We start from the raw sequence: 57,671 nt of genomic DNA, 5'->3' as shown, positions 1-57,671 counted from the left end.
GGTCGGCACGTGGTAGTCGACCATCGTGTCGACGAGCTCGTCCCAGGCGTGGTGGGCCTGGGAACGGGCCGCGTGATGGTCCTCTGGGACGAGCACCATGACGCCCGGTGCGGCGTCGTGCGGGACGGGTCTGGGGCCGGCCGCCGCGGCCTGCAGGCGGGTGCGGCGGGTCTGGCCACGCACGAGGGCGGGTGACAGCAGCAGCGCGATGATGAGCAGGCCGCCGAGGAGCCAGCCGCCGGCCACGGCGACCGTCGCGAGCAGTGAGGTGCCCTCGCCGGCGCCGCCGGTGCCGCTCGTGTCGCCCGGGTTGTTGCCGGGGTCGCTGATGGCGCCGGGGTCCGCGCTGCTGCTCGCGCCGGGGTTGGGGCGTCCGCGCGGGTCCTCGTCGTTCGGGTCGGTGGTGTCGCTGGTCGCGCTGGGCAGGTAGGACGGGGTGACCGACCCGCCGATCGACTGCGACGGGGTCGCGTCGAACGGGAGCCAGCCGTAGCCCTGGAAGTACACCTCGGTCCAGGCGTGCAGGTTGAAGTTGGTGAGCGTCATCGTCTGGCCCTGGCGGGTGCCGCCGCGGGCGAAGCCGAACGCGACCCGCGACGGGATCTTGGCCTCGCGGAGGAGCCAGCCGAAGGCGGCCGCGTACTGGGCGCAGTAGCCGCGCTTGTTCTGCAGGAAGTCGGCGATGCCGGTGCCGCTGGTGTCGGCGCCGGTGCTGGTGTCGTAGGCGAAGCCGTTGGCCACCGAGAAGTAGTCCCAGATCGACTTGACCTTGTCGTACTGGGTGGTCTTGCCCTTGGTCAGCTCGGCGACCTTGTCCTTGACCAGCTTGTTCTCCGGGGCGGTCATGGTGCCGCGCAGCGCCGGGTCGTTCTCCTTGATGGCGGCGGCCTTACGCAGGTCGTCGGGGGTGATCTCGGGGCGCGTGTACTCGACCGTGTACTTCTTCTTCGCGGTGGTCTGCTTGCTGGAATACACGACGGCGGTGTTGGCGTCGAACGACCAGTTGTTGTCGATCTTCTCCAGCTTCGTCGGCCAGGTGTAGATCGGCAGGAAGTAGATCGCCAGCTCACTGGTGATCTCGATGCTGGCCTTCTGGGTCGTGGTCTTGACCGAGGAGTCCCAGGCGGGGGCGGCCAGGCCGGAGCCGACGGACTTGCCGCCGGTGATCGGCTTGGCGTTGAAGCCGCGGCTGGTGAGCTCCTCGAGCACGTTGAAGCGCAGGTAGAACGGGTTGGGGTCGTTGCTGACGTTGGTCACCTTGACCATGTCGAACGCCTTGTCCCGGTTGAGCTGCCCGGAGAGCAGGGCGAACATGCTGACCTGCTTGCCGTTCTTCCCGCCGGGGCCGATCCCGCCGCCGCCACCCGCGCCGGCGCCGAGCTGGTCGATCACGCCGGCCGGCATCGCGAACGGGATGAGTGGCAGGAGCACCGCGGCGATGACGCCGACCGCGCCGAGCCGCTGGCCGGCGGCGGCGAGCGGGGAGGGCTCCCACAGGTCGACGTCGCGGCCGTCGCCGGTGAAGCGGCGGCCGAAGCGGCGGACCCGGTCGACGTTGTCGGTGACCAGCAGCCACAGGAAGCCGACGGCGCCGAGCGCGAACGGGAACCAGTTGGTGCTCTCCGTGGTCACGGTGACCGGCACCGAGTAGATCGCCAGCATCGGCAGGCCGGCGAGCGCGGGCCGGCGCAGCACCACGGCGAACAGGTCCACCACGAGGGCGACGACGGCGACGCCGAGGGTGGCCAGGAACAGGAACCCGGGCCGGTCGCCGACCGGGGTCGCGAACTCGCTCATCTCGGTCGACGCGGTGCTCAGCAGCGAGCCGAAGTGCTTGATCGTGCTGGGGGAGGGGATGATCCCGATGAACTCGTGCGAGCTCGGGTAGAGCCAGGTCAGCGAGAACAGGGCGGCGGCGGCCATCGCGGCGGTCGGGGCCCAGACCGGCGCCCGGAGGCTGCGGACCAGCAGCGCCACCCCGCACATGGCGGCGACGACGAGGAACGCCCGGATCGCCCAGGTGATCTCCTCGAAGACGTTGATGAGCGGCAGCGCGGACAGGAACGCCGAGCCGGCGGCGATCAGGGTCAGGTGCTTGCGCTGGTTCACCGCACGCCTCCGGCGACGCTCTCCGCGGACGCGGCCCGCCAGGCGAAGCCCTGGGACCCCCGTCCGGCCTGTGGCCACAGTGCGGGGAGTTTCGCACCGTGTGGCACCTCGACGACCCGCCAGCCGCTGCGCAGCAGCGCGAGGGAGGCGACGCCGTGTGCCTTGTCGGCCTCCTCGCGGGCCGCGGTCGGCAGGTTGAGCCATGTCGAGGAGTCGATGAACAGGGCGATGCAGGTGGCGTTGTTGGACCGGAACCCGGCGAGGAGCTCCGCCTCCGCCGACGACAGCAGCCCGAAGACGCCGATGATCAGGCCGCCGTCGCTGCGGCGGCGGACCCGCTCGATGAGGGTGGCGATGTCGCCGCGCTGGGCCAGGCGCACGTCGGCGAGCTGGTCCAGCAGCGGGCCGTCACCGTCGATCTCGGTCGCGTCGACGTCGATGCCGGCCTCGGTGACCAGGCGCATCTTGTATCCGGCGTGGCGCAGGTGGACCGCGACGCTGGCGGCGGCGGACACCGCCCACTCGAAGCTGGCGGTCGGGCCCTCGCCGCGGTGCGCGGTCGAGCGGGTGTCCAGCACCACGGTCGCCCGGCTCTCCCACGGCTGCTCCTCGCGGCGGACCATGAGCTCGCCGGTGCGGGCGGTGGAGCGCCAGTGGACCCGGCGCAGGTCGTCGCCGTAGCGGTACTCCCGGGTGGCGGCGTCGTCCTCACCGTGCACGGCCACCGACCGGGCCCGGCTCTCGCCGGAACCGGCGAACTCGCCGGCGAGGCGCACCGACGGCAGCGGCACCACCTGCGGGATGACGGTGAGCCGGTCCACGGACGGGAACGCCCTGGTCAGCTCGCACAGCCCGAACGGGTCGGTGAGCCGCACGACGAGCGGGCCGACCTCATACCGCCCGCGGACGTCGGCGCGCACCGTGTAGGCCACGGAGCTGGCCTGGTGTGCGCCGAGCTTCTCCAGCACCAGGCGGGGCCGGCTGCCCAGCGCGTAGGGCAGCCGGTCTTCGAGGAGCATCGTGCCGGTGGGCAGCCGGGACAGGTTCTGCAGGCGCAGGATCACCCGGGCGCTGGCGCCGACCTGGACCCGGTGCGGGTCCAGGGTGCGGCTGCAGGACAACCGGTAGCGGGTGCGCCCGACATAGGCGGCCGACAGCAGCGGCAGCGCCGCGAGCAGCACCGCCACCCGGAGCAGGTCCCGCTCGCCCAGGATCAGCGACGCGATGAGGGCCGCTGCGGCGGCGGCCAGGAAGCTACGGCCCCGTGTGGTGAGCCCCCGCAGCGCCTCCCGCATGCTCAGCGACCCCCGAACTGCTGCTGGCCACCGCGTGGCGGCGCGGTGCGGGTGTCATACGGCGAGCGCGGCTGCCGGTCCGAAGGCAGCGGCAGCCGGTGGACCAGCTCGGCGATGATCGCGTCGGTGGTGCGCCGGGACAGCTGCGCCTCGGCGGTCGGGATGACCCGGTGCGCGAGGACCGGCACGGCCAGGGCCTGCAGGTCGTCGGGGAGCACGAACTCGCGGCCCTCGAGGGCGGCGACGGCGCGGGCGGTGCGCAGCAGCTGCAGCGTGGCGCGGGGCGACGAGCCGAGGCGCAGCTCGTTGGACTCGCGGGTGGCGGTGACGATGTTGACCGCATACTGCTTCACCGCGTCGGCGACGTGCACGTCGCGGACCGTGGCGATCATCCGGCGTACGGCGGTGGCGTCGGAGACGGGCAGGATGTCGTCGAGCGCGTCGTGGCGGCCGTGTACGTCGAGCATCGCCAGCTCGGCACCCATGTCCGGGTAACCCATCGCGATCCGGGCGGTGAACCGGTCGCGCTGCGCCTCGGGCAGCGGGTAGGTGCCTTCCATCTCGATCGGGTTCTGCGTGGCGACGACCATGAACGGGATCTGCAGCGGGTAGGTCGCGCCGTCGACCGTGACCTGCCGCTCCTCCATGCTCTCCAGCAGCGCCGACTGTGTCTTCGGGGAGGCGCGGTTGATCTCGTCGCCGACGACGATGTTCGCGAACACCGCACCCGGCTTGAACTCGAAGTCGCGGGTCTCCTGGTTGTACACACTGACGCCGGTGACGTCACTGGGCAGCAGGTCTGGCGTGAACTGGATGCGCCGCACCGAGCAGTCGATGGACTTGGCAAGGGCCTTGGCGAGTTTGGTCTTGCCGACGCCGGGAACGTCTTCGATGAGGAGGTGGCCCTCAGCGAGCATGACGGCGAGCGCGAGCCGCACGGTGGCGGTCTTGCCCTCGATGACCTGCTCGATGTTGGCGACGATCGCATCGGTCGCGGCGCGGAACTCCGGGCTGGGTAGCGGCGCCCCGAGCTCCTCGAACGTGCGGTGCCTGGTCAACTGGCCTCCTCGTGTCCTGCTGTGGCCACCGTTAGGTGTAAGACCCATAGGTGAACCGCCCGGTTGCACAAATAGGTTGCAAGCCGAGCCGCTTGTATCCCCTCAGGCTAGCCGGGGAATTGGCCCCGCGCCGCACCGGAAACCGTCATTGCGGACATCACGCCCGTGACTGTCCGCGACGTTTTTCCGGCAGGCCGGCGGCGAGCCGCACGTACCCCCGCAAATGTTCAACAAACGGAACTGCCGAGATGCGGGCGGCCGCGATTCCGGCAGACTGGGACCGTGGACGAGGGGCAGCTCCTCAACGGTCGCTACCGCCTGGGCGACCGGCTGGGTGAGGGCGGCATGTCGGTGGTGTGGCGCGCCCGCGACGAGGTGCTCGACCGGTCCGTCGCGGTCAAGGTCCTCGCCGGCACATTCGCCGCGGACGCCGACTGGCGACGCCGGATCCGGGTCGAAGCCCGCGCCGCGGCAAGCCTTTCGCATCCGAACGTGACCAATGTGTACGACTACGGTGAAACCGCCGAGGGCAACCCATTCGTCGTCATGGAACTGCTGCGCGGGCCGACCCTCGCCGAGCGGCTCACCGCCGGCCCGTTGCGCCCCGCCGCGGCGATCCGGGTCTGCGCCGAGGTCGCCGCCGGCCTCGCCGCCGCGCACGCCGAGCGGCTCGTGCACCGCGACGTCAAACCCGCCAACGTCGTGCTCACCGCCGGCGCGGCGAAGCTCGTCGACTTCGGCATCGTGGGCATCCCCGGCGACCCCGGCAGCGGTCTGGACGCCGACGGCCTGGTCCTCGGCACCCCCGCGTACCTCGCCCCGGAGCGGCTCGTCGGCGACGACGCAGTGCCCGCCAGCGACGTCTACGCGTTCGGGCTGCTGCTCTACCGGTCCCTCACCGGCCGGCTGCCCTGGGACAGCGAGACCACCACCCAGATGCTGCGCTCGCACGTCACCGTCGCGCCGGATCCACTGCCGGAGCTGCCGGGGGTGCCGGCCGAGGTCCGCGACCTGTGCATGCGGTGCCTGGTCAAGGCGCCCGCCGCCCGGCCCTCCGCGGAGGAGGCGGCGGCCGTCCTGGCAGCTGCGGCCGGCATGTCGCCACGTCCGGGTGCGGAAGACTTCGATGTGGTACACCCGGCGCCACCGCCGCCCGTCGGCGCCGGATCCCCCGGCCGGGCGGACGACGCCACGGCACCCGCCGATGCCACCGTCCTGGTGTACGCCGGTGCCGGCCCCGCCGCCGCGGTCATGACCGGAGGTGTCCCGGCCGCCGGCCCGCCCTCCGTGGAGAGCACCACCGGCCTGGTCCGGGTCGGGGGCATCGCGGCCGTCGACGGCGCGACCGACGTGATCGGCGACGACGTGGGCGAGCGCCGCCGGGTGCTCGCCGGTCTCGCCGTGGTGGTCGCGGTCGCGGCGCTGCTGGTGACCTTCACGCTCAACCGGCCCACCGGCGGCCCGCGGGCCTCGGCCGAGGCCGCCCGCGGCGGGCCGGGTTCCGGCGTTGTGGCCACCGCGACCACCGGTCCGTCCGCGCCGCCGTCCGGATCCGCGGACGCCCCGACGTCTGCGGGTGCCGAGGTGCCGGCCGTGCAGGGCGGCACTCCCGGTGGTCCGACGGACGGAGCGGGCAACGGCGGCCCCGGTGGCGGCGGCCCGGGCGGGGCGGGTGGCGGCGGGCCCGGCCCCGGTAACGGCAACACCGGCAACGGCAACACCGGCGGTCCCGGCACCGGTAACGGCGGGCCAGGCGCTGGAGGTACCACACCAACTGCCGGAAAGCCGGTCAGGCTCGGCACGCCCGGTGGCGTGATCGTCGCGGTGTGCGCCGGCAACAAGGTCAACGTCACCGGCGCCGAACCGGCCGCGGGTGCCACGCTGGTCTCCCTGCAGAGCGGCGCCCGCGACAAGTCCCGGGTGGAGTTCAACCTGGCCGGGGTGCGGCTGCGGTTCGAGGTCCGGTGCGCCGGCGGCGTCCCGGTGGCCACCCCGGACTGAAACGCAGTGCGACCGGGGGCGGACGCTGCGGTACACTCCGAGACATGACACGGGTGGTCCGGCTTCTTAGTGAGCCGTGCTGACGCACTGACAGCGTCCGCACGGCGACCCCTCCTGCGTGAGGGGTTTTTTCATGCCCGGACAATGACGCCGGGTGAAGCGTGCATCCCCGAGACATCCGGCGAGACCGAAGGCGGCGAGAAGCTCATGAGCGAGGCTGTGACCGACGGAGCGGTCGACATTCCGCCCTACCGATACACGGCGGCGATGGCGGCGGACATCGAGGCGTGCTGGCAGGACTACTGGTCCGAGCACAGCACCTTCTACGCGCCGAACCCGACCGGCCCGCTCAGCGACCCGAGCCACCCCCGCGCGGGCGCGCCGAAGCTGTACGTGATGGACATGTTCCCGTACCCGTCCGGCTCGGGGCTGCACGTCGGCCACCCGCTGGGCTACATCGGCACCGACTGCTACACGCGGTACTTCCGCATGGCCGGCTACAACGTGCTGCACCCGATGGGGTTCGACGCGTTCGGCCTGCCCGCCGAGCAGTACGCGGTACAGACCGGCACGCACCCGCGGATCACGACCGAGGCCAACGTCGAGCGGTACCGGGGACAGCTGCGGCGGCTGGGACTGGCCTACGACGACCGGCGCAGCGTCGCGACCACCGACACCGAGTTCTACCGCTGGACCCAGTGGATCTTCCTGAAGATCTTCAACTCGTGGTTTGACGCCGAGGCGCAGAAGGCGCGGCCGATCGACGAGCTGATCGCGCAGTTCGAGTCCGGGTCGCGGGTCGTCGAGGACGGCCGTGCGTGGGCGGAGCTGTCGCCGGTCGAGCGCCGCGAGGTGATCGACGGCCACCGGCTGGCCTACATCTCCGAGGCGCCGGTCAACTGGTGCCCCGGGCTGGGCACGGTCCTGGCCAACGAGGAGGTCACCCCCGACGGGCGCAGCGAGCGGGGCAACTTCCCCGTGTTCAAGCGCAGCCTGCGGCAGTGGATGATGCGGATCACCGCGTACACCGACCGGCTGCTGGACGACCTGGACCGGCTGGACTGGCCGGAGAAGGTCAAGACCATGCAGCGCAACTGGATCGGCCGGTCCCGGGGCGCGCACGTCGACTTCGCCACCGACGGTGACGAGCCGATCCGCGTCTTCACCACCCGCCCCGACACGCTGTTCGGCGCGACGTACATGGTGCTGGCCCCGGAGCACGAGCTGGTCTCCTCGCTGATCCCGGCTTCGTGGCCGTCCGGTGTTTCTGACAAGTGGACCGGCGGCGCGGCGACCCCCGCGGAGGCGGTCGCCGCCTATCGCGCGGCTGCGGCGGCGAAGTCCGACGTGGAGCGCCAGGCCGACGCCAAGGAGAAGACCGGCGTCTTCATCGGCGCATATGCGGTCAACCCGGTCAACGGTTCGCGGATCCCGGTCTTCATCGCCGACTACGTGCTGGCCGGCTACGGCACCGGCGCGATCATGGCGGTGCCCGGCCAGGACGAGCGCGACTGGGCGTTCGCCGAGGTCTTCGACCTGCCGATCATCCGCACCGTGCAGCCCTCCGCGGACTTCCCGTCCGACGGCAAGGCCTACACCGGCGACGGCCCCGCGATCAACTCCGCCTTCCTGGACGGCCTGGCCGTCACCGAGGCCAAGGCGAAGATCATCGACTGGCTGGAGGAACACGGCCACGGCGTCGGCGCCATCACGTACCGGCTGCGGGACTGGCTGTTCAGCCGCCAGCGGTACTGGGGCGAGCCGTTCCCGATCGTCTACGACGCCACCGGCCTGCCGATCGCGCTGCCCGAGTCGATGCTGCCGGTCGAACTGCCCGAGGTGGAGGACTTCTCGCCGCGGACGTTCGACGTCGACGACGCCGACAGCATGCCCGAGACGCCGCTGTCACGCGCCAAGGAATGGGTCGAGGTCACCCTGGACCTGGGCGACGGGCCGAAGTCCTACACCCGCGAGACCAACGTCATGCCGCAGTGGGCCGGCTCGTCCTGGTATGAGCTGCGCTACCTGGACCCGGCGAACAAGGACGACCTGGTCGACGCGGAGAACGAGCGCTACTGGATGGGCCCGCAGAAGCCCGGCGACGTCGGCGGCGCCGACCTGTACGTCGGTGGCGTCGAGCACGCGGTGCTGCACCTGCTGTATGCGCGCTTCTGGCACAAGGTCCTGTTCGACCTGGGCTACATCAGCAGCGAGGAGCCGTTCCGGAAGCTGTTCAACCAGGGCTACATCCAGGCGTACGCCTACACCGACGAGCGCGGCGTCTACGTGAACGCCGAGGAGGTCGAGGAGCGCTCGCCCGGACAGTTCTTCTACCGCGACGCTCGGGTGAAGCGCGAATACGGCAAAATGGGCAAGTCGCTGAAGAACGTCGTCACGCCCGACGAGATGTGCGAGCGGTACGGCGCCGACACCTTCCGTGTCTACGAGATGTCGATGGGTCCCCTGGACGTGTCCCGCCCCTGGGAGACCCGGGCGGTCGTCGGCGCGCAGCGCTTCCTGCAGCGCGTCTGGCGCCTGGTCGTCGACGAGCAGACGGACGCCACCCGCGTGGTGGACGTCGCCCTGGACGACGAGACCCGCCGCCTGCTGCACCGCGTCGTGGACGGCGTCCGCGTCGACATCGAGGAGATGCGGTTCAACACGGCGATCGCGAAGCTGATCGAGCTGACGAACCGGGTCACCCAGGTCTCCGCCGGCGGCGCGCCCCGCGAGGTCGTCGACCCGCTGGTGCGGATGGTGTCGCCGTTCGCGCCGCACCTGGCCGAGGAGCTGTGGCAGCGGCTGGGCAACGACACGTCGATCGCCTACGCCGACTTCCCGGTCGCGGACCAGGCGTACCTGGTCGCCGCGTCGGTGAAGTACCCGGTCCAGGTGAACGGCAAGGTCCGCGGCACGTTCGAGATCGCCGCCGACGCGGGCGAGGACGCGGTCCGTGCTGCGGCGCTGGCCGAGGTCGCGGCGCAGCTGGCGGGGAAGACCCCGAAGAAGGTCATCGTCGTGCCGGGCCGCATGGTCTCGATCGTCGTCTGATGCCCTGCGGGTGATCGACAGGAACCTCTGGGTTCCTGTCGATCACCCTGGGACTGGTGCGTGAGCGGCGGCCAATGCGGAACGTAGCCGGGCGGTGACGGCTTTGGAGATCGATTAGGTCGGCTGGGGTACGGTGCTTGGGAAGCGGCCAGCCGTCGCCGGTTCGGATCCGATGCCCGCTGCGGATGCCTCAGCAGTGGTCGGCGTGGATGGCTCGGGCTTCAGGACGGCGGCGACGCCTCGCGAAGGACCGGGCGACGCCTCGCGGAGGACGAAGGAACGCGCGAGGCCTCGCGAAGGACCGGGGCGACGCCTCGCCCCGGCCCGCAGCGAGCGCCTCGCGAAGGGCCACGGCGTGGCCCCGCGAGAGGACCACGGCGCGGCCGGGCAGCGGACCGTGACGAGGCCCTTGGAACTGGAAGGCGCTAGGACTTCAGGACGGCGGAGAGGCGTTCGTCGCGCAGGCGGGTCGGCCAGCGGTCGTCGATCGGTTCCATCGTCATCCCGGTTGCCCAGCGCAGCAGCAGGTCCGCGATCCCGGGGTTGCGGGCGAGCGCCGGCCCGTGCGAGTACGTGCCGAGGATCCGGCCGTGCCACGCGCCCTCGGAGCGGCCGTCGTTGCCGATGCCGGCGGTGACCCGGGCCAGGGGGCGCACGCCGGGGCCGAGGTGGGTGCGGCCGCCGTGGTTCTCGAAGCCGGTGAGGGTCGGCAGGCCCAGCGACGGGTCGACCTCGCCGGCCAGCTCGCCGACGGCGCGGGTCTCGCCGCGGTCGGAGTCCAGGTCGAGCAGGCCGAGGCCCGCGCACTTGGCGCCCTTCGCGAAGAACGAGTTGCCCATGAGCTGGTAGCCGGCGCACACGGAGAAGATGGTGGCGCCGCGGTCGACGGCGCGGCGCAGGCCGCCGTCGGCGATGAGCCGCTGCGCGGCCAGGGCCTGCGGGCCGTCCTCGCCGCCGCCGATGAGGTACACGTCGCCATCGGTGGGCACGGCCTGGTCGGCGCGGACCTCGGCGCATTCGACAGGCAGGCCGCGCAGGTCGGCCCGGCGGGCCAGGATCAGCAGGTTGCCGCGGTCGCCGTAGGTGGACAGCAGGTCCGGGTACAGCCAGATCAGGCGCAGGCGCGACTCAGTTGACACGGTCCAGCTCCGCTCTGATGTCCTGGAATGCGGTGTAGTTGGCGATGACCTCGAGCCGGCCGGGCGGGATCAGCGTCAGCGCCTGCGAGAAGGATTTCACGTGCTCGAACGGCACCTCGTTGACCTCGAGCCGGACCGCGAGGTCCATGGCCCGGTCGCCGGTGACGAGGACCCGCCGGCCGCGCAGGGACGAGAAGTCGACGTCGTAGAGCCATGAGGTGTCCGCGCCGTCGGGGTCGCGGGCGTTGATCGACAGCAGCGTCGGCACGTCGTCGGCCATCTCGAACGCCTCCAGCCAGCCAGCCGGGTTCTTCGACAGCAGCAGGCGCACGACCCGGCCGTCGCGCTCGACCACGGCGTAACGGCCGGCGATCGAGGCGACCTTCGCCAGCTCCGGCACGGCCTTCGCCGGCGGCACGCCGAAGTGGGCCGCGACGGCCAGGGCGGTCGCGGCGTTGGCGCGGTTGATCTGGCCGGGCAGCTGGAGCTTCACGTGGTGGAACGTGCCGGTGTTGTCCACGACCCCGTCGCCGCTGACCGCCCAGTGCGGCACGGGCCGGCTCAGGTTGCCGGCGACGCAGGCCCACTGCTCGCCGTTGCGCTCGATCGAGGCGCCGCACTCGGGGCAGACCCACGAGTCGTCATGGAAGCGCTGGCCGGCGGCGACCCAGGTGACGGGGGTGCCGCTCGCCACGGCCTTGCCCGCCGCCCACACCACCATCGGGTCGTCGGCGTTGGCGACCAGGTGCAGGTCGCGGCCGGGCAGCGCGTCGCGCCACAGGGCCGCCATCATGGCGACCTCCTTGGCCCGGTCGAGCTGGTCGCGGCTGAGGTTGAGCAGCGCGACGACCTTCGGGTGGGTCGCGTCCAGGACCTGCTTGAGGTAGTGCTCGTCGACCTCGAGCACCGCATACGGCGTGGCGCCTGCCTTGGCCAGGGCCGACGTGTGCCCGGTGGGCATGTTGGCGCCGAGGCTGTTGGTGGCGACGTCGCCGAGCACGCCCATGGCGGCGGCGGTGAGCCGGGTCGTGGTGGTCTTGCCGTTGGTGCCGGAGATCAGGGCGATCTCCCGGCCCGCCGCGAGCTCGGCGAGGAGGTTGGGGTCGACCATCAGGGCGATGCGGCCGCCGATGACGGAGCCGTCACCCCGGCCGGTGGCGCGGGACAGTGCGGCAGCGCCGCGCGACAACGATGTGGCGAGCTTCGCCCGCATCGGGAGCTTGTGGTCCGTCATCTCACTTCCACGTCTTCCGGCGATGCGCCAGACCCTACCTGCCGTCGATCACGCACCCAACGCCTCCATCACCGAACCGCTCACCCCGATGCTCGTCCCAGAACGCTCCACTTCCCTCCACCGACCCGGAGCCGGTGCCGGGACCGACCTTAACGGAGCCATAAAGGACCGGTAAAGTTCGACCTGATGGGCGGTTTGTCCACATTTACGATCGGCCGAAACGACCGGACGAGTGACTGGCCGGCCGATCGCCCTCCACCCAACGACACCCCTTCTGACATGGGATTTCTTCACGCACGCCGATGTCACTTCCGGTGTTTTCTCGTTGACGGTGGAGGGAAGTGGAGTACAGTGGAGCGCGATGGCGGAGCCGGGGGGCTCGGCCGACCCCGGGGGGACCGTTCGCGGTGGGAAGGGGTGGTTGTCGATGTTTCTCGGCACCCACACTCCTCGCCTGGACGACAAGGGTCGGTTGATCCTGCCGGCCAAGTTTCGGGATGAGCTGGCGGGAGGTGTCGTGATCACCAAGGGGCAGGAGCGCTGTCTGTATGTGTTTCCCGGCGCCGAGTTCGCCCGGATCGCCGAGCAGCTTCGCGCAACACCGATGACCCACAAGGCCGCCCGGGCCTACAGCCGGGTGTTCTTCGCCAGTGCGCACGACGAGGTCCCCGACCGTCAGGGTCGGGTCACCATCCCGCAGCATCTCCGCGAGTATGCCGGGCTGGACCGCGAACTCGTCGTGATCGGCGCGAGCACCAGGGTTGAGATCTGGGACCGGCAAGCATGGGAAACCTACCTCGCCGAAAGCGAAGACGACTTCGCCGGCATCGAGGAGGGGGTGCTGCCGGGCGGGCTGTGAGGTCCATCTGCAGACACCGAATCGACCGCCGTACCGCGAGCTCTCCAGCCGCTCCAATGTCCTGACGCCACTTCCCCGGCGGCAGGGCGGAGTGGGCGGATGGGGAGCTGGCGGTACGGCGCTCGTGCACTACCGCACCTGCACGCCGCCCGAAGATGCCCGACGACCCGCGCAGCAGGACGTGAATCACGTTTCAGCTCAGCGGCACACAGGGCAACAACCACGTTCAGCACAACGGCGGGCCGCGAACCCGCCGCAGTAGGGGGTCGACGATGGGGGAGCGGGACATTCACGTTCCCGTGCTGCTCGAGCGCTGCCTCGAGCTGCTCGCCCCCGCGTTGGACCGCGCGGGCGCGCTGCACCTGGACGCCACGCTCGGCCTCGGCGGTCACGCCGAAGCCGTGCTCCTGGCCCATCCGCAGGTGCGGCTGCTCGGCCTGGACCGCGACACCCAGGCGCTGCGCCTTGCGGGGCAGCGGCTGGCACCCTTCGCCGACCGTACCCACCTCGTGCACGCCGTCTACGACGAGCTCGAGGACGTGCTGGACGGTGAGGGGCTCGACGGGATCGACGGCGCGCTGTTCGACCTGGGGGTGTCGTCGATGCAGCTCGACGACGCCGGCCGCGGGTTCGCCTACGCCCAGGACGCACCACTGGACATGCGCATGGACCAGACGCGGGGCGTCACCGCGGCCGAGGTGGTCAACACCTACAGCCACGGCGACCTCGCCAGGGTCCTGCGGGTGTACGGGGAGGAGAAGTTCGCCTCCCGCATCGCCCAGGCGATCCTGCGCGAACGGGCGAAGGGGGAGCTGAACTCCTCGGCCCGGCTGGCCGAGCTGGTCAGGGACTCGATCCCGGCACCGGCGCGGCGCACCGGGGGGCATCCGGCCAAACGCACGTTCCAGGCGCTGCGCATCGAGGTCAACGGCGAGCTGGCCGTGCTCGAGCGGGCACTGCCGGCGGCGCTCGACGCGCTGAAGCCGGGCGGGCGGATGGTCGTGCTGTCGTACCACTCGCTCGAGGACCGCCTGGTCAAACAGGCGATCGCCGGGCGGACCCGTTCCACGGTGCCGGTCGAGCTGCCCTTCGTTCCGCCGGGCAGCGAGCCGGCGTTGCAGGTACTCACCAGGGGAGCCGAGCTCCCCGACGCGGCCGAGGTGGCGGCCAACCCGCGGGCGGCGTCCGTGCGGCTCAGAGCCGTGGAGCGCAAGCCGGTCGCGGACGACAAGAAGGACAGCAAGTAGCGGCAACAGGCACAACCTCTGGGGGAGGTGTGAGATGAACGTGACGACACTGCCGGCCGACCGGCCGCGCAGGACTCAGCAGGGTGCATCGCGGTCGGGGGGCCGGACCACGGCGCAGCAGGCTGAGCAGAACGACGCCCCGACCATCGGCGCGACGGCGCTCCAGCCGGAGCGGGGGACCACGCAGCCGGCACAGCCGGGCCGGGACGGTCGTGAGGAGCAGCGGCCACGACTGCGGGTGGCGCCACCCGCGCCGGTCAGCGCGCCACGCGCGCCGTTCGTGGCGCTGGTGCTCGTGCTGGTGCTCATCGGTGTGATCGGCATCCTCGTGCTCAACACGCGGATCGCCGAGAACGCGTTCAAGCTCGACGCGCTCAGGACGAAGCAGAGCACCCTCGACCGGGACGAGGAGCGGCTGCGCAGCGACCTGGCCAGCAAGGAGTCCCCGGTGACGCTCGCGTCGCGGGCCAAGCAGCTGGGTCTGGTGCCGTCGCGCACGCCGGCCTTCCTGCTGCTGCCGGACGGGACCAAGCTCGAAATGCCGGGACCGAGCAAGTAACCAGGCACGTACCAGGGCGCCAACTCAACAACGGGAAGTTGCAGGACGATGGCTGGCGACACTCCTGATCGGCGGGGCAGCACCGAGCGGCGCGGGGGCGCCGGACGGGAGGCCGGTCGCGGCAGTGACGCGGGTCGACAGCGAACGGGCGGTCGCGCCGGCGCGGGGGGTGCCGGTGCGGCCGCCCGTTCCCGTGCCGGCGCGGACCCCGCCGCCGAACCGCCACCGGTGCGCGGCACGATGTCCGAGGCCCGCCGGTACACGCCCCGGGGGCGCTCGGTCCGCGACGCGTCGGTCGAGCACGCCGCCTCGGGGCGGGGCGACCCGTTCCGGCCGGCCCTGGAGGTGCTGCAGGGCGGCCGCACCGACTCCGGCCGCCGGGCCGCCGGCCGCGCCGCGGACACGCCGCGGACCCCGAAGACGGAGCCGCGGACCCAGAAGACCCAGCCACAGGCCCGGCAGGCGGCCCGGCAGGAGACCCAGCCGCAGACCCAGCAGACCGCGCGGCAGGACCCGGCCGGCGCGGCCCGGCAGCCGCAGCTGCGGACGCAGGCCAGGACGCCGCAGCGGGCGCGCCGCACCGCGACGGAGGTCGACGGCGAACCCCGCGGCGGCCGGACCAGGGCACCGCTGAAGCGGGCCGCCCCGGTGCGCGGCGCCGGTCGTACCCCGGTGCGCAAGACGACCCCGGTCCGGAAACCGCGCAAGCAGAGCCGGGTGCGGGTGCCCCGGCTGCCACGCACCACCCGCGCGCCGAAGCTCGCCGAACCGCGCCGCAGGCTGCGCCTGGCCACGGTCCTGGCGCTGCTCATGTTCGCCGCGATCGGCATCCGCCTGATCCAGCTGCAGCTCACCGACGCCAGCGCCTACGCCGCCGACGGGCTCAAGGACCGCCTCGTGCACGAGGTCCTCGCCGCGTCGCGCGGCGCGATCCTCGACCGCACCGGCAAGATCCTGGTCCACTCGGTCGAGACCCGCTACGTGGCGGCCGACCCGATGGTGATCAAGAACCCGGAGAAGACCGCCGACGAGCTGTTCGCGATCCTCGACCGGTACGGCGTGCTGCGCTCCGACCTGGTGCGCAAGCTGACCCCGCACAAACGCGACGACGGCAAGACCGACGTGCGCTTCGAGTATCTCGTGCACCAGATCGACATCGAGGACGGCGACCGGATCCAGGCCCTCGGCTACGGCGGCGCGCTGAAGGTCGCCCGCGACGAGCGCCGCGAGGTGCCCGGCTACGACCTGGCCTCCAACGTCCTGGGGTACACCCAGAAGAGTGACCTGTCCGGCCAGCTCGGCATCGAGAAGGCCTACAACGAGCAGCTGCGCGGCATCGACGGCCTGCACACCTACGAGCACGGCGAGGGTGACCTCGACAAGCCGCTGCCGCAGGGCTTCCAGGAGCTCAATCCGGCCCGGCCGGGCAGCTCCGTCGAGCTGACCATCGACGCGGACCTGCAGTACTCGGTGCAGAGCACCCTCGGCGCCCGGATGACCGCGCTCGGCGCCAGCTTCGGCACCGCGATCGTGCTCGACGCCAAGACCATGGAGGTCATGGCGATGGCGAGCTACCCGTCCTTCGCCGCCGCCGACCCCGGCAAGTCGGCGCCGGAGCAGCTCAAGGACCAGTGCACGGCGACGGTCTTCGACCCGGGCTCGATCCACAAGGCGATCGTCATGGGCGCCGCGCTGCAGGAGGGCCTCATCACGCCGTCCTCGACGGTCACCGTCACGTCGAAGGTCAAGAAGGGCGACACGACGTACACCGACCACCCGCCGCAGAAGGACGGCACGGCGATGACCATCCCCGGCATCCTCGCGCTGTCGTCGAACGTCGGCACGATCGCCGTCGCGGACATGCTCGGCAAGGACAAGCTGTACGAGTACCAGCGCAAGTTCGGGCTCGGCGAGCGCACCGGCGTCGGCCTGCCCAACGAGTCGCCCGGGCAGCTGCTGCCGCCGGAGCAGTGGACCGGCTCCAGCCCCGGCTCGATCCCGATCGGCAACGGCGTGGCCACGACCGCGATCCAGATGGCCGCCGTCTACGGCGCGATCGCCAACGACGGCCTGTGGGTCCAGCCGACCCTGGTCAGGAAGATCATCGCGCCGGACGGCACGCAGACGAAGCCGGCCCCGCAGGTGACCCGCCGGGTCATGGATCCGGTGTACGCCCAGCAACTGCGCGTCATGCTCGAGGGTGTCACCACCCTCGACGACGCGACCGGCCATCAGGCGGCGATCCCCGGCTACCGGATCGCGGGGAAGACCGGCACGTCGAAACTGCCTCAGGACGGCGGCTACGCCCCCGGCGATGTGGTGTCGTTCATCGGCATGGCGCCGGCGGAGGCGCCACGGTACGTGGTCGCGGTCACCGCGCACGTGCCGGGCGGCGCAGGCGGCTCGGTCGCCGCACCGTTGTTCAAGGAGATGATGGCGGTCACCCTGAGCAACTTCGGTGTGGTGCCGACGGGCACCACGGCGCCGAAGCTGACGATCTACCCGTGACACCGGCTCTGGCACTTCGCGGCGGGACGGGTAGGGTCTGACCCCGTGCCCGGCTATCCCCGTCCGAGGAGTGTCCGCCCCGTGCTCGCCGTCGAGCTGGCGGCCCTCGTAGGCGCGCCCATGGCGGCGCAGGACGGCGAGGTCGCCGTCACCGGCGTGACGCACCGTGGCGTCCTGGTACGTCCTGGTGACCTCTACGCCGCGATGCCGGGCTCGCAGGTGCACGGGGTGCAGTTCGTCGAGCAGGCCAGGGCGGCCGGCGCGGTCGCGGTGCTGACCGACGCGACCGGCGCGGCCCAGGTCCGCGACCTGCCCACGATCGTGGTCGACGACCCGCGCGCGGCGCTGGGCGACGTCGCCTCGCACGTGTACGGCGAGCCGACCCGGCAGCTGACCACGATCGGCGTCACCGGCACCGCCGGCAAGACCTCCACCGCGTACCTCATCGAGGCCGGGCTGCGCGCCGCCGGGCTGGTCACCGGCCTCATCGGCACCGTCGAGACCCGCGTCGGCGACCTCACCGTCGACAGCGCCCGCACCACGCCGGAGGCGACCGACCTGCACGCGCTGTTCGCCGCCGGTCTCGAGCGCGGTGTCGAGGCGGTCGTCATGGAGGTCTCCAGCCACGCCCTCGAGCTCGGCCGGGTCAACGGCGTGCGGTTCGCCGCCGCCGGCTACACCAACTTCGGCATGGACCACCTCGACTTCCACCCGGACGTCGAGGCGTACTTCGCGGCGAAGGCCCGCCTGTTCGACGGCCGCGCCGCGACCGAGATCCTGAACCTCGACGACGCGCAGGTGATGCGGCTGCGCAAGCCCGCGTCGTGGACGTACTCGGCGGCCGGCTACTCCGTCGCCGACTTCCGCGCCACCGACATCACGCCCGAGGGCTACGGGCAGCGGTTCACCGTCCACCGGCACGACTATTCCGTCGGCTCGGGCGTGGGCCTGCCCGGCCGGCACAACGTGGCCAACGCGCTGCTCGCGATCGCCTCGCTCGTCGCCGTCGGGGTCGACATCTCCGTCGCCGCGAAGGCCGTCGCGCGGGCGCCCGGCTCGCCCGGCCGGATGGAGCGGGTCGAAGCCCCCGGCGACGTGCTCGGCGTCGTGGACTACGCGCACAAGCCCGACGCGATGATCGAGGTCCTCGCCGCGCTGCGGACCCTGGCCGCGTCCCGGGGCGGCCGGGTCATCTGCGTCGTCGGCGCCGGCGGCGACCGCGACCGGGGCAAGCGGCCGTTGATGGGCCGGGCCGCCGCGTTCGGCGCCGACCTCGTCGTCATCACCGACGACAACCCGCGCACCGAGGACCCCGCCTTCATCCGGTCCGAGGTCCTCGCCGGCACCAAGGGCGGCTCCGCCACCGTGGTCGAGGTCGACGGCCGCAAGAGCGCCATCGCCTACGCGGTCGAGCAGGCGAAGCCCGGCGACGTGGTGGCGCTGCTGGGCAAGGGGCACGAACGCGGCCAGGAGGTCGGCGGGGAGACGCTACCGTTCGACGACCGGGTCGAGCTCGCCGCAGCGCTGCGGGTGGCCGCCTCATGATCCCGCTCACCGTCGCCGAGATCACCGCCGCGGTCGGCGGCACCCTGCACGCGTCCGACCCCGCCACCGTCGCGGCCGCGGTCGTCGACGGCCCCGTCGAGTACGACTCCCGCAAGGTCGCGCCCGGCGGGCTGTTCGTGGCGTTCGCCGGTGCGAAGGTCGACGCGCACGACTTCGCCGCCAAGGCGGTCGCCGACGGCGCCGTCGCGGTCCTCGGCAGCCGGCCCGTCGAGGGCGTGCCCACGATCGTGGTCGAGGACCCGCTGACCGCCGTCGGCCGGCTCGCCCGGGCGGTCCTGGCCCGGCTGGACGGCCTGACCGTCGTCGCGGTCACCGGCTCGTCGGGCAAGACGAGCACCAAGGACCTCATCACGGCGCTGCTGCGCACCGCCGGGCCGACCGTGGCGACGACCGCGTCGGAGAACAACGAGCTCGGCACCCCGTACACGGTGCTCAAGGTCGCCGCCGACACCCGCTTCCTGGTCCTGGAGATGGGCTCGCGCGGCGTCGGGCACCTGCGGTACCTGTGCGACATCGCGCCGCCGGACGTGTCCGTGGTGGTCAACGTCGGGGTGGCGCACATCGCCGAGTTCGGCTCGGTCGAGGGCACCGCCCTGGCCAAGGGTGAGCTCGTCGAGGCGCTGCGGCCGGCGGGCCTGGCCGTGCTCAACGCCGACGACCCCCGGGTCGCCGCGATGGCCGCGCGCACCACCGCCACGGTCGTGCTCGCCGGCGAGTCGGCACTGTCGGATTTCCGTGCCACCGACGTGGTCGGGCTCGACCGCGGCCGGTTCGGGTTCACGCTGCACGTCCCCGGCGGCGACGCCGTGCCCGTCCGGCTCGACGCCGCCGGACGCCACCAGGTCGGCAACGCGTTACTCGCCGCTGCCGTGGCGTCGCACGCCGGTGTGGATCCGGCCGGGATCGCCGCCACACTCGGCGATCTAGAGGGCTTGTCGACCCGAAGGATGGATGTCTTCGACCGTGCCGACGATGTCACGGTCATCGACGACTCGTACAACGCCAACCCGGCGTCCATGGCGGCGGCGCTCCGTGCGCTCACCGCGGTGGCCGGCGGACGGCGGATGATCGCGGTGCTCGGCTTCATGGCGGAGCTCGGCGAGTATGAGCGAACCGGTCATGAGGAGGTCGGTCGCCTCGCCGCTGAACTCGGCGTCGACCGTCTCGTGGCCGTAGGCGAGCAGGCCGCGCCGATCCTGCACGGTGCGTCCGTCGTGGCGAGTTGGGGAGGAGACCCGGTGCTCGTGACCGATCAGGAGGCCGCCGTCGCGCTGCTGCGCGACGAGCTGCGGCCTCGCGACGTGGTCCTGGTCAAGGGATCCAGGTACCGGACGTGGGACATCGCCGACGCCCTGCGGGAGGGCCTCAAGTGAGGGCCGTCTTCGTCGCGGCGTTCGTCGCGTTCCTCATCTCGCTGTTCGGCACCCCGATCGCGATCAGGTACTTCACCCGGCTCAAGGCCGACCAGCCGATCCGCGCCGACGGGCCGCAGGGTCACCTGGGCAAGAAGGGCACGCCCACGATGGGCGGCGTGGTGTTCATCTTCGCCACCCTCATCGCCTACACCGGCGGGCACGTCGCGCTGACCACGCTGCCGGACCAGCAGCTGCGCCCGAGCGGGCCGACCGCGACCGCGGTGGTCCTGCTGGGCCTGTTCGTCTTCACCGGCTTGCTGGGCTTCCTCGACGACTACCTCAAGGTCGCCAAGCGCAACAGCGACGGGCTCAACAAGCGCGGCAAGCTCATCGGCCAGGCGCTCATCGGTGCCGTCTTCGGCGCGATCGCGCTGTACGTGCCGGCGGAAAAGACCGGCGACGCGGTCGTCACCACGGTCGCGAGCCCGAAGCTGTCGTGGGTCCACGACATCGACTGGCTCAACATCACCAAGATCGGCGCGGTCGTCTTCTTCGTGTTCGTGGTCATGTCGATGTCCAACGCGGTCAACCTGACCGACGGCCTCGACGGCCTCGCCACCGGCACCTCGATCCTGGTGATCGGCAGCTACATGGCGATCGCGTTCTGGCAGTACCGGCACTGGTGCGCCGACCCGGAGTACACCGCCAACTACTGCTACGACGTGCGTGACCCCCTGGAGATGGCGCTGATCGCCGGTGCCGCCGTCGGCGCGCTGGTCGGCTTCCTGTGGTGGAACACGTCACCGGCGCGGATCTTCATGGGCGACACCGGGTCGATGGCGCTCGGCTCGCTCATCGCCGGGCTCGCCGTGGCGACCAAGACCGTCCTGCTGCTGCCGCTGATGGGCCTGCTGTTCTTCATCATCGTCGTGACGTGGATCATGCAGATCGGCTCGTACCGCACGACCGGCAAGCGCATCTTCCGGATGGTGCCGCTGCAGCACCACTTCGAGCTGGCCGGCTGGAGCGAGGTCAACATCGTGGTCCGCTTCTGGATCATCGCCGGGCTGGGCATGGCCGCGTCGCTGGGCCTGTTCGCCGCCGACTTCCTGCGGGTGATGAGCGGCTCCGGCTGACGCAGGGACGCGGCTCGGCTGACGCCGGGACGCGGCTCCGGCTGACGCCGGGGACGCATCGAGCCGCTCCGACACGCCGGGATCCCTTGGTCGGCCGACCTCGCGGGTCCCGGCTGCATGATGGTCCCCATGCGGGGCGATGCGGAACAGGACACGGCGGCGGCACCGGTACCCGCGACGCCGGGGCCACCGGGCAGCGGCATCCTCGGCTGGTTCGACGCGCTGCGGGGGCTGCTGGACCGGCCCCTCGCCTCCTACTACCTGCTGCTGTCCAGCGTCGGGCTGCTGGTCTTCATCGGCCTGGTCATGGTGTTCTCGGTCACCGGCGTCGACAACTACGCCACGACCGGCAGCCCGTTCGGCTCCGTGCTCAAGCAGACGATCTTCGCCGTCGTCGGTCTCATCGCGTTCTGGGTCTGCCAGCGGCTGCCGGTGCGCACGTTCCGCGCCGTCGCCGGGCCGCTGCTCATCGCCGCGTTCGTGCTCATGGGCTTCGTCGACCTGATGGGCTGGCTGTCGGCCAGCCGCACCCCGCCCGGCGCGGACGTCGTGGCGATCCGGCTCGGGCCGATCTGGGCCGAGGACCTGTGGCTGCACATCGGCGGGGTCCAGGTCCAGCCGGCCGAGCTGGCGAAGGTCGCCCTCGTCGTCTGGGGCGCCGACCTGCTGGTGCGCAAGGGACGCACGATCCTGTCGTGGCGGGAGCTGTTCATGCCGCTGCTGCCCGTCACCGTCGTGCTGCTGCTGCTCGTCGGGTACAACGACCTCGGCTCGATGATCTGCCTCGTGGTGCTGTTCACCGGGCTGCTGTGGGCGGCCGGGGCCCGGCTGCCGGTCTTCGGCTGGCTCGGCGGCCTGGTGGTCGCCGGCGTGCTGGCACTGATCCTCCTGCCGGCCGAGAAGGACTACCGGCTGGCCCGCATCAAGGTGTTCTTCGACCCGTCCATCGACGCCGACGCGACCGCCGGGCGCTACCAGTACCTGCGGGGACTGTGGGCGATCGGCAACGGCGGCTGGTTCGGCGTCGGGCTCGGCGAGGGCCACCTCAAGTGGGGGCGGCTGCCCAACGCGCACAACGACTTCATCTTCGCCATCGTCGCCGAGGAGCTCGGCGTGGTCGGCTGCCTGGTCGTGCTGATGCTCTTCGGCATGCTCACCTACACCGGGCTGCGCATCGCCCGCCGGGTCGAGGACCCGTTCCGCCGGCTCGTCGCCGCCGCGATCACCATCTGGTTCGTCGGGCAGGCGATCATCAACATCGGCGGGGTCGTCGGCCTCATGCCGATCACCGGCCTGCCCCTGCCGTTCATCTCCGACGGCGGCAGCGCCCTGGTCGTGGCCCTCGGCGCGGCCGGGATGCTCAGCTCCGCGGCCCGCGCCGAGCCCGACTGCGCCAGAGCCATGCACGCCCGTCCGCCGCGAAAGTGGGTGCGACTACTCTGGGCGCCGTTGCCGCCGCTGCCGCGCGCACGCTCGGAGAGCGACGGTGACGTCCCCTCGACACGCGCGACGGGTCGTCCCCTGGTGCCTGACGGCAGCAGCCCCGGGCGGACCCGCGGAAGGAGCTCCTGATGGCAGCGCTGCGCTCCGTGGTGCTGGCCGGCGGAGGCACCGGCGGGCACATCTACCCGCTGCTCGCCTTCGCCGACTGCCTCCGCCGGCACGATCCCGGCCTGCGGATCACCTGTATCGGTTCGGAGCGCGGGATGGAGGGCGAGATCATCCCCCAGCGCGGTTATGACCTGCGCCATGTCCCCGCCTTCCAGCTGCCGCGCTCGGTGAACATGAACCTGGTCCGCACCCCGGACCGCATGTTCAAGGCCGCGAAGGCCACCCGCGAGATCCTCGACGAGGTCGAGGCGGACGCGGTGGTCGGCTTCGGCGGCTACGTCTCCGTCCCGGCCTACATCGCCGCCTGGCGGCGCAAGACGCCGACGATCATCCACGAGGTCAACGTGCCCGTCGGTGTCGCCAACAAGATGGGCATGCGCTTCACCAAGCACATCGTGCTCGGCTTCCCCCACCAGGCTCAGCAGATCCCGTCCGTGGCGCACGCCGAGGTGGTCGGGGTGCCGCTGCGGCAGAGCATCGCCACCCTCGACCGGGCCGCGCTGCGGGCGCAGGCCAGAGCCCACTTCGGCCTCGATCCGAACCTGCCGACGCTGTTCGTGTTCGGCGCGTCGGCCGGCGCCCGGTCGATCAACCTCGCGGTGTCCGGCGCGGCGAAACAGATCACCGGCTCCGGGGTGCAGGTGCTGCACATCATCGGCGCCCGCAACGACGACGTCGAGGTGCCCAGCGGGCTGCCGGCGCCCTACGTGAAGATCAAGTTCCTGTCGGAGATGGAGCTCGGCTACGCCGCGGGCGACCTGGCGCTGTGCCGGGGCGGCGCGATGACCTGCGCCGAGACGGCCGCGGTGGGCATGCCGGCGATCTACGTGCCGCTGCCCTGGGGCAACGGCGAGCAGCGCCGCAACGCGCTGCCGGTCGTGGAGGCCGGTGGCGGCCTCATCGTCGAGGACGGCGACCTGTCCCCGCAGTGGGTCGCGGACACCGTCGTCCCGCTGGTGCGGGACGGCGCGAGGCTGGCCGGCATGAGCCGCGCCGCGGCGGGGTACGGCCGCCGAGACGGCGACGAGGCCCTTCGCCGGTACCTGCTGAAGGTGGTCGGAGCATGACTGAGGCACCCGCACTGACTGCCGAGGACCTCGGCGCGGTGCACCTGGTCGGGGTGGGCGGGGTCGGCATGAGCGGGCTCGCCCGGCTCCTGCTCACCCGGGGCATCCCCACGTCCGGCAGCGAGCTGCGCGAGTGGCCGCAGCTGGCGGCGCTCAAGGCGCTCGGCGGCACGATCTACCGCACCCATCTGCCGTCCAACCTCGACGGGGTCGACACGGTCGTCTACTCCACCGCCATCCCGCAGGACCACATCGAGCTCGTCACCGCCCGCGAGCGGGGGCTGCGGCTCATGCACCGCTCCGAGGCCCTGGCGGCGACCATGGTGGGACGGCGCAGCGTCGCGGTCGCCGGTACCCACGGCAAAACGACGACCACGTCGATGATCACGCTGATGCTCCAGCACGCCGGGCTCGACCCGTCGTTCGTCATCGGCGGCGAGATCTCCGAGGTCGGCTCCAACGCCCACCACGGCAGCGGCGAGCTGTTCGTGGCGGAGGCCGACGAGAGCGACCGGTCGTTCCTGCTCTACAACCCGCACGTCGCGGTCGTCACCAACATCGACGCCGACCACCTCAACACCTACGGCGACCTGCAGGGCCTCGAGGACGCGTTCGTCGAGTTCTGCGCCCGGGTCGAGCCGGGCGGGTTCGTGGTGACCTGCGCCGACGACCCCGGCGCCCAGCGGATGGCGGTGCGGGTCCGCGCCGCCGGCGGCGACGTGGTCACCTACGGCACGGCCCCCGACGCCGACCTGCGCCTGTCCGAGGTGCGCTCCTCCGCGCAGGGCGTGCGCTACGTCGCGCACCACGACGGCGTGCCGCTCGGCGAGGTGTACCTGCCGGTGCCGGGCGCCCACCTCGGCCTCAACTCGGCGGGGGCGGTGCTCACCGCGCTGCGGCTGGGCATCTCCGCGGAGTCGGCGATCGAGGCGCTGTCCACGTTCCCCGGGGTGCGGCGGCGCTTCGAGTTCAAGGGCGCCGAGGCGGGCGTGCGGATCTACGACGAGTACGCGTACCACCCGGTCCCGATCGCCGCGGCGATGCACACGCTGCGCGAGGTCGCCGCGGGCGGGCGGCTGATCGTGGTGTTCCAGCCGTACCGGATGTACCGCACCCGCGACTTCCAGGCCGAGATCGCCGCCGCGCTGTCCCTGGGCGACGAGGCGATCGTCATGGAGGTCTTCGGGCCCGGCGAGGTCCGGGAGCCGGGGGAGGGCGGGGTCGCGCTGACCGCCGCCGTCGACCTGCCCGAGGACCGCAAGGTGTTCGTGCCGTCATGGGAGGACGTGCCCCGGGAGGTCGTCGCCCGGGTCCGGGAGGGCGACGTCGTCGTCACGATGGGCGCGCCGCCGATCTCCCTGATGGGCGACGAGCTCCTGGCGGCACTCAAGGACGCCGGCGCCGGGTACGTCGGCAGGCACAACCGGCCCGAAGGGGACTGAGACGCCCTTGACGTCCACGCGCGGCTGGCGGCTCGTCCTCGCACCTCGCACCGCACCCGCCGGCTCATCCCAGCGGCGGTTCGCGAAGCGGGCCCGGCAGCACCGCCTGCGCGTCCTGCTGTCGTGGCTGGTCGGGCTGGGCGTCGTCGCGCTGCTCGGCGGGGTCGTCGCCGTCGTCTACGCCACGCCGGCGCTCGGGGTCCACGGGATCCGGGTGACCGGCGTGTCGGCGCTGAGCGCGCAGGACGTCCGGGACGCGGCGCGGGTCGCCACCGGCACGCCCCTCGCGCGGCTCGACCTCGGCGGCGTGGAACGCCGGGTCCGCGAGCTCAAGCCGGTCCGTTCGGTCGCCGCGTCGAAGGACTACCCGCGCACCCTCGTCCTGGCCGTGCGGGAGCGGACCGCGATCGCCGTGGTGCCGCGCGCCCTCGGCTTCGTCCTGCTCGACGCCGACGGTGTGGCGTACCTGCCGGTCGGCTCGGCGCCGCCGGGGCTGCCGGTGCTGCGCCTGGCCGCCCCCGCCCCCGGCGACGCCACCACGCGGGCCGCGCTGACCGTCCTGGCCACGCTGCCGCCGTGGCTGCGGGACACGCTCGTCGCGCTGGCCGCCGACGCGCCGACCCGCATCCGGCTGGAGCTCACCGCGGGCCGCACCGTCGTGTGGGGCGACGCGACCCAGAACGAGGCGAAGATCCGGGTGCTGCAGTTCACCACGATCCCGCCGGACAAGACCCTCGACGTGAGCGCGCCCGGGGTGGTGCTGGAGCGATGACCGGCCAGCGAAGTGTCTCGGGCCGGTCATCAGCACTGCTGCTTGAGGTCAGGCCGACGCCGGAGGCGGCGGAATGACCCGCCGCGACGTGCCGTACACCGGCGACGAGCGGGCGCTGCTCACCGGCTGGCTCGACTGGCACCGCGAGACGGTCCACGTCAAGTGCGCCGGCCTGGACGAGAGTGCCGCCTGGCGCACGCCGCTGCCGCCGCCGTCGCTGACCAGCGCGGCCGGACTGGTGTCACACCTGACGGCGGTCGAGTCGTACTGGTTCGAACGGATCGTCGGCGGGCTGGACGTGCCCACGCACTGGAGCGCCGCGGACCCGGACCTCGACTGGCGCCGGCGGCCCGGGGCGACGCTGCCGGGTCTGCTGTCGGCCTACCGCGCGCAGTGCGCCGTGTCCGGGTCACTGCTGACCGGCGTCGACCTTGACGGGACCTGCCGGGGGAGGCGGCACGGCGCGCCCGTGTCGGTCCGCTGGGTGCTTCTGCACATGATCGAGGAGACCGCCCGTCACAACGGACACCTCGACGCCGTTAGGGAATTGGTCGACGGCATCGTGGGCGAATAGCCGACACGCCGGGCGGCGGTCCTTGGATCACGACAGTCGGGCCCTTACCTTGCGATAAGGCATTAGTTGACATAACTATAAGCCTCTAGTAAAGGGTGAGGGTTTGCGGGACCCACATCCAGTGCGTCTGCATGGCGGACGTCGCCCGTCGCGGGGTCGGGCTTCACCAGTTCGACGGCTCCGGGAAGGATCGGCGCTCGCCAACCTCGAAAGGAAAGGCAGTCCGATGACACATCCGCACAACTATCTCGCGGTCATCAAGGTCGTCGGCATCGGCGGCGGCGGGGTCAACGCCGTCAATCGCATGATCGAGGTTGGCCTCAAGGGCGTCGAGTTCATCGCGATCAACACCGACGCCCAGGCCCTGCTGATGAGCGACGCCGACGTCAAGCTCGACGTCGGCCGGGAACTGACCCGGGGGCTCGGCGCCGGCGCCAACCCCGACGTGGGCAAGAACGCCGCCGAGGACCACCGCGACGAGATCGAAGAGGTGCTCAAGGGCGCTGACATGGTCTTCGTCACCTGCGGTGAGGGCGGCGGCACAGGCACCGGCGGCGCGCCGGTGGTGGCGAACATCGCGCGGAAGCTCGGCGCGCTGACGATCGGCGTGGTCACCCGGCCGTTCTCCTTCGAGGGCAAGCGCCGGCAGGTCCAGGCCGAGGCGGGGATCGAGGAGCTGCGCAACCAGTGCGACACGCTCATCGTCATCCCCAACGACCGGCTCCTGGCGCTCGGCGACCGGGGCATCTCGATGATGGACGCCTTCCGGCAGGCCGACCAGGTGCTGCTGTCCGGTGTCCAGGGCATCACCGACCTGATCACCACGCCCGGCCTGATCAACCTGGACTTCGCCGACGTGAAGAGCGTCATGAGCGGTGCCGGTAGCGCCCTCATGGGCATCGGCAGCGCGCGCGGGGACAACCGCGCCGTCGAGGCGGCCGAGTCGGCGATCTCCAGCCCGCTGCTGGAGCAGAGCATGGACGGCGCGCGTGGGGTGCTGCTGTCCATCGCCGGCGGCTCCGACCTCGGCCTGTTCGAGATCAACGACGCGGCGCAGCTGGTCACCGACGCGGCACACCCCGACGCCAACATCATCTTCGGCGCGGTCATCGACGACGCGCTCGGCGACGAGGTCCGCGTCACGGTGATCGCGGCCGGGTTCGACGGCGGCGCGCCGGCCTACCGGCCGGTGGAGGCCCGCCCGCCGCGCTCGCACCACCAGCCGAAGGAGCCGGCGCCGGTCGAGCGCCAGGCACCGCCGCCGCCCCGGCGGGTGCTGTTCGACGACGTCGACGTGCCGGACTTCCTGAAGAACGGCGCCTGAAAGACTTGGGTGGGTCCCCCGGGACCCACCCAGTTTTCTTTTCATGGCGGGAGAGCTTCAGTGACCGACGCGCGGACCGAGGAGATCGGGCGCAACCTGGCCAAGGTGCGGGAGCGGATCGCCGCCGCCTGCAAGGCGGCCGGCCGGGACGCAGGGGAGGTGACGCTGGTCGCGGTCACCAAGACCTACCCGGCCGAGGACGTGGCCCGCCTGGCGTCCCTGGGGGTGCTGGACGTGGGGGAGAACCGCGACCAGGAGGCCGCGCCGAAGGCCGCCGCCGCGCCGGCCGGCCTCCACTGGCACTTCATCGGGCAGCTGCAGCGCAACAAGGCGCGCTCGGTCGTCTCCTACGCCTCCGTCGTGCACTCCGTGGACAGCCTGCGGCTCGTCGACGCGCTCGTGGCCGCCGCCGTCAAGGCGGAGCGCAGCACCCCGCTCGGTGCGCTGGTCCAGGTGAGCCTCGACGACGACGAGCACCGCGGCGGCGCGGTCACCGGGATAATCGAACAAATGGCCGAATCAATCGCGGCGAGCCCCGTTCTGGCACTCAAAGGTGTGATGGCGGTCGCCCCGCTCGGGTGGGAACCGGACGCCGCATTCGCGCGACTCGCCGACGTATCCGCGCGGTTGCGCGTCGCCTTTCCGGGCGCCGACTGGATTTCCGCGGGCATGAGCGACGACCTCGAATCGGCGATTTCGCACGGCTCGACACATGTCCGTGTCGGTAGCGCATTGCTCGGAAATCGACCCCCGCTGGGGTAGCCTGACCGCGGGAACGGAAAAACTACACGGGTGTGGTTCTGCGCCGGCGGGGCGGTGTCGCACCAGGTGATCGGTGGCACCGACAACGGGGGGAAGTGCCGCATGGCGGTGGACGGAGGAGCGCGTATGGGTGCTCTGCGCAGGGCGGGCGTATGGCTCGGACTCGTCGAGGACGAAGACGAACGGGGTTACGACGACCGTCACTACCGGGGTTACGGTGACGACTTCGCCGACGACGAGGACGACGTCGACGAGGTGCCGGCGCCGCGCGCCCGCACGACGTCCGAGCGACTCTCCGTGTCGGACCGGCTGTCCGACCGGATGGCCGGGTCCGACCGGCTGTCCGACCGGCTGGCGGGGTCCGAGCGGCCGTCCACTTCGGAGCGGCTCACCGCCTCCGAGCGCCTCGCCGCCTCGGAGCGGATGACGGCGTCGGAGCGGCTGTCGGCGGCCGAGCGGGACGCGACCGCGAGCCGCAGCACCGTGCGCTCGATCACCCGCCCCACGACCGTCAGCTACCCGACACGGGACAACCTGGCCCTGGCGCCGCAGCCGTCGACGAGGGAGCGGCCGGTGGTCGAGGAAGACGCCGAGGACCGTCGCTACGCGATCACCACGCTGCACCCCACGACCTACAACGAGGCCCGCACCATCGGCGAGCACTTCCGCGACGGCCACCCGGTGATCATGAACCTCACCGAAATGGACGAGTCGGACGCGAAGCGTTTGGTCGACTTTGCGGCAGGACTCGTATTCGGCCTGCGTGGTAACTTCGAGCGGGTGACCAACCGAGTCTTCCTGCTCTCTCCGGCAAATGTCCAGGTCACCGCTGAGGACAAAGCTAAGATCGCCGAGGGCGGGTTCTTCAACCAGAGCTGATGCGAGGACTCAACGGCCGTGGTGTCCATCACCCTGCAGATCGTGCATCTGCTGCTCTACCTGTTCTTGGTGGTGCTCCTCGCGCGCTTTGTCATGGGCTACGTGATGCAGTTCGGCCGCCGCTGGCAACCGGGCCGGGGAGCCGCGGCCGCCCTCGAAGTGGTGTGGAGCGTCACCGATCCGCCGCTCAAAGCGTTGAGGCGGGTGATCCGTCCGCTGCGTATTGGTACCGTGGCCGTGGACCTGTCTTCGCTTGTGCTGCTGGTTATCCTGTTCGTGCTGATGAACGTCGTGGTAAGGCAACTGATCGAGGTGTTCTCGTGACTCGCCCCGATCGGCGGCCACGCGGCCGCAACTGACCCGAGGAGTTTCGATGCCGCTGACCCCGGCCGACGTCCACAACGTCGCCTTCAAGAAGCCCCCCATCGGTAAACGGGGCTACGACGAGGAGGAGGTCGACGCCTTCCTCGACGAGGTCGAGCGCGAGCTCGCCCGGCTGATTGAGGAGAACAACGAGCTGCGCGCCCAGCTCGAGCGCGGCGGTGGCGGTCGTGCCCCCGCCGGTCCCGGCGGCGGTGACCCGCGCCTCGCCTCGGAACTCGCCGACCTCAAGACGCAGTTCGAGCGCGTCCAGCGGGAGAAGCAGTCCGCCGAGCAGGCCGCCCGCGGCATGCAGCAGGAGCTCGACCAGATCCGCTCGCAGGGCGGGCCGACCGGCGGCGACGGCGAGCAGCAGGCGCTCCGCGTCCTGATGATGGCTCAGCGCACCGCCGACGACCACGTGTCCGACGCCCGCCGCGAGGCCGACAAGCTGCTGTCCGAGGCCCGCACCAAGGCCGAGGAGGTCACCCGCGACGCGCGGGCGAAGGCCGACGCGCTCGAGCGCGACGCCCGCCAGCGCCACCAGGAGGCGATGGGCGGCCTGGACGCCAAGCGCACCGCGCTGCAGAAGCACATCGAGGAGCTCAAGCAGTTCGAGCGGGAATACCGGACCCGCCTGAAGGCCTACCTGGAGAGCCAGCTGCGCGACCTGACCGGCCGCGAGCAGAGCCTCGAGGCCGAGATGGCCGCCCGCAACGAGGGCGCGACCCGCGCCGCCGCCGGCGGTGCCGGCCTCGCCACGGCCGGACTCTCCGGTGGCTACGAGGGTGCGGGACGGTAGTCGTCCCGTCCGACAGGTGACCAGCACAGAGCACTGATCCGACACGCCGGTCAATGCGACACGCGGCGCCCCAGCCGAAAAACGGCTGGGGCGCCGGTCGCTATCCGGGGTCTCGTTCGTTGTACGGGCGACAGAGACACTCGCCCGGGTATGTGTGCAGCATGTGCCGGGATCGTAATGCGGAGGGGTAGGCCGTGATCGTCGGAAGTCTGCTGCTGATCGTCGTGGCCGTGGGCCTGCTCGTGGTGGGCCTGCTGCAAGGTGCCGACGCCCTGCTGGTGGCGTCGATCGGGGCGAGCCTCCTCGCGGCGGTCGCGCTCATCGTCGGCGGGCGCCAGGCCGCCGCCGCCCGTTCGTCCCGGGCCGGTCGCATCGGCCAGCAGGTGCCCTCGGACGAGCGTTACGACCCGTTCGAGTCGCGCCTGGACGGCGACGGCGGCATGGCGCGGGAGGCCCGCCAGCCGGTCGGTGCCGGCGCCCGCTCCACCGGCGGCACCACCTACGGCCGTGGCGGCGCGACCCGCCTCGGCGGCAGCGCCCGGTCCGACGCCAACCTGCCGCCGGCCGACGAGACCGCGATGATGGCGCCGGTGCGCGACGAACCCCGCGACGAGCCCCGCGAGGCCGCGGCGCCGCAGCAGCCGGACGTGCCCCCGTTCGAGGAATACCCGCAGGCCGCCGCCGGCGAGTGGTCCGTCGACGGCGAGGACTACGACGACGAGGACCCGGAGGACGAGCCGCCGATCCAGGCATCGTCGGCCGCCGACATCGCCCGCGTCTCCACGATGACCGACGAGGTGCTGGTCATCGACGGCCGTCCCCGCTACCACGTGCGCGGCTGCGTGCACCTGCTCGGCCGGGAGAGCGAGCCGCTGCCGATCGGCGAGGCGGTCGAGCTGGGCTTCACGCCGTGCAGCGTCTGCGAGCCCAACGATGTGGTCCTGGCCGGTCGCGGTTGATGCTCACCGGTCCGGGCTATCGTCCTCGATCGGGTGAACCCTCACAATGAGGCATGCCAACCATCGCGATCCGCGTCAAGCCGGGTGCCTCCCGCACCGCGGTCGGCGGTAGCTACGCCGGGCCCTACGGCCCCGCGCTGGTCGTCGCGGTCGGCGCCCGGCCGGTCGACGGCCAGGCCACCGAGGCGGCGCTGAAGGCGCTCGCGGACGCGCTGCGGCTGCGGCCGTCGGCGCTGCGGCTCAAGGCCGGGGCCGCCAGCCGGGACAAGCTCGTCGAGCTGCCGGACGGATACAAGGACCGCGTTGACGCGCTGATGGACCCCGCGCTTTGAGCCACGAGCTCAACATGGCGCTGCTGATCGGCGCGGCGGTGCTGCTGGTCTGCGTGGGCGCGGTGCGCCTGTCCGTGCGCCTCGGCCTGCCCAGCCTGCTGGTCTACCTGCTGCTCGGCGTCGTGATCGGCGAGGCCGGGTTCGGCATCGACTTCGAGAACGCGGAGCTCACCCGCACCCTCGGCATCTGCGCGCTGGTCGTGATCATCGCCGAGGGTGGCCTGACGGCCCGCTGGTCCACGCTGCGGCCTGTCCTGGGCCCGGCGGTGGTGCTGTCGACGGCCGGCGTCGCGGTCAGCGTCGCCGTCGTCGGCGTGATCACGCACTACGCGCTCGGCGTCGGCTGGCAGCAGGCGCTGCTCTACGGGGCGGTGCTCTCCTCGACCGACGCCGCCGCCGTGTTCTCCACGCTGCGCCGGATGCCGGTGCGGCCCAGGCTCGCCGCGATCCTCGAGGCGGAGTCCGGCATCAACGACGCCCCCGTGGTGATCCTCGTCGTGCTGCTGTCGCTGCCGGAGGGCGTCACCGGCCCGTGGTGGCTGCAGCTGGCGCTGGTCGTGTACGAGCTGCTCGCCGGCGCCGTGATCGGCCTCGTCGTCGGGCTCGGTGGCGCGTGGGCGCTGCGCCGGGCCGCGCTGCCGTCCGCCGGCCTGTACCCCCTCGCGGCCGTCGGGCTCACGGTCCTGGCCTACGCCGTCGGCTCGGTCGCCCACGCGTCGGGCTTCCTCGCGGTCTACGTCACGGGCGTGGTGCTCGGCAACGCGCACCTGCCGCACCGGCGGGCCATGCTCGGCTTCGCCGACGGCCTCGCCTGGCTCGCCCAGATCGGCCTGTTCGTGCTGCTCGGGCTGCTCGCCTCGCCGAGCCAGCTCGGCAAGGCGGTGGTGCCGGCCCTGGTCGTCGGGCTGGTCCTGATCCTGCTCGCGCGGCCGCTGTCGGTGCTGGTCAGCGTCACCCCGTTCCGTTTCGGCTGGCGCGACCAGGCGTTCCTGTCCTGGGCGGGGCTGCGCGGCGCCGTCCCGGTCGTGCTCGCTACGATCCCGCTGTCCGCCGGGCTAGCCGGCGCGCAGACCCTGTTCAACGTCGTGTTCGTGCTGGTCGTGGTGTACACCGCGGTGCAGGGCGTCACGCTGCCTCCGGTCGCCAAGCGGCTCGGGGTGACCGCGCCCGGCGAGACCACCGACCTGGAGGTCGAGTCGGCGCCGCTGGAGAAAATGGGTGCCGACCTGCTGCAACTGGAGGTCCCGGCCGGCTCGAAGCTCAACGGTGTGCACGTGGACGAGCTACGATTGCCTGTCGGCGCGGTCGTGACGCTGGTGCTTCGCGACGGCGGTGCGTTCGTGCCGGCGCCCGAGACCCGGTTGAAGACCCGCGACAGTCTCCTGATCGTGGCCACGGAGCAGGTGCGTGACGCGGCGGAGCGCAGGCTTCGCGCGGTGAGCAGGCGCGGAAGACTTGCTCGTTGGTTTGCCGAACATGGCGAGGATCGGCGCCAATAACTGATCCAATTGGTCGGAATGCGTGTGGCATGTTTGTCGGACGCGTGTACATTCCGTATTCTTGCCAGCCACTGGAGTGCGCGACGGCGCGTCGCGCGCCCATTTTGCATCTGGGGGAGCCATGGCCGAGCGAGCGGGTGGCATGCCGAAAGGCACGACCGCGAGCACCGCCGGGCAGGAAGACGCCGCTGAAGTGACGCGAGTGACCACTGTGACAACAGCACAGAAACAGGGCACTCGGCAAGCGGTGGCTCGGGGGAACAGCACTACGTCGGCGCAGAGCAAGCGCGGCAACACTGGGGGGCTTGCGGACGACGCGGGCGGCTCAGGCACCACATCCAACACGTCGCCGATCGCCGCTCGTGCGGCCAAGGGAGCCACGATGGCCAAGACCGCCGAAACGAAGACCGCCGCGGCCAAAGCCGCCGTCGCGAAGGCCGCCCGTGGCACGCGCACCGCGGCGGAGACGGAGAAGATCCGGGTGGCGTTGATCGAGCGGCGCGACGAGCTCAAGGCCGAGCACGACCAGACCCTGGTCGAGATCGCCGAGCTCCAGCAGCACCGGCTCACCGACTCCGCCGGCGACGACCAGGCCGACACCGGCACCAAGACGTTCGAGCGCGAGCAGGAGATCACCCTCGCCAACAACATCCTGGAGCGGGTCAACCAGGTCGAGCGCGCCCTCGAGCGGCTTGACGAGGGCGGCTACGGCTGGTGTGAGAAGTGCGGCAACGCGATCCCGGTCGAGCGGCTGGCCGCATTCCCGTCCGCTACGCTCTGCGTCACCTGTAAGCAGTTGGAGGAGCGACGCTGACCACCCAGGACGACATCACCACGACCACCCCTCGCGGCAGCCGGCGCAGAGCCTGGGGGCTCTTCGCCATCGTCGCGGTCGCGGTGATCGGCATCGACCTCGCGGTGAAGGAATGGACCACGTCCGTCATCGCACACGGCGAGCCGGTGAAAGTGCTCGGCGGCCTGATCTACGTGATCTACGCGCGGAACAGCGGCGCCGCGTTCAGCATGTTCAGCGACCTGACATGGGTCTTCCCGATCATCGCCACCGCGGTCATCGGCTGGCTGCTCGTCATGCTCCGCTCGACGGTCTCGGTGCCGTGGGCGGTGGCCCTCGGCCTCGTCTGCGGCGGCGCCGCGGGCAACCTCGGCGACCGGATCTTCCGGGCGCCGAAGCCGTTCCACGGCCACGTGGTGGACATGTTCAGCTTCCTCGACGACCACGCCGGGCACTTCCCGGTGTTCAACATCGCCGACTCGGCGCTCACCGTCGGGGTGGCGCTCGCGATCCTGCTGGAGTTCACCGGCCGGCGCCGCGACGGTGTGCGCGTCACGGGGAAGGACACCACCCCGGATGCGTGAGACCCGATCGATGCCGGTGCCCGACGGCCTCGACGGCACCCGGCTCGACCAGGCGCTGACCCGGCTGTTCGGCTTCAGCCGGACCGTCGCCGCCGCCCTGGTCGAGGCCGGTGACGTGGCCGTCGACGGGCAGGTCCGCCCCAAGTCGGACAAGGTCTCCGCCGGCGCCTGGCTCGAGGTGACGCTGCCCGCGCCGCCGTCCGCGATCGCCGTCGAGGCGACCCCGGTCGACGGCCTGCGCATCGTGCACAGCGACGAGGACATCGTCGTGGTCGACAAGCCGGTCGGCGTGGCCGCGCACCCCAGCCCCGGCTGGATCGGCCCGACCGTCATCGGCGGTCTCGCCGCGATGGGGCTCACGATCGCCACCAGCGGCGCCGCCGAACGCCAGGGTGTCGTGCACCGGCTCGACGTCGGCACCACCGGCCTCATGGTGGTGGCCAAGAGCGAGCTGGCCTACAGCGCACTGAAGCGCGCGTTCAAGGAACGCGAGGTCGAGAAGCGCTACCACGCCGTCGTCCAGGGTCACCCGGACCCGCTGCGCGGCACGATCGACGCCCCGATCGACCGGCACCCCAGCCACGACTACAAGTTCGCGGTCGTCTCCGGCGGCCGGCCGAGCATCACCCACTACGACACGATCGAGGCGTTCCCGTCGGCGAGCCTGCTCGACGTGAAGCTGGAGACCGGCCGCACCCACCAGATCCGGGTGCACTTCTCCGCGCTGCGGCACCCGTGCGTCGGCGACGTGACGTATGGCGCCGACCCGACGATGTCGGCCCGGCTGAAGCTCGACAGGCAGTGGCTGCATGCCCGGGAGCTGGGCTTCGTCCATCCCCGCGGCGGTGAGTACGTGTCGTTCCTCAGCGAATACCCGCCGGACCTGACCAAGGCGCTGGAGATCCTCGCCGCCTGACCGCCGGGTGCCCATCCCGGCGGCCGGGCGTCGTACCAGGCCTCATGCAAGGGCTACGCGAGGGTGACGTCGTCCGCGTAGATCGTGCCCGTGCCGTACCAACCGTGCAGCCAGACCTTGATCGAGGTCGAGCTGCCCGTGTTGACGGTGACGGTGAGCTTCGTCCACGTCGAGCCGCCGGGTGTCCAGGTGCTGACGTCACCGGCGCCGGTCGTCGCGCCGAGGAACGCGTAGTTGCCCTGCACCCAGGCGCTCAGCGTGTAGGTGCGGTTCGCCGACACGCCGACGGTCTGCGAACACTGCGCCGTGTCGGAGTTGGACGCGGCGGCCTTGAGCGCCTTGGTGCCGCCGTGCACCGGGGTGGTGACGACGCTGCCCAGGGAGCAGGTCCACGGGGACAGGGCGCCGGTCTCGAAGGTGCCGTTGACGATGCCGCCGCCGGGCGGGGTGCTCGTGCTGGGGCTGGTGCTCGGGCTCCGGCTGGGACTCGTGCTCGCGCTCGGGCTGGTGCTGGGGCTCCTGCTCGGGCTCTTGCTGCCGCTCGGCGACGGTGACGTCGTGCCGCTGGTGAACGGGGCGAAGATGTGCGAGAACTGCCAGGTCGACTGCTGGATGCCGGAGCAGTTGTCGGCCGCCGCGCCGCCGGGGCAGCCGCCGTTGTCGCGCTGCAGCGCCCAGAACGACAGCGACGCGATGCCCTGCTGGTTGGCCCAGTTGAGCACGGTGGTCGCGTCGGCGACGGTGAACGTCTCGGCGGGGCCGAAGTCGTCGACGCCGATCATCTCGGTGACACCGACCATGGCCCAGCGCTGCGCCGCCGTCTTTGCCGGGTAGAGCTGCCCGAGCTGGGCGTGCAGGCCGTTGGACGCCGTGATGGTGTCCTGGGCCATCTGGTGCGGCTGGTTGTCGTAGTAGTCGAACGTCATCTGGTTGACGATGTCGACCCGGGCGTTGTTGGCGACCGCGTTGCGCAGCACGGCAAGGCCGCTGTCGGCGAGGCCGGCGGTGGTGGTCGGCAGCGTGTAGACGAACTGCACGGTCCGGCCGTTGGCGGCGGCCCAGTCCTGGGTCAGCTTGATCGCCTTGTTGCGCCGGTCGATGCCCGCGGTGTTGGTCAGCGAGTTGTCCTCGATGTCCAGGTCGATGCGGGTGACGTCGTACGTGGTGATCACCTTCTGGAACTGGGCGGCGATCTGGTTGACGTCGGTGCAGCTGTCGGCGATCTCGGTGCCGCCGTTGTCGGCCGCGTAGCCGCCGAAGCTCGGGATGACGTCGCCGCCGCGGGCGCGGATCGCGGCGATGTCGGCGCCGAACGTGCTCGACGCGATCGGCATCGAGGTGTCGCCGTTGAAGTAGACGGTGCACGAGCCGCGGGTCGCGGTCTGGATGAAGGCGAGCGTCAGGTGCTTGACTCCCGACTGCTGGGACAGGCCGTTGAGGCTGTCGCCGTTGTACGCCTCGAAGTACGGCGCGAACACGTGCGCCGGGAGCGTCGTCGCCGCCTGGGCGGGGGCGGTGACGACGAGGGCTACCGCTGCGCCGAGCATGGCGACGGCAGCCCCGATGACGGGGATTCTCACGGGGGACCCCTTCTATTAGGAAACCTAACTGATAGATAGTCTTGACTTCGAACCCTGTCAAGACCCATGCAACTTGCTTGTGCGACGCTCGGAGGGCGATGAACTACTTCCAGCGGCTCGACCAGCGGCTGCTCCCCGCCGCCGGCAACGTCCTCGCCCGGCTCTTCCGGGGTGCCGTGCGCCTGCGCGTCTTCACCGCCGTGCTCGCCTTGGTCGCGGTCACGGCGACGCTCCTGGTCGTGCACGGCGCCCAGCAGCACCAGCGCAGCGACCCGTCCCTGGGTGACGTGCTGCGCGTCGGCGTCGACGAGGGTGGCTCCATCCCGGTGTACGTGCAGCGCGCGGCCGACGAGCTCACGGCCCTGCAGGGCGAGCAGTCCGTCTACGCGCTGGTCTCGTTCACCGCCTACCTCGGCCCGGACCGGCTCACCCCGGTCCTCTCCAACGTCGCGCTGTCCAGCGTCTTCGCCCGGGTGCCGCTGCCGGGCACCCAGACGGAGCTGGTCCGCCTCGGCGCCTACGAGGTGCCCGCCGACGTGGTCGCGGCGATGGACGCGACCGCCGCGCGCAAGGCCGAGGAGGCGGTGCACTACCGGCAGCTGCTGGACAAGGCCGCCAACCAGCCCGGCGACGTGCGCGCCGTGTACCTCGACGGGGCGATCATCGCGGACAAGGAGGCGACCGCGTACCGGGAGCACTGCTCCTGCGTCTACGCCGCCGTGATCTACGCGGCGCCGGCCGGCCTGCGGGCGGTCGCGGCCCGCCCGGAGACCCGCGCCGTCGACCCGATCACCGACCTGCGCCGCCTCGACCGGACGGTGTTCCTGCCGCCGCTGCCGGAGCAGACCCAGGTCGCGGGCCCTCCTTCCGCGGTGGCCGCGTCGCCCGCTCCGTCCTGAGGCGATATCCCTTCGGCCTGTCGGGCAGTTGATGCAGGGGATGGGCGCGCAGGTGTGGTCCGGATAGTGTTCGGTCCGTAGCCTGGGGTACGGGTGGACGCTGCGGTGCGAGGGAGGGCCAGCGTGGCAGAGCGGGCCGATGCCAGGTGGGACGGGTCGTCGGAGCCGCCCGCCCGTTGGCGCTCCCTGCTGGACCGGGCCCTGCTCGGCCGGTCAAGCCCGAGTGATCTGGATTACGACGGAAGGTTCGAGCGCCCCAGCGCCCCATATCCGCCCGCGCGGCCCTACGATGACGTGCCAATGCATCCCAACGGTTCGCGCCCTCTTGCCGACGCCCCGGTTCGTCGCGCTGACCCTTATGACACTCGTCGAGGTCCTCAGGTGGAATATCAGACCCGCCCGGCGGACCCGACCGAGCAGATGGTGCAGGTCCTGCGCCAGGAGATCCCGAAGCCGAAGGTCCTGGCGTTCGCCAACCCCAAGGGCGGGGTCCACAAGACCACCGCGACCGTGCTGACCGCCGCCACCATCGGCAGCGTCCGCGGCAAGGGCGTCATCGCCTGGGACGACAACGAGCTGCGCGGCACCCTCGGGCTGCGCGCCGGCAGCGCCCGGCACGCCCGCACCATCCGGCACCTCATCGCCGACCTCGTCCGGGTCGAGAACACCTCCGGCTACGACCTGTATGACCAGCTCGACGACTACCTGCGGCACGCGTCCGACGGGTCCTACGACGTGCTCGCCGGCGAGGAGAACCCGCGCTTCGCGCAGCGCCTCGACCCGCACACGGTGCGCCGCGTCCTGGAGCTGCTGCGCCGCACCCACGACGTGATCTGCGTCGACACCGGTAACAACGTGGAGAGCCCCAACTGGCAGACCGTCCTGCAGGCCGCGGACCAGCTGGTCGTCACCAGCGTCCCGCGCGAGGACGCGGCGTTCACCGCCGACTGGATGCTCGACCTGCTCGACGAGGCCGGCATGGACGAGCTCGTCGCCAACGCGGTGACCCTGCTGTCCTGCCCGACGCCCAACCCGACGCCGCTCATCGACGACCTGGCCGGGCATTTCCGCACCCGGACCAGGGCCGTCGTCGTGGTCCCCTACGACCCGGCGCTGGAGAGCGGCTCCAACATCGAGTACACGATGCTGGCCCCCGCCACGAAGCGCGCGTGGCTGCGGGCGGCGGCCGTGATGATGGACCCCTACGCGCGCTGAAGCAGCTCGCTGATCGCTGTCCCGAATGTCGTTTCGTGCTGGTCGACCTGCTGTGCGGTCGTGTCCGGTGACATCAGCGCCATGTTGTGGAACGGCGTGAGCAGGATGCCCCGGTTCGCCAGGTAGACGTGCAGGTAGTCCTCCAGGTCCGCATCCGCGGCTTTCGCGGAGTCGGTGCCCGTGCGGGGTGCGGGATTCGCGAAGCGGTACTCGACCCGGGCGCCGAGCCGGCTCACCGACCAGGGCAGGGCGTGCGCGTCGACGACCCGCTGCACCCCGTCGGCGAACCTGGTCGCGAGGGCCTCCATCCGCGCGAACGCCTCGTCGGTCAGGACGTGCTCCAGGGTGGCCCTGGTCGCGGCGATCGACAGCGCGTTGCCGGCGAGGGTGCCGCCGACGCCGCCCATGTCGATGAGGTCCAGATCCTGCCGTTCGTTGATCTTCTGGGCGATCTGCGCTGAAAGCCCGTACGCGGCGGCCGGGATGCCACCGCCGATCGCCTTGCCGATCGTGACGACGTCCGGCTGCAGGCCCCACCGTTGCGTAGCGCCGCCCGGCCCGGCGGAGAACGTGTGCGTCTCGTCGTTGACCAGGTACGTGCCGTACTTCCTGGTGAGCTCCCGCACGCCCGCCAGGTAACCGGGTTCGGGCAGCACGATGCCGATGTTCGTCAGCGCCGGCTCCATGACGACCGCGGCGACGTCGCCGTGCGCCAACTCCCGGGCCAGGCCCTCCAGGTCGTTGAACTCCGCGACCCGGCTGGTGCTCGTCACGTCGCACGGCGCGCCGACGTTGCCGTCCCTGCTCTGCGGGATGCCGTCGTTGATCGTGATCAGCGACTCGTCCACGGAGCCGTGGTAGCAGTAGCTGTTGAACAGGATCTTCGGCCGGCCGGTAATGGCGCGCAGCAGCCGGATCGCCCAGCGGTTCGCGTCGGTCGCGGTGAGCGCGAAGCTCCATTCGCTGACGCCGAACCGCCTGGTCAGCTCCGCACCGATCCAGGCGGCGTCGGCGGTCGGCAGCATGGCGCAGGCGCCCCGTGCGAATCGCTCCTGCACCGCTTCGGCGACCTGTGCCGGTGCGTGACCGGCCATCGCCGCGGTGTCGCCCAGGCAGAAGTCCGTGTACTCATGGCCGTCGACGTCGGTGAGCGTCGCGCCCCGGGCCGTGTCCAGGTAGAGCGGGAAGCCCGCCGCGTTCTTGTTCATCCATGTCATCGGCACCCGGCCGAACAGATGTCCCGCCTTCGCGTATTCCGCGGCGGAGCGGGGGTTACGGTCGGCGAAGGCGGCTCGCTCGCGGCGCAGCAGTGCGCCAAGACGGTCACGGTCGATCATGCTCTGAAGTCTCGCAAAGTGTCGTACCCCGGGGATAGGTTCTGCGACGTGGGGGAGTCGTTCGCACATCTGCACGTGCACACCGAGTATTCGATGCTTGACGGGGCCGCCCGGCTGGGATCCCTGTTCAGCGAGGCCGCCAGGATGGGCCAGCCGGCCCTGGCCATGACCGACCACGGCAACATGTTCGGTGCCTACGACTTCCACCGGCAGGCTCTCGCCGCCGGGGTCACGCCGGTCCTCGGCATCGAGGCATATCTGACGCCGGGCACCGACCGGCGCGACCGCACCCGGGTCCGCTGGGCCGGCGGCGGCGAGGACGACGTCTCCGGCGGCGGCGCCTACACGCACCTGACCATGCTCGCCGCCGACGCCGAGGGCCTGCGCAACCTGTTCCGGCTGTCGTCGCTGTCCAGCATCGAAGGCTATTTCTACAAGCCCCGCGCCGACCGTGAGCTGCTGCACCGCCACGCCCGCGGGGTCATTGCCACCACCGGCTGCCCGTCCGGGGAGGTGCAGACCTGGCTGCGCATCGGCGACTTCGAGCGGGCCTGCGCCGCCGCGGCCGAGCTGCGCGACATCTTCGGCCCCGACAACCTGTATCTGGAGCTGATGGACCACGGCCTGGACATCGAGACCCGGGTCCGCCAGGACCTGCTCCGGCTCGGCCGGCGGCTCGGGCTGACCCCGGTCGCCACCAACGACCTGCACTACACCTATGCCGAGGACGCCGACGCGCACGAGGCGCTGCTGTGCGTGCAGTCCGCGACCACCCTCGCCGACCCGAAACGGTTCAAGTTCGACGCCCGCGACTTCTACCTCAAGTCCGCCGAGGAGATGCGCCGACTGTGGGACGCCGAGGTCCCCGGCGCGTGCGACGCGACCCTCGCCATCGCGGAGCGGATCGGGTCCTATGACGCCGTGTTCGCCCATCGGGACCTCATGCCGAGGTTCCCGGTGCCCGACGGGGAGACCGAGGACTCGTGGCTGCGCGCCGAGGTGCTGCGCGGCCTGGCCCGGCGCTTCCCGGCCGGTGTGCCCGCCGACCACGCCCGTCAGGCCGACTATGAGCTGTCCGTGATCAGCAGCATGGGCTATCCGGGCTACTTCCTGGTCGTCGCCGACCTAGTCGCGCACGCCCGCCGGCTCGGGATCCGCGTCGGTCCCGGCCGAGGGTCCGCGGCCGGCGCCCTGATCGCCTACGCCCTCGGGATCACCCAGCTCGACCCGCTCGAGCACGGGCTGCTCTTCGAGCGGTTCCTCAACCCCGAGCGGGTCAGCATGCCCGACATCGACATGGACTTCGACGAGCGCCGCCGCGGCGAGGTCATCCGCTACGCCACCGAGCGCTATGGCGACGACCGCGTCTCGCAGATCATCACGTTCGGCACGATCAAGGCCAAGGCCGCGATCAAGGACTCGGCCCGGGTTCTCGGCCTGCCGTTCTCCGTCGGCGAGCGGATCACCAAGGTGGTGCCGCCGCCGGTGCTGGGCCGCGACATGCCGCTCAGCGGCGCCTTCGACCCGGCCCACCCGCGCTACCCCGAGGCGGTGGAGCTGCGCCGGCTGTATGAGGCCGAGCCAGAGGTCCGCACCGTCGTGGACACCGCCCGCGGCCTCGAAGGCCTCAAACGGCAGTGGGGGGTGCACGCCGCCGGTGTCATCCTGTCCCGCGAGCCGCTGCTGGACGTGCTGCCGATCCAGCGCCGCGAGCAGGACGGCGCGATCATCACCCAGTGGGACATGGGCGCCTGCGAGGACATCGGCCTGCTGAAGATGGACCTCCTCGGCCTGCGCAACCTCACCATCCTCGACGACGCCCTCGACGCGATCCGGCAGAACCGGGGCGTCGAGCTCGCCGTCGAGGACGTGCCGCTCGACGACCAGCCGACTTATGCGCTGCTGTCACGCGGCGACACGATCGGCGTGTTCCAGTTCGACGGCGGCCCCGTCCGTGCCCTGCTGCGGTCCATGGCCCCCGACACGTTCGCCGACATCTCCGCCGTCGGCGCGCTCTACCGGCCCGGCCCGATGGGCGCCAACGCGCACAACGAATACGCCGACCGCAAGAACGGCCGCCGCCCGGTGACCCCGATCCACCCCGAGCTCGCCGAGCCCCTGGCGGACATCCTCGGCGACACCTATGGGCTGATCGTCTACCAGGAGCAGGTCATGGCGATCGCCCAGCGGGTCGCCGGCTACTCCCTCGGCGCCGCCGACCTGCTGCGCCGCGCCATGGGCAAGAAGAAGAAGGAGATCCTCGACCGGGAGTTCGCGCCGTTCTCCGCAGGGATGCGCGAGCGCGGCTACTCCGACGGCGCGATCCGCACCCTGTGGGACCTGCTGGTGCCCTTCTCCGACTATGCGTTCAACAAGGCGCACAGCGCGGCATACGGGCTCGTCGCCTACTGGACCGCCTATCTGAAGGCCAACTATCCCGCGGAGTACATGAGCGGCCTGCTCACCTCGATCGGCGGCGACAAGGACCGCTCCGCGTTCTACCTCGCCGAGTGCCGGCACATGGGCATCCGCGTCCTGCCGCCCGACGTCAACGCCTCCCAGGGCCATTTCTCCGCCGTCGGCGCCGACATCCGCTTCGGCCTCAGCGCCGTGCGCAACGTCGGGCCGGCGGTCGTCGCGGCGATCGTGCGGGCCCGGCCGTATCGCGACTTCTACGACTTCCTCGCCAAGGCCGACCAGGTCGTGTGCAACAAGAAGACGATCGAGTCGCTGATCAAGGCCGGCGCGTTCGACTCGCTCGGCCACACCCGCCGCGGGCTGCTCGCCGTCCACGCCGACGCCGTCGAGGCCGTCATGATCACCAAACGCAACGAGGCGATCGGCCAGTTCGACCTGTTCGGCGCCGCCGCGCTGAACGCGTCGCCGCCCATCCCGGCCATCGAGTGGGACAAGGCGGAGCGGCTCGCCTTCGAGCGGGAGATGCTCGGCCTCTACGTCTCCGACCACCCGCTGCGCGGCCTGGAGACGGCGCTGCGCCGCGCCGCCGACCGGTCCGTCGCCGCCCTCGCCGAGGAGGACGCCGTCCCCGACGGCACCACCGTGACCCTGGCCGGGATCCTGTCCGGTGTGCAGCGGCGGGTCACCCGTCAGGGCCGGCCGTGGGCGTCGGCGACCCTGGAGGACCTGGACGGCGCGGTCGAGGTCATGTTCTTCCCCAACACCTATGAGCTGGTCGGGCAGTATGTCGCCGAGGACGCGGTGGTGGCGGTCCGCGGCCGGGTCGACCGCCGCGAGGAGGCGCCCCGCCTGATGGCGAGCGACCTTGGGGTGCCCGATCTGTCGGTTGCCGACCCTGTTGCTGACGCTGTTGCCGGTGCCGGCGGGCCGCTGGTGCTTTCGCTGCCGCCGGAGCGGTGCACGACGCCGCTCGTGCAGCGGCTCCGGGAGGTCCTCGCCCGGCATCCCGGCGACACCGAGGTGCAGGTCGAGCTGGTCAACGGCGCGAAGCGGACGCTCCTGGCGATCGGCCCGCAGTGCGTGACGGTGTCGCCGGCGCTGCTCGCCGAGCTCACGACGCTGCTCGGGGCGTCCGCGGTGCCCGCCGGGTCTGTTCCAGGCGGACCTTCAGGCGGACCTTCAGAGGGGCATTCCGCGGGGGTGGGCGGGTTTTCGGTGGGGGCGCCGGGCGGGTTGCCGGGGCGGCCGGATGCCGGGCCGAGCGGGGCGCCGACCGGGGAGGACGCCGCGTCGGGCTTCTCGTCGGGTGGGGTGGACGGGGCGCTGGGCGGGTTGCCGGTTTCGGTGGTCGGCGCGGGCGGTGCGGGCCTGCGGGTGGTGGGCGGCGGCGGCACGGGTCGGGGCACGGCCGCAGCGCCTGGCAGGATGGAATGGTGAGCATCGCCCCGATCGAGCCGATCGACCAGCCGGAGCTGCCCAAGCCGTCGCCGCCGCGGCGACGGTCACTTGGCATGGAGGTGCTGTTCGGCTTGATCGCCGCCGCGGTCGTGACCGTGCTCGGCGCGCCGGTCGGCCTGCTCTGGACCTGGATCGCCCCGAAGGTCGAGCTGGTCCAGACGCAATATGGCCCCTATCCGATCGAGGGTGAGCCCGAGGGCTACTTCGCCGACGACGGCTGGTTCATGATCATCGGCGCGGCGGCCGGGATCCTGATCGCGATCGTCGCCTGGATCGTCCTGCGCCGCTACCGGGGGCCGATCGTCCTCGCCGGTCTCGTCATCGGCTCCGCGGCCGGGGCGGCCCTCGCCGCCTGGCTCGGCAACAAGCTCGGCTACGCGCACTACCTCGACCTGGCCGAGCACGCCCCGGTCGACACCCACATCTTCCGCCCGGCGAAGGTCCGCGCCGGCGACTCGGGGCTGCTGTATGGCTTCATCCCGTGGGTGCAGGGTTCGCTGCTCATCCAGGCCGTCTTCGCCGCCGTCGTCTACACGGGGCTGGCCGGCTTCCACGCCTCGCCGACCCTGACCTACGACCTGGACCCCACGCCACTGCCCGACGACCACGCCTACCACCCCGCGTATGCCGGCTACCCATACGGTGACCCGAACCAGCCGCCGCCCGCCTACGGCCAGCCCGGCTATGACCAGCCCGGCTACGGTCCCTGGTCCGAGGTTGGCCCGCCGGTGAACGGACAGCCGTATGAGCAACCGGCGCCCGGCCGGGTCGACCTGCACAAGCCCGCCTCCGAAGCGCCCACGCCTGACGGCGACGCCACCGGCGGGGTCGCGCGCCCGGAGCCCGGTTCGGCTGGGCCGGCCCATCCGGCATCGGACCCGGCTCGCGGGGAGTGGCAGGCTCCGTGACGCCGTACACCCGCCGCTCGGGGTGGCATAGCGCCTGATCGCCGCCCCGCTTGCCCCGTCATGGCTGCTTGATCCGCCACGACGGGAGGTCGGGGAGTGGCGCGGGCGTCAGTTCGGGCTGGAGGGCACGGCGAGGTCCGACAGGGCGACCGGCACCGCGCGCACCTGCCCGAGCAGCGCCGCCTCGCGGCGCAGCAGGGCGCGTTCGGCCTTCAGGCGGCTGATCGTGTCGGGCTCGGCGAGCAGCGACTGCCGGTCTTCGAGGGTCAGCGACGCGGTCGCCGCGACCAGGTTCGACAGCACCGTCGGGTCGTCGGGGAGCTGCTCGCCGTCGCCGTCGTCGTCGCTGCGGATCGCCTTCAGGTACTGCTGGAACGCCGCGAGCACGCCCGCCGCCAGCTCCTCCTCGCGGTCAGGTTCGCCCTTCGGCTCGGGGAGCCACTCGACCTCGCCGGTCAGGTACGGAGCGTCGTTGCGGGCGAGGGCCAGCAGCCGGAAGCGGCGCCGGCCGACGGTCATGAGGTCGAAGCGGCCGTCGGGGAGCTCGGTCAGCTGGCGGATCTCGGCGGCGCAGCCGACCTCGTACAGCGACAGGGACTCGCCGGCGGTGATCGACGCGTCGGTCGTCTCGCCCTGCTCGCCTTCGACGCGGCCGACCTCCCAGCCGCGGCGGATCGCGATCACGCCGAACTCGCGCGGCAGGCTGGCGGGCAGCTCGGCGAGGTGCTGCACGAGCGTGCGGTAGCGGGGCTCGAACACGTGCAGGGGCAGGACCAGCCCCGGGAACAGCACGGTGCCGAGAGGGAACAGCGGCAGGAGGGTCCGCTCGGGTTCGTTCGCTTCCTCCACGGGGCGAAGCCTAGCCGAGCGGACCCGGTTTGCCGTACGGCGCCGTTCACTTCAAGCTGGCGAAGAATTCGCGGATGTCGTTGACGAGCAGATCCGTCGCCTCGTGCGCGGCGTAGTGGCCGCCGGCGTCGCGGCCTCCGGGGCTCGGGCGGCCCGGGTCGTACGAGTGCCAGCTCACGATGTGGGCGTGATCGCGCTCGGCGAACGGGCGGATGGACTGGAAGTCGCCGGCGAACATGGCCAGGCCGGTCGGCACGGTGGTGGGCCCGCTGGGCGCCTCCTCGGCGTGCGCGTCCTCGTAGTAGAAGCGCATCGCGGACGCGGCGGTGCCGGTGAACCAGTAGACGGCGACGTTGGCGAGGATGAAGTCGGCGTCGAGGCTGGCGCCGAACAGCTGCGCGTTCCAGGCGAGCAGGCCGACGGGTGAGTCGGCGAGTGCGAACGCGAGGGTCTGCGGCTGCTGGCTGTGCAGGGTGTTGAACGACATGAGGTTGTCGTAGAACCACTGGAGTTTCGCCAGGGCGGCGTGGCCGGTCTCGTCGAGGGCGGCGAACTCGGCCGGGTCGCCGCTGGGGAACGAGAACAGCTGCGTGACGTGCACGCCGATCACCCGGTCGGGTGCGTTGCGGCCCTGCTCGGGCGCGATCATCGAGCCGGCGTCGTTGCCGACGGCGCCGAAGCGGTCGTAGCCGAGGCGGCGCATCAGCTCGTTCCAGGCGCGGGCGGTGCGGTGCCGGTTCCAGCCGCGGCTGCGGGTCGGGCCGGAGAAGCCGAAGCCCGGCAGTGACGGGATGACCAGGTGGAAGTCCCGCGACAAGGGCTCGATGACGTCGAGGTACTCGATGATCGAGCCGGGCCAGCCGTGGGTGAGGATCAGCGGCACGGCGTCCTCGCGGGGGGAGCGGACGTGCAGGAAGTGGATGTCCTCGCCGTCGATCTCGGTGACGAACTGCGGGTGCCGGTTGATCCGCGCCTCGACGGCCCGCCAGTCGAACCGCTCCAGCCAGTGCTCGGCGAGGGCGCGGATCCGGTCGGCCGGCACGCCGTAGCTGTCGCCGACGCCGGGCAGTTCGTTGGGCCACAGCGCCCTGCGGAGCCGGGCGTGCAGGTCGTCGATCGCGGTCTGCGGGACGTCCACGGTGTACGAGCGGATCACGGTGTCCTCCGGGTCTAGAACGGAATGCTTCGTTCCGTTACGACGATAGCAGACCGGAACGATCCGTTCCAGCGTTGGGGTACAGTGGCGGCATGTCGACGAACCTGTCCGGCCGGCGTGTGCAGGCGGCCCGCAACGACGGTGTGATCCTGTCCGCCGCGCGCGACGTGTTCCTGGAAGACCCGAAGGCGCCGATCGCCGCCGTGGCGGAGCGGGCCGGGGTCGGGATCAGCGCCCTGTACCGGCGGTACAAGGGCAAGGACGACCTGCTGCGCACGCTGTGCCACGACGGCCTGCGGACCTTCATCGCCGAGGCGGAACGGGCCGCGGAGGAACCCGACGGGTGGGCGGCCCTGGTCCGTTTCCTCGGCGGCGTCGTCGAGGCGGACGTGCACTCCCTGACCGTGCACCTGGCGGGGACCTTCACCCCGACGCCGGAGATGAGCGCCGACGCCGTGCGGGCCGGCGCCCTCGCGGGTGATCTCGTCGCCAGGGCGCACGACGACGGGGGACTGCGCCCGGACGTCGTGGTGGCGGACGTCACGCTGATCCTCGAGGCGTGCGCCGCGATCCGCGTGCCGGACCGCGACCGCACCGTCGAACTGCGCCGCCGCCACCTGGCCCTGCTGCTGGACGGGATGCGGCGCGGGGACGCCACCGGGCTGCCCGGACCGCCACCGGACGCGGCCGAGCTGAACTGGCGCTGGGCACAATCCCGACAGCCCGCACAGCGGGACGCGGCGGAATAATTGTCGGCGGTTCCGCCTAGACTCCCAAGGGTGCTGAACCGGATCGACCTGCGCGGCTCCACCACGGATCCGCGCCGTCTGCTGCCCCGCGCCGCCATGGATGTCTCCGTCGCCACCGAGCAGGTGCGCCCGATCGTCGAGGCGATCCGCGAGCATGGCGCGAGCGCGGTCCGCGACGCCACCCGGCGGCTCGACGGGGTGGAGCTGACCGACCTGCGGGTGCCCGCCGACGCGATCGCCGCGGCCGAGGCCGGCCTCGACCCCGCGGTCCGCGCCGCGCTGCTGGAGTCCATCAAACGGGCCCGCAAGGTCCACGGCGACCAGCGGCGCACCGAGGTCACGACGCTGCTGAGCACCAGCGGCACGGTCACCCAGCGGTGGGTCCCGGTCCGCCGGGTCGGGCTCTATGTGCCGGGCGGCCTCGCCGTCTACCCGTCAAGCGTGATCATGAACGTGGTGCCGGCCCAGGTCGCGGGCGTGCCGTCGATCGCCGTCACCAGCCCGCCGCAGAAGGGCACCGGCCTGCCCAACGTCAACATCCTGGCCGCGTGCGCGCTGCTCGGCATCGACGAGGTCTATGCCGTCGGCGGCGCCCAGGCGATCGCGATGTTCGGCTACGGGGACCAGGAGAGCTGCGAACCGGTCGACATGATCACCGGCCCGGGCAACATCTGGGTCACCGCCGCGAAGCGCATGCTGCGCGGCGTCGTCGGCATCGACGCCGAGGCCGGGCCGACCGAGATCGCGATCCTCGCCGACGACACCGCCGACCCGCGGCACGTCGCCGCCGACCTGATCAGCCAGGCCGAGCACGACCCCTTGGCGGCGAGCGTGCTGGTCACGCCGTCGCTGGACCTCGTCGAGGCGGTCGAGCAGGAGATTGCCCGGCAGGTCGCGGCGACCAAGCACCTGCAGCGGGTCACGGAGGCGCTGACCGGCGTCCAGTCGGCGACCGTGATCGTCGACGACCTCGAGCAGGGCCTGCGGGTCGTCGACGCCTACGGCGCGGAGCACCTGGAGATCCAGACCCGTGACGCGCGGGCCGTCGCCGAGCGCGTCTGGAATGCGGGCGCCGTCTTCGTCGGGGCCTGGTCGCCGGTGTCGCTCGGTGACTACTGCGCCGGCTCCAACCACGTGCTGCCGACCGGCGGCTGCGCCCGGCACTCCTCGGGGCTGTCGACGCAGACGTTCCTGCGCGGCGTGCAGCTCATCGAGTATGGGCGCGACGCCCTGGCCGAGGTCGCCGACCACGTGGTCGCCCTGTCCGAGGCCGAGGACCTGCCGGCGCACGGCGCCGCCGTGAAGGTGAGGTTCGCCCAGTGACCAGACCGGTGACGACCCTTGACGACCTGCCGCTGCGCGACGAGCTGCGCGGGCTGACGCCCTACGGCGCGCCGCAGCTCGACGTGGCCGTGCGGCTCAACACCAATGAGAACTCCTATCCGCTGCCCGAAGAGGCCGTCGCGGAGATGGAGAAGGCGCTCTCCGCGGTCCTGCGCGACCTCAACCGCTATCCGGACCGCGACGCCGTCGCGCTGCGCACCGACCTCGCCGCCTATCTCCGGCACGGGCTGACCTGGCGCAACGTGTGGGCGGCCAACGGCTCCAACGAGATCCAGCAGCAGCTGCTGCAGACGTTCGGCGGGCCCGGCCGCACCGCGCTCGGCTTCACCCCGTCGTATTCGATGCACCCGCTGCTCGCCGCGGGCACCGGCACCGCGTGGGTCGACGGGCGGCGCGACGCCGACTTCGCGCTGACCGCCGAGCACGCCGTCGCGAAGGTCCGCGAGCACCGGCCCGACGTGGTCATCCTCTGCTCGCCCAACAACCCGACCGGCACGGCGCTGCCCCTGGACGTGGTGCGGGCCGTCGCGGACGCCGCCGACGGCATGGTGATCGTCGACGAGGCCTACGCCGAGTTCGCCCGCCCCGGCACGCCGTTCGCGCTCTCGCTCATCGAGCAGTTCCCGCGGCTCGTCGTGACCCGCACGATGAGCAAGGCGTTTGCGCTCGCCGGCGGGCGGGTCGGCTATCTCGCCGCCGGTCCCGCCGTCGTCGACGCGGTCCAACTGGTGCGGCTGCCCTATCACCTGTCCGCGCTCACCCAGGCCGCCGCGCGGGCCGCGCTCGCGCACACCGCCGCGCTGCTGTCGACCGTCGACGCGGTCAAGGCCCAGCGCGACCGGATCGTGGCGACGCTGCGCGGCTGGGGGCTGCGGGTCGCCGACAGCGACGCCAACTTCGTGCTGTTCGGCGCGCCCCGCGACGACAGCAAGGGGATCTGGCAGGCGCTGCTGGACCGCGGCGTGCTGATCCGCGACGTCGGCGTCCCCGGATGGCTGCGGGTCACCGCCGGCACGCCCGAGGAGACCGACGCTTTCCTGACCGCACTGGAGGAGTTGCTGTGAGTCGCACCGCCAAGATCGAGCGGGTCACCAAGGAGACCAAGGTGTCCGTGGAGCTCGACCTCGACGGCACCGGGGTCGGTGAGATCTCCACCGGCGTGGGCTTCTACGACCACATGCTCAACCAGATCGCCAAGCACGGCGGGTTCGACCTGCGGGTGCACACCGTCGGCGACCTCGAGATCGACGCGCACCACACGGTCGAGGACACCGCGCTGGCGCTCGGCGCCGCGTTCGCCGAGGCGCTCGGCGACAAGGCCGGTGTCACCCGGTATGGCAACGCCCAGGTCCCGCTCGACGAGGTGCTCGCCTCCGCCGTCGTCGACCTGTCCGGCCGGCCCTACATGGTGCACGACGAGCCGGCGAACATCGCCCCGCACATCGGCGGCAACTACCCGACCAGCCTGACCCGCCACATCTGGGAGTCCTTCGCCCACTCGGCCCGGGTGACGCTGCATGTCAGCATCCTGCGCGCCGGCCGGCACGGCGCCCAGCCCGACGCGCACCACATCGTCGAGGCGCAGTTCAAGGCGGTCGCCCGGGCGCTGCGCCAGGCGTGCGCGCTCGACCCCCGCAACGCCGGCGTGGTGCCCAGCACCAAGGGCGCGCTGTGAGCATCGTGCTGCTCGGCCTCGCCGGGTTGCTGGTCGGTGGCGCCATCACGCTGCGGCAGCAGAGCACGTCCAAGGTCCCGTTCGTGATCACGCTGCTGCTCGCCGCCGTGTCCGCGGCCGGCGGCCTGCTCTGGCTGTAAAGGGGGACGGCATGAAGAAGGTGGTCATCCTCGACTACGGCTCGGGCAACCTGCGCTCCGCCGAACGGGCCGTCGCCAGGGTCGGCGCCGACGTCGAGGTCACGTCCGACCTCGGCAAGGCGGCCCGCGCCGACGGGCTCGTCGTGCCCGGCGTCGGCGCCTATGCGGCCTGCATGGCCGGCATCGACGAGCTCGGCGCCGGCCCGACGATCGCCGAGCGGGTCCGGGTCGGCGCGCCGGTCCTCGGCATCTGCGTCGGCATGCAGGTCCTCTTCGAGGAGGGCGAGGAGCACGGCGTTGTCACCAAGGGCCTCGGCCTCGCCCCCGGCGCCGTCACCGTCCTGCACGCCCCGGTCGTGCCGCACATGGGCTGGAACACGGTGGACTGGCCCGCGGACACGGTCCTCGGCGCCGGGCTGCCCGCCGACACCCGCTTCTATTTCGTGCACTCCTACGCGCCGACCCCCGTCGACGCCCAGCGGGCCGCGGGCATCAGCGTCGCGACCACGGTGCACGGCGAGCCGTTCGTCGCGGCGTTCGAGTCCGAGGTGCTGCGCGCCACCCAGTTCCACCCGGAGAAGTCCGGCGACGCGGGCGCGACGCTGCTGGCCAACTGGCTCGGCAGCCTTGTCTAAGGAACGTGCCCGGCGACGGGCGGTGCTGGAGGCCGAGCGGGCCGAGCGCCTGCTCAAGGCCGAGCGGCGCCGCCAGCGGCGGATCGCGGTCCGGCGGCTGGTGCCGAAGGTCAAGGTCGGCCGGACCGGTAAGCTCTTCGCACGTCGTTCCCGGGGGCAGCGCTCCGTCATCGTCCTGCTCGTCCTGCTGGCACTCACGCTGATCTGGCTGCTCGTCGAATCTGTCGCGGCACGCATCGGCCTCAGCGCCCTCGTCGTCGTCGCCACCCCGGCGCTCACCGTGCTCGTCCTCGACCGCCGACTCTGACCTGCTGACACAGACCTGCCGACTCTGACCTGCCGACTCTGACCGTCGAACTGACCGAAGGATCTGAACCATGGCCCTGCAGCTCCTGCCCGCCGTCGACGTCGCCGACGGCCAGGCGGTCCGTCTCGTTCAGGGCGCCGCCGGCAGCGAAACCACGTATGGTGACCCGCTCGAGGCCGCCCTGGCCTGGCAGCGGCAGGGTGCCGAGTGGATCCACCTCGTCGACCTCGACGCCGCGTTCGGCCGGGGCTCCAACGCCGAGCTGCTCGCCGACGTCGTGCGCCGCCTGGACGTGCAGGTCGAGCTCTCCGGCGGCATCCGTGACGAGGCGTCGCTGCGCGCGGCGCTGTCGACCGGTGCGACCCGGGTCAACCTCGGCACCGCCGCCCTGGAAAACCCGGAGTGGTGCGACCACGTCTGCGCCACGTACGGCGACCAGGTCGCGGTCGGTCTCGACGTGCGCGGCCACCAGCTCGCCGCCCGCGGCTGGACCAAGGAGGGCGGCGACCTGTTCGAGGTGCTCGACCGGCTCGAGCGGGCCGGCTGCGCCCGCTACGTCGTCACCGACGTCATGCGCGACGGCACCCTCACCGGCCCCAACCTGACCCTCCTGCTGGAGGTCACCGGCCGCACCAAGAAGCCGGTCATCGCCAGTGGCGGCGTCTCCAAGCTCGACGACCTGCGCCAGCTCGCCGCCCTCGAACCCGCCGGCGTCGAAGGCGTCATCGTCGGCAAGGCCCTGTACGCGGGTGCCTTCGACGTGACCGAGGCCCTCCAGGTCCTGCAGGAGGCTGTGTGAGCGCGGTCCGGAGCACAGCGACAGCGGAGGCGGCGGCATGAGTGTCGCGGTGCGGGTCATTCCGTGTCTTGACGTCGACGCGGGCCGGGTGGTCAAGGGGGTCAACTTCGTCAACCTCCGCGACGCCGGTGACCCGGTCGAGCTCGGCGCCGCGTACGACGCCGCGGGCGCCGACGAACTGGTCTTCCTCGACGTGACCGCGTCGTCCGACGGCCGGTCCACCATGCTCGACGTGGTCCGTCGCACCGCCGAGACCGTGTTCATCCCGCTCACCGTCGGCGGCGGCGTCCGGGCCGTGTCCGACGTCGACACGCTGCTGCGCGCCGGCGCGGACAAGGTCGGCGTCAACACCGCCGCGATCGCCCGGCCGGAGCTGATCGCCGAGATCGCCGAACGCTTCGGCAACCAGGTCCTGACGCTGTCCCTCGACGTCCGCCGCGCCGCCGGGCAGCCCAGCGGCTTCGAGGTGACGACCCACGGCGGCCGGCGTGGCGCGGGGCTCGACGCCGTCGAGTGGGCCGCCCGGGTCGCCGAGCTCGGCGCGGGCGAGATCCTGCTCAACTCGATGGACGCCGACGGCACCAAGGACGGCTTCGACCTGGAGCTCATCACCGCCGTCCGCGCGGTCGTGACGATCCCGGTTATCGCCAGCGGCGGTGCGGGGGCGCTGGAGCATTTCGCGCCGGCGGTTGCGTCCGGCGCCGACGCGGTGCTCGCGGCCAGCGTCTTCCATTTCGGTGACCTGTCGATCGGCGACGTGAAGGCGTCACTGCGCGAGGCCGGCCACCCCGTTCGCTGACCGGGCTGCCGCCTCGGACGGCACCGCACCCGGCGTCTCGGCCAGCGGCCTGGATAGCGCCGCGACCGGCGGCCTGGATAGCGCCGCGACCGGTGTCTCGGCCAGCGGACCGGATCGTGTCGCGACCGGCGGTCCGAACCGCGCCGCGCCGCGACGGGCGGACCGGACCAGATCGCGCCGCGACCGGCGGTCCGGATCGCGCCGCGCCGCGACCGGCGGACCGGGCTGGATCGCACCGCGCCGTGCCGTGCCGCGACCGGCGGCCTGTGGAGCGGTGGACGGGATCGAAGGGCAGCTTCGGGGTGCCCTTTTCGCAGGCGCCGTCGCCTCCGCGTTGCGTGGACAGCGGCGACCTGGACGTGCGCGCGACCCGCGGGCGGGCATTTCGCCCGGTTCGCGGGCTGTTCCGAGTAGCCGGAGCTCGGAGCAGCCCGCGCCCGGAGACAGCTAGTCGCCGCGTTTGCCGGTGGTGACGGCGATCCCGACGATCCAGCCGACGAACAGGCCGTAGCCGGCGGCGGCCGCGGCGGCGGCGAACGCGCTCAGCAGGGTCGGGTGGGCGGTGATGAAGTCGGTGGCGAAGGCGGCGAGTGCCGCGCCGAAGATCAGGGCCGCCCAGCCGAGGATGAACGCGCCGCCGCCGGTGACGATGGAGCGGCCGGCCACCGCCAGGATCAGGGCCGTGAACAGGACCAGCAGGAGGGCCTTGAGGTCGTTGGCGAGCAGTTCGCGGGCGGCGTTGCCGGAGTCGTCGCGGGGGACGAGCCACCAGCGTGGCCAGGTGAGCAGCTTGAGGAACCAGCCCCACACCGTGTTCGTGTTCGCGTGGCGGTCTGCCCATTCTGAGAAGATCTGGTTGCCGAAGATCAGGACCAGGAGCAGCGTCGCCAGGACGCCTGCGCCGGTGGCTGTGCGGGTGCGTCCGAAGATGGCCATGACATCAATGTAAGGGGCGCCGGCGAAACGCGCAGAAATGAATCGAGTGAGTGAACGATCATCCGGTGGAACCGGTGCTGAGCTGCGGTTATACGACGTGAATGGACAGGTCGCCGGCCCAGTGGTCGCGGTGTGACCAGGCCTCGCGCAGGGCGGTCACGGTCGCGCCGATCGCGGGGCGGCCGCCGGACGCGGCGCGCCAGGCGACGCTGACGCGGCGGGCCGCCTCGGGGGTGATCGGGCGGGCCACGACGCCCGGCGGGAGGGTGCTGCGGGCCAGCCGAGGGACGAAGGCGACGCCGAGACGTTCGGCCACGAACGTCAGCTGGGTCTCGAACTCGTTGACCAGGATCGTCGCGCGGACGCCGGGCAGCATCCGCTGCAGCCACTCGTGGCAGACGGTGCCGGGCTTCGAGGCGATCCACCGCTCGCCGCGCAACGCGTCCAGCTCGACGGCGCCGGTGGCCGCGGCCAGGGGATGGTCCACCGGCAGGATCAGGTCGCCGACGTCGAGGCCGAGCTCGAGGCTGGCCACCCCGGCCGGATACGTGGCGGGCATGTCGAGCCATTCGTCGATGACGGCCACATCGATGGTGCCGCGCAGGATGCCGTCGAAGCCGGCCTCCCGGTCGCTCTCCTGCAGGGTCGGCTCCAGCAGCGGATGGTCGACGGCGAGGCTGCGCAGCGTGTGCGGCAGCAGCCCACGGCACGCGGTCGGGAACGAGGCGATGCTCAGGTGCCCGGACACGGTCTCCTGGTGGGCGGCGAGGGCGGCCTCGGCCTCCTCGACGACGGCGAGGATCCGTCCGGCGTGCTCGACGAGGACCCGGCCGGCCTCGGTGAGCCGCAACCGGCGCCCGTCCTTCTCCACGAGAGTGCTCCTGGTCTCGCGTTCGAGCTTCGCGAGGTGCTGGGAGATCGCCGACGGGGTGCAGTGCAGGGCGCCGGCGGCCGCCGTGACCGTGCCGAACGTGGCCACGGCCCGCAGCGCCTGGAGCCGCGGCAGGTCAAGCATGAAGCGATGCTACAACGAAGTTGTAGAACCTTTCGATGGTGCTTCACGATGTACTGCGCCGACGATCGACGCATGAAGCATCGTGACGTCGCCCTGGCGATCCTCGTCTCGGCCATCTGGGGCGTGAACTTCGTGGTCATCCACGTGGGGCTGTCCAGCATGTCGCCGCTGCTGTTCTGCGCGCTGCGCTTCGGGGTGGCGGCGCTGCCCGCGGTGCTGCTGGTCGGCCGGCCGAAGGTGCCGTGGCGGTGGGTGATCGCGACCGGCGTGGCGCTCGGCGTGGTGAAGTTCTCGCTGCTGTTCGCCGGGATGGCGGCCGGACTGCCGTCGGGGCTGTCGGCGCTGGTCCTGCAGAGCCAGGCGGTCTTCACGCTGGTGTTCGCCGTGGTACTGCTGCGCGACCGGCCGGGCAAGCGGCGCGTCGCCGGGGTCGCCCTGTCCGGGGCGGGGATCGTGCTGATCGCCTCGCAGCTCGGACTGGACCGGCCGCTCGGCGCGTTCCTGCTGGTCGTCGCGGCCGGCGCGGCCTGGGGCCTGGCCAACATCGCGATGCGCAAGGCGAAGGCGACCGACATGCTCAACTTCATGGTGTGGGTGAGCGCGGTCGCGACCCCGCCCCTGGTGGTGCTGACCCTTGCCGTCGACGGGCCGGCCGCCGTCTGGCACACCGTGACCGGCCTGGACCTGACGGCCGTCGGCGCGATCGCGTACATCGCGTACCTCAGCACGCTGTTCGGCTTCGGCGTGTGGGGGCGGCTCATCGCCCGCTACGACGCGGGGACGGTGGCGCCGTTTGCCGCGCTGGCCCCGGTGTTCGCCATCGTGTCCTCGGCGCTGCTGCTCGGCGAGCGGATCCACTGGTACGACGCCGCCGGCGGCGCCGCCATCCTCGGCGGTGTGCTGCTCGGCGCGGTGCGCGTCAGGCCAGTGCGGGAGCCGCTGCCACCGGCGCAGGGTCCCGGACCGCGAACACCGGTAGGAACAGCTGCGTGAGCGGGCCGATGCCGAACGCGTACAGCACGGTCGCGACGCCGACGGTGCCGCCGAGCAGGAATCCCGCGGCGAGCACGGTCAGCTCGATCGAGGTGCGGGCCACCCGGATGGACAGCCAGCCGAAGCGCTGCGACAGTCCGGTCATGAGGCCGTCGCGCGGGCCGGGTCCCAGGCGCGCGCCGAGGTAGAGGCCGGTCGCGGCGGCGTTGAGCACCACACCGCCGACCATCAGCGCGCCGCGCAGCCACCACGCCTCGGCGTCGGGCACGACGCGCAGGGCGAGGTCGGCGGCGACGCCGATGACGACGACGTTGCTGATCGTGCCGAGCCCCGGCCGCTGGCGCAGCGGGATCCACAGCAGCAGCACGAGCGCGCCGACCGCGCAGACCACGGTGCCGAAGCTCAGCCCGGTATGTCGGGAGATCCCCTGCTGGAACACGTCCCACGGGTCCAGCCCCAGATGGGCCCGCACGAGGAGGGCGAGGCTCGCCCCGTACACCAGCAGACCGGCCTGCAACTGGACGAAGCGACGCCCGAAACGGTGACGCAGGGGAATGGGATTGGTCTTGCCTGGGGCGTCCATGCATGCCACCCTAAGGCCAATCCGTCACGTGCAAAGAGCCAATTGAGGAGGACTGGCCTTGTCAGCGATCGTCCGCGGCGCCC

Annotated in this window: 50 protein-coding genes and 2 pseudogenes (2 of these 52 running past the window's edge); 40 read left to right on the top strand and 12 right to left on the bottom strand. The window is 71.8% G+C overall.

Annotated elements, in window-relative coordinates; genetic code table 11:
• The 3 genes in view from AB0K00_RS08805 to AB0K00_RS08795 are tightly spaced (at most 2 nt apart) and all read right to left on the bottom strand, a layout consistent with a single transcriptional unit that may run on beyond the window.
• Positions 1-2,109 carry the 5' portion of a DUF3488 and transglutaminase-like domain-containing protein gene (locus AB0K00_RS08805; RefSeq protein WP_363517553.1) on the bottom strand. 366 nt of this gene lie to the left of the window's left edge, so only the first 2,109 of its 2,475 coding nucleotides appear in the window; its start codon is at positions 2,107-2,109; its stop codon lies beyond the left edge, outside the window.
• Positions 2,106-3,404: a DUF58 domain-containing protein gene (locus AB0K00_RS08800; protein ID WP_363517550.1), complete on the bottom strand. Its 1,299-nt coding sequence runs from the start codon at positions 3,402-3,404 to the stop codon at positions 2,106-2,108. Before AB0K00_RS08800 ends, AB0K00_RS08805 begins: the two co-directional genes overlap by 4 nt.
• Before the next feature lie 2 nt (positions 3,405-3,406).
• On the bottom strand, positions 3,407-4,462 hold the full coding sequence (locus tag AB0K00_RS08795; protein WP_363517547.1) for a MoxR family ATPase: 1,056 nt from the start codon (positions 4,460-4,462) through the stop codon (positions 3,407-3,409).
• A gap of 282 nt (positions 4,463-4,744) precedes the next feature.
• Here AB0K00_RS08795 and AB0K00_RS08790 point away from each other — a divergent pair, with 282 nt between their 5' ends.
• The gene (locus AB0K00_RS08790; protein WP_363517544.1) at positions 4,745-6,463 is read left to right on the top strand and encodes a serine/threonine-protein kinase; all 1,719 of its coding nucleotides are present in this window, start codon (positions 4,745-4,747) and stop codon (positions 6,461-6,463) included.
• A gap of 207 nt (positions 6,464-6,670) precedes the next feature.
• Positions 6,671-9,514 carry a leucine--tRNA ligase gene (gene leuS / locus AB0K00_RS08785; protein WP_363517541.1) on the top strand — a complete coding sequence of 948 codons (2,844 nt, stop codon included), beginning with the start codon at positions 6,671-6,673 and terminating at the stop codon, positions 9,512-9,514.
• Between the two features lie 425 nt (positions 9,515-9,939).
• Here leuS and AB0K00_RS08780 read toward each other — a convergent pair whose 3' ends face one another.
• Positions 9,940-10,653 (bottom strand): glutamine amidotransferase, encoded by a 714-nt coding sequence (locus AB0K00_RS08780; protein ID WP_363517538.1) that lies wholly within the window; start codon positions 10,651-10,653, stop codon positions 9,940-9,942.
• Positions 10,643-11,887: a MurT ligase domain-containing protein gene (locus AB0K00_RS08775; RefSeq protein WP_363517536.1), complete on the bottom strand. Its 1,245-nt coding sequence runs from the start codon at positions 11,885-11,887 to the stop codon at positions 10,643-10,645. Before AB0K00_RS08775 ends, AB0K00_RS08780 begins: the two co-directional genes overlap by 11 nt.
• Before the next feature lie 427 nt (positions 11,888-12,314).
• Here AB0K00_RS08775 and mraZ point away from each other — a divergent pair, with 427 nt between their 5' ends.
• The 23 genes from mraZ (at position 12,315) to AB0K00_RS08660 (ending at position 35,793) form a co-directional block, all read left to right on the top strand.
• Positions 12,315-12,746 (top strand): division/cell wall cluster transcriptional repressor MraZ, encoded by a 432-nt coding sequence (mraZ, locus tag AB0K00_RS08770; protein WP_363517533.1) that lies wholly within the window; start codon positions 12,315-12,317, stop codon positions 12,744-12,746.
• 272 nt (positions 12,747-13,018) lie between these two features.
• Positions 13,019-13,993 (top strand): 16S rRNA (cytosine(1402)-N(4))-methyltransferase RsmH, encoded by a 975-nt coding sequence (gene rsmH / locus AB0K00_RS08765; RefSeq protein WP_363517530.1) that lies wholly within the window; start codon positions 13,019-13,021, stop codon positions 13,991-13,993.
• A 34-nt stretch (positions 13,994-14,027) separates the two neighbouring features.
• On the top strand, positions 14,028-14,552 hold the full coding sequence (locus AB0K00_RS08760) for a hypothetical protein (RefSeq protein WP_363517527.1): 525 nt from the start codon (positions 14,028-14,030) through the stop codon (positions 14,550-14,552).
• A 240-nt stretch (positions 14,553-14,792) separates the two neighbouring features.
• Positions 14,793-17,060, top strand: a complete 2,268-nt coding sequence (locus AB0K00_RS08755; RefSeq protein ID WP_363517524.1) for a penicillin-binding transpeptidase domain-containing protein — start codon at positions 14,793-14,795, stop codon at positions 17,058-17,060.
• A 120-nt stretch (positions 17,061-17,180) separates the two neighbouring features.
• Positions 17,181-18,605, top strand: a complete 1,425-nt coding sequence (locus AB0K00_RS08750; protein WP_363517661.1) for a UDP-N-acetylmuramoyl-L-alanyl-D-glutamate--2,6-diaminopimelate ligase — start codon at positions 17,181-17,183, stop codon at positions 18,603-18,605.
• Positions 18,602-19,999 (top strand): UDP-N-acetylmuramoyl-tripeptide--D-alanyl-D-alanine ligase, encoded by a 1,398-nt coding sequence (gene murF, locus AB0K00_RS08745; RefSeq protein ID WP_363517521.1) that lies wholly within the window; start codon positions 18,602-18,604, stop codon positions 19,997-19,999. The genes AB0K00_RS08750 and murF overlap by 4 nt, the downstream gene beginning before the upstream one ends.
• A complete protein-coding gene (gene mraY / locus AB0K00_RS08740) occupies positions 19,996-21,117 on the top strand; it encodes a phospho-N-acetylmuramoyl-pentapeptide-transferase (protein WP_363517518.1) in 1,122 nt (373 codons plus the stop codon). Before murF ends, mraY begins: the two co-directional genes overlap by 4 nt.
• 129 nt (positions 21,118-21,246) lie before the next feature.
• Complete coding sequence (locus AB0K00_RS08735) at positions 21,247-22,689, top strand: putative peptidoglycan glycosyltransferase FtsW (RefSeq protein ID WP_363517515.1); 1,443 nt, start codon at positions 21,247-21,249, stop codon at positions 22,687-22,689.
• Positions 22,689-23,795, top strand: a complete 1,107-nt coding sequence (locus AB0K00_RS08730; protein WP_363517513.1) for a UDP-N-acetylglucosamine--N-acetylmuramyl-(pentapeptide) pyrophosphoryl-undecaprenol N-acetylglucosamine transferase — start codon at positions 22,689-22,691, stop codon at positions 23,793-23,795. Before AB0K00_RS08735 ends, AB0K00_RS08730 begins: the two co-directional genes overlap by 1 nt.
• Positions 23,792-25,237 (top strand): UDP-N-acetylmuramate--L-alanine ligase, encoded by a 1,446-nt coding sequence (gene murC / locus AB0K00_RS08725; protein ID WP_363517510.1) that lies wholly within the window; start codon positions 23,792-23,794, stop codon positions 25,235-25,237. The genes AB0K00_RS08730 and murC overlap by 4 nt, the downstream gene beginning before the upstream one ends.
• 7 nt (positions 25,238-25,244) lie before the next feature.
• Positions 25,245-26,009 carry an FtsQ-type POTRA domain-containing protein gene (locus tag AB0K00_RS08720; protein WP_363517507.1) on the top strand — a complete coding sequence of 255 codons (765 nt, stop codon included), beginning with the start codon at positions 25,245-25,247 and terminating at the stop codon, positions 26,007-26,009.
• Between the two features lie 73 nt (positions 26,010-26,082).
• Entirely contained in the window at positions 26,083-26,583 is a 501-nt protein-coding gene (locus AB0K00_RS08715; protein ID WP_363517504.1) for a DinB family protein, read from the top strand.
• Positions 26,584-26,809: 226 nt separating this feature from the next.
• On the top strand, positions 26,810-27,907 hold the full coding sequence (ftsZ, locus tag AB0K00_RS08710; protein WP_033356593.1) for a cell division protein FtsZ: 1,098 nt from the start codon (positions 26,810-26,812) through the stop codon (positions 27,905-27,907).
• Positions 27,908-27,967: 60 nt separating this feature from the next.
• On the top strand, positions 27,968-28,669 hold the full coding sequence (locus AB0K00_RS08705) for a YggS family pyridoxal phosphate-dependent enzyme (protein WP_363517501.1): 702 nt from the start codon (positions 27,968-27,970) through the stop codon (positions 28,667-28,669).
• Positions 28,670-28,795: 126 nt separating this feature from the next.
• Entirely contained in the window at positions 28,796-29,548 is a 753-nt protein-coding gene (locus AB0K00_RS08700; protein ID WP_363517498.1) for a cell division protein SepF, read from the top strand.
• Between the two features lie 18 nt (positions 29,549-29,566).
• A complete protein-coding gene (locus AB0K00_RS08695; RefSeq protein ID WP_363517495.1) occupies positions 29,567-29,872 on the top strand; it encodes a YggT family protein in 306 nt (101 codons plus the stop codon).
• A 49-nt stretch (positions 29,873-29,921) separates the two neighbouring features.
• Entirely contained in the window at positions 29,922-30,710 is a 789-nt protein-coding gene (locus tag AB0K00_RS08690) for a DivIVA domain-containing protein (RefSeq protein WP_363517492.1), read from the top strand.
• 194 nt (positions 30,711-30,904) lie between these two features.
• Complete coding sequence (locus tag AB0K00_RS08685; protein ID WP_363517669.1) at positions 30,905-31,669, top strand: hypothetical protein; 765 nt, start codon at positions 30,905-30,907, stop codon at positions 31,667-31,669.
• Between the two features lie 53 nt (positions 31,670-31,722).
• Positions 31,723-32,001, top strand: a complete 279-nt coding sequence (locus tag AB0K00_RS08680; RefSeq protein ID WP_363517490.1) for a DUF167 domain-containing protein — start codon at positions 31,723-31,725, stop codon at positions 31,999-32,001.
• Entirely contained in the window at positions 31,998-33,500 is a 1,503-nt protein-coding gene (locus tag AB0K00_RS08675) for a potassium/proton antiporter (RefSeq protein ID WP_363517487.1), read from the top strand. Before AB0K00_RS08680 ends, AB0K00_RS08675 begins: the two co-directional genes overlap by 4 nt.
• A 382-nt stretch (positions 33,501-33,882) precedes the next feature.
• Positions 33,883-34,314: a TraR/DksA family transcriptional regulator gene (locus tag AB0K00_RS08670; protein ID WP_327009175.1), complete on the top strand. Its 432-nt coding sequence runs from the start codon at positions 33,883-33,885 to the stop codon at positions 34,312-34,314.
• Positions 34,311-34,877: a signal peptidase II gene (lspA, locus tag AB0K00_RS08665; protein WP_363517659.1), complete on the top strand. Its 567-nt coding sequence runs from the start codon at positions 34,311-34,313 to the stop codon at positions 34,875-34,877. The genes AB0K00_RS08670 and lspA overlap by 4 nt, the downstream gene beginning before the upstream one ends.
• Entirely contained in the window at positions 34,870-35,793 is a 924-nt protein-coding gene (locus AB0K00_RS08660; RefSeq protein ID WP_363517483.1) for an RluA family pseudouridine synthase, read from the top strand. Before lspA ends, AB0K00_RS08660 begins: the two co-directional genes overlap by 8 nt.
• Positions 35,794-35,846: 53 nt before the next feature.
• Here AB0K00_RS08660 and AB0K00_RS08655 read toward each other — a convergent pair whose 3' ends face one another.
• A complete protein-coding gene (locus AB0K00_RS08655; RefSeq protein ID WP_363517480.1) occupies positions 35,847-37,373 on the bottom strand; it encodes a glycosyl hydrolase family 18 protein in 1,527 nt (508 codons plus the stop codon).
• A 98-nt stretch (positions 37,374-37,471) separates the two neighbouring features.
• Here AB0K00_RS08655 and AB0K00_RS08650 point away from each other — a divergent pair, with 98 nt between their 5' ends.
• Together AB0K00_RS08650 and AB0K00_RS08645 are read left to right on the top strand one after the other, a co-directional pair.
• Positions 37,472-38,272 (top strand): hypothetical protein, encoded by an 801-nt coding sequence (locus AB0K00_RS08650; RefSeq protein ID WP_363517478.1) that lies wholly within the window; start codon positions 37,472-37,474, stop codon positions 38,270-38,272.
• A gap of 429 nt (positions 38,273-38,701) precedes the next feature.
• A pseudogene (locus AB0K00_RS08645) lies at positions 38,702-39,487 on the top strand (AAA family ATPase); the annotation flags it as partial.
• Here AB0K00_RS08645 and AB0K00_RS08640 read toward each other — a convergent pair.
• The gene (locus AB0K00_RS08640; protein ID WP_363517475.1) at positions 39,475-40,824 is read right to left on the bottom strand and encodes a transaminase; all 1,350 of its coding nucleotides are present in this window, start codon (positions 40,822-40,824) and stop codon (positions 39,475-39,477) included. The pseudogene AB0K00_RS08645 and the gene AB0K00_RS08640 sit on opposite strands and share 13 nt — an antisense overlap.
• Before the next feature lie 48 nt (positions 40,825-40,872).
• Here AB0K00_RS08640 and dnaE point away from each other — a divergent pair.
• Positions 40,873-44,382, top strand: a pseudogene (gene dnaE / locus AB0K00_RS08635) (DNA polymerase III subunit alpha); the annotation flags it as partial.
• Between the two features lie 293 nt (positions 44,383-44,675).
• Positions 44,676-45,608 (top strand): DUF2567 domain-containing protein, encoded by a 933-nt coding sequence (locus AB0K00_RS08630; RefSeq protein WP_363517472.1) that lies wholly within the window; start codon positions 44,676-44,678, stop codon positions 45,606-45,608.
• A 108-nt stretch (positions 45,609-45,716) separates the two neighbouring features.
• Here AB0K00_RS08630 and AB0K00_RS08625 read toward each other — a convergent pair whose 3' ends face one another.
• Both AB0K00_RS08625 and AB0K00_RS08620 read right to left on the bottom strand, forming a co-directional pair.
• On the bottom strand, positions 45,717-46,457 hold the full coding sequence (locus tag AB0K00_RS08625; protein WP_363517470.1) for an LON peptidase substrate-binding domain-containing protein: 741 nt from the start codon (positions 46,455-46,457) through the stop codon (positions 45,717-45,719).
• 46 nt (positions 46,458-46,503) lie between these two features.
• On the bottom strand, positions 46,504-47,610 hold the full coding sequence (locus tag AB0K00_RS08620; RefSeq protein ID WP_363517656.1) for an epoxide hydrolase: 1,107 nt from the start codon (positions 47,608-47,610) through the stop codon (positions 46,504-46,506).
• A 95-nt stretch (positions 47,611-47,705) separates the two neighbouring features.
• Between AB0K00_RS08620 and AB0K00_RS08615 the strand changes: the two genes are divergently transcribed.
• The 9 genes from AB0K00_RS08615 (at position 47,706) to hisF (ending at position 54,061) form a co-directional block, all read left to right on the top strand.
• Entirely contained in the window at positions 47,706-48,362 is a 657-nt protein-coding gene (locus tag AB0K00_RS08615; protein ID WP_363517467.1) for a helix-turn-helix domain-containing protein, read from the top strand.
• A 30-nt stretch (positions 48,363-48,392) separates the two neighbouring features.
• Positions 48,393-49,685 carry a histidinol dehydrogenase gene (hisD, locus tag AB0K00_RS08610; RefSeq protein ID WP_363517464.1) on the top strand — a complete coding sequence of 431 codons (1,293 nt, stop codon included), beginning with the start codon at positions 48,393-48,395 and terminating at the stop codon, positions 49,683-49,685.
• A gap of 8 nt (positions 49,686-49,693) precedes the next feature.
• Positions 49,694-50,770, top strand: coding sequence for a histidinol-phosphate transaminase (locus tag AB0K00_RS08605; protein ID WP_363517653.1), 1,077 nt, complete (start codon positions 49,694-49,696; stop codon positions 50,768-50,770).
• On the top strand, positions 50,767-51,381 hold the full coding sequence (gene hisB, locus AB0K00_RS08600) for an imidazoleglycerol-phosphate dehydratase HisB (protein ID WP_344503944.1): 615 nt from the start codon (positions 50,767-50,769) through the stop codon (positions 51,379-51,381). Before AB0K00_RS08605 ends, hisB begins: the two co-directional genes overlap by 4 nt.
• The gene (locus tag AB0K00_RS08595; protein WP_363517461.1) at positions 51,378-51,521 is read left to right on the top strand and encodes a hypothetical protein; all 144 of its coding nucleotides are present in this window, start codon (positions 51,378-51,380) and stop codon (positions 51,519-51,521) included. The genes hisB and AB0K00_RS08595 overlap by 4 nt, the downstream gene beginning before the upstream one ends.
• An 11-nt stretch (positions 51,522-51,532) precedes the next feature.
• On the top strand, positions 51,533-52,156 hold the full coding sequence (hisH, locus tag AB0K00_RS08590) for an imidazole glycerol phosphate synthase subunit HisH (RefSeq protein ID WP_363517459.1): 624 nt from the start codon (positions 51,533-51,535) through the stop codon (positions 52,154-52,156).
• Positions 52,149-52,463: a hypothetical protein gene (locus tag AB0K00_RS08585; RefSeq protein WP_363517456.1), complete on the top strand. Its 315-nt coding sequence runs from the start codon at positions 52,149-52,151 to the stop codon at positions 52,461-52,463. The genes hisH and AB0K00_RS08585 overlap by 8 nt, the downstream gene beginning before the upstream one ends.
• A gap of 70 nt (positions 52,464-52,533) precedes the next feature.
• On the top strand, positions 52,534-53,262 hold the full coding sequence (priA, locus tag AB0K00_RS08580) for a bifunctional 1-(5-phosphoribosyl)-5-((5-phosphoribosylamino)methylideneamino)imidazole-4-carboxamide isomerase/phosphoribosylanthranilate isomerase PriA (protein ID WP_363517454.1): 729 nt from the start codon (positions 52,534-52,536) through the stop codon (positions 53,260-53,262).
• A gap of 37 nt (positions 53,263-53,299) precedes the next feature.
• A complete protein-coding gene (gene hisF / locus AB0K00_RS08575) occupies positions 53,300-54,061 on the top strand; it encodes an imidazole glycerol phosphate synthase subunit HisF (RefSeq protein ID WP_363517452.1) in 762 nt (253 codons plus the stop codon).
• A 447-nt stretch (positions 54,062-54,508) separates the two neighbouring features.
• Here the strand turns inward: hisF and AB0K00_RS08570 are convergent, their stop codons facing one another.
• Both AB0K00_RS08570 and AB0K00_RS08565 read right to left on the bottom strand, forming a co-directional pair.
• Complete coding sequence (locus tag AB0K00_RS08570; RefSeq protein WP_363517449.1) at positions 54,509-54,997, bottom strand: hypothetical protein; 489 nt, start codon at positions 54,995-54,997, stop codon at positions 54,509-54,511.
• Between the two features lie 88 nt (positions 54,998-55,085).
• Positions 55,086-56,012 (bottom strand): LysR family transcriptional regulator, encoded by a 927-nt coding sequence (locus AB0K00_RS08565; protein ID WP_363517447.1) that lies wholly within the window; start codon positions 56,010-56,012, stop codon positions 55,086-55,088.
• Positions 56,013-56,084: 72 nt separating this feature from the next.
• On the opposite strand from AB0K00_RS08565, the gene AB0K00_RS08560 reads away from it, so the two are divergent.
• Positions 56,085-57,005, top strand: coding sequence for an EamA family transporter (locus tag AB0K00_RS08560; protein ID WP_363517445.1), 921 nt, complete (start codon positions 56,085-56,087; stop codon positions 57,003-57,005).
• Here the strand turns inward: AB0K00_RS08560 and AB0K00_RS08555 are convergent.
• Complete coding sequence (locus tag AB0K00_RS08555) at positions 56,932-57,588, bottom strand: hypothetical protein (RefSeq protein ID WP_363517443.1); 657 nt, start codon at positions 57,586-57,588, stop codon at positions 56,932-56,934. The genes AB0K00_RS08560 and AB0K00_RS08555 overlap by 74 nt on opposite strands.
• A gap of 58 nt (positions 57,589-57,646) precedes the next feature.
• Between AB0K00_RS08555 and AB0K00_RS08550 the strand changes: the two genes are divergently transcribed.
• Positions 57,647-57,671, top strand: the start of a protein-coding gene (locus AB0K00_RS08550) for a PLP-dependent aminotransferase family protein (RefSeq protein ID WP_363517441.1). The gene runs 1,439 nt beyond the window's last position; only the first 25 of its 1,464 coding nucleotides appear in the window; the start codon lies at positions 57,647-57,649; the stop codon falls past the right edge of the window.

This window comes from Dactylosporangium sp. NPDC049525 (assembly GCF_040676755.1).
Classification (GTDB): Bacteria; Actinomycetota; Actinomycetes; order Mycobacteriales; family Micromonosporaceae; genus Dactylosporangium.
The sequence above is the reverse complement of the archived record's forward strand: the minus strand, read 5'-3'. Positions and strand labels throughout refer to the sequence as shown.

Coding starts and splice junctions, on each gene's coding strand:
- AB0K00_RS08800 (WP_363517550.1), bottom strand. CDS start 3,404: ATGCGGGAGGCGCTGCGGGGGCTCACCACACGGGGCCGTAGCTTCCTG.
- leuS (WP_363517541.1), top strand. CDS start 6,671: ATGAGCGAGGCTGTGACCGACGGAGCGGTCGACATTCCGCCCTACCGA.
- AB0K00_RS08775 (WP_363517536.1), bottom strand. CDS start 11,887: ATGACGGACCACAAGCTCCCGATGCGGGCGAAGCTCGCCACATCGTTG.
- mraZ (WP_363517533.1), top strand. CDS start 12,315: ATGTTTCTCGGCACCCACACTCCTCGCCTGGACGACAAGGGTCGGTTG.
- rsmH (WP_363517530.1), top strand. CDS start 13,019: ATGGGGGAGCGGGACATTCACGTTCCCGTGCTGCTCGAGCGCTGCCTC.
- AB0K00_RS08760 (WP_363517527.1), top strand. CDS start 14,028: ATGAACGTGACGACACTGCCGGCCGACCGGCCGCGCAGGACTCAGCAG.
- AB0K00_RS08755 (WP_363517524.1), top strand. CDS start 14,793: ATGTCCGAGGCCCGCCGGTACACGCCCCGGGGGCGCTCGGTCCGCGAC.
- AB0K00_RS08750 (WP_363517661.1), top strand. CDS start 17,181: ATGGCGGCGCAGGACGGCGAGGTCGCCGTCACCGGCGTGACGCACCGT.
- murF (WP_363517521.1), top strand. CDS start 18,602: ATGATCCCGCTCACCGTCGCCGAGATCACCGCCGCGGTCGGCGGCACC.
- AB0K00_RS08735 (WP_363517515.1), top strand. CDS start 21,247: ATGCGGGGCGATGCGGAACAGGACACGGCGGCGGCACCGGTACCCGCG.
- AB0K00_RS08730 (WP_363517513.1), top strand. CDS start 22,689: ATGGCAGCGCTGCGCTCCGTGGTGCTGGCCGGCGGAGGCACCGGCGGG.
- murC (WP_363517510.1), top strand. CDS start 23,792: ATGACTGAGGCACCCGCACTGACTGCCGAGGACCTCGGCGCGGTGCAC.
- AB0K00_RS08715 (WP_363517504.1), top strand. CDS start 26,083: ATGACCCGCCGCGACGTGCCGTACACCGGCGACGAGCGGGCGCTGCTC.
- ftsZ (WP_033356593.1), top strand. CDS start 26,810: ATGACACATCCGCACAACTATCTCGCGGTCATCAAGGTCGTCGGCATC.
- AB0K00_RS08700 (WP_363517498.1), top strand. CDS start 28,796: ATGGGTGCTCTGCGCAGGGCGGGCGTATGGCTCGGACTCGTCGAGGAC.
- AB0K00_RS08690 (WP_363517492.1), top strand. CDS start 29,922: ATGCCGCTGACCCCGGCCGACGTCCACAACGTCGCCTTCAAGAAGCCC.
- AB0K00_RS08680 (WP_363517490.1), top strand. CDS start 31,723: ATGCCAACCATCGCGATCCGCGTCAAGCCGGGTGCCTCCCGCACCGCG.
- AB0K00_RS08670 (WP_327009175.1), top strand. CDS start 33,883: ATGGCCAAGACCGCCGAAACGAAGACCGCCGCGGCCAAAGCCGCCGTC.
- AB0K00_RS08660 (WP_363517483.1), top strand. CDS start 34,870: ATGCGTGAGACCCGATCGATGCCGGTGCCCGACGGCCTCGACGGCACC.
- AB0K00_RS08650 (WP_363517478.1), top strand. CDS start 37,472: ATGAACTACTTCCAGCGGCTCGACCAGCGGCTGCTCCCCGCCGCCGGC.
- AB0K00_RS08640 (WP_363517475.1), bottom strand. CDS start 40,824: ATGATCGACCGTGACCGTCTTGGCGCACTGCTGCGCCGCGAGCGAGCC.
- AB0K00_RS08615 (WP_363517467.1), top strand. CDS start 47,706: ATGTCGACGAACCTGTCCGGCCGGCGTGTGCAGGCGGCCCGCAACGAC.
- hisH (WP_363517459.1), top strand. CDS start 51,533: ATGAAGAAGGTGGTCATCCTCGACTACGGCTCGGGCAACCTGCGCTCC.
- priA (WP_363517454.1), top strand. CDS start 52,534: ATGGCCCTGCAGCTCCTGCCCGCCGTCGACGTCGCCGACGGCCAGGCG.
- hisF (WP_363517452.1), top strand. CDS start 53,300: ATGAGTGTCGCGGTGCGGGTCATTCCGTGTCTTGACGTCGACGCGGGC.
- AB0K00_RS08570 (WP_363517449.1), bottom strand. CDS start 54,997: ATGGCCATCTTCGGACGCACCCGCACAGCCACCGGCGCAGGCGTCCTG.
- AB0K00_RS08565 (WP_363517447.1), bottom strand. CDS start 56,012: ATGCTTGACCTGCCGCGGCTCCAGGCGCTGCGGGCCGTGGCCACGTTC.
- AB0K00_RS08560 (WP_363517445.1), top strand. CDS start 56,085: ATGAAGCATCGTGACGTCGCCCTGGCGATCCTCGTCTCGGCCATCTGG.
- AB0K00_RS08555 (WP_363517443.1), bottom strand. CDS start 57,588: ATGGACGCCCCAGGCAAGACCAATCCCATTCCCCTGCGTCACCGTTTC.